This is a genomic window from Pseudoalteromonas sp. MMG024 (assembly GCF_021654175.1).
Lineage (GTDB): Bacteria > Pseudomonadota > Gammaproteobacteria > Enterobacterales > Alteromonadaceae > Pseudoalteromonas.
In genome coordinates, this window is record NZ_JAKFZO010000018.1 from 1 (window position 1) to 57,671 (window position 57,671).

Below are 57,671 nucleotides of genomic sequence, written 5' to 3' on the forward strand. Positions count from 1 at the left end.
AAAGCCTACATTCAGCTTGTTGGGAAAACTCGATCGTAATCGATGAAGAGATACAGATTGATCAAAACCAATTAACCACAACATGTATGAAGTATTTAAAAGCGCACTCCTAACAAACAAAAAAGGCGACCCAAAGGTCGCCTTCAATGCCAAATTTTATCAGCTTTTGGTTGCTGTTTCTCTTGTTCCAAACGCTTTTAGCGGTGTCTGGCTGCCGCCTCGTGTTATCAAATTAAACGAGAATCCAACAATCGTCGAAGCTAATGCGACAACTAACTGTATGTGCACATAATAACTATTTTTAGGAGTTTTCCTCTTTAAAAGGAAAGCTTTAAATGGGTTGTTTCAACTAATAGAATATTTATTAGCATTGTAGCGCCGAGTCCATTCGGCGATCACCATTCATCCCTGAATTTTCGTTTTGATTTGCTTGTTGCTTTGGGGTGTGAGTCGTTCCAACGACTCAAGCTAGTTTTGCCTATAAAAGAGTTAATCAAAGGAGGGAATAGTTTAATATGAAACTTCTGAGTGACGCAGCATCCATGCTGCTAAGGGGTTACGCAACAACCCTCCACTACCCAACTAAACTACTGAAATAACTTAAATTTATAACTTTATCTATCACAAACTAACAAGTAACATTTAGTCATTAATCAAAGGAGGTAATATGGATTGGATAGTATATGTTCCAAAAAGTGCAAGAAGTAATTTAGAGATTGGACTTTCTAAAGGTGTTTGGGGTCACAAAGCAATTTTTAGTACTGTCAAAACAAAAGATGTAGCAATAGGTGACACTCTGTATTTTATTGAGTATTTGCAACTGTTACAAACAGAAGACCTAGACAAAGTTCGAGGTTTCCCTAGAGTAGATGCGAAACACTATAATGGTGTTATTCATTCTCTAGTAAAGTGCGAGATTACTAGCCAAATGTACTATTCAGAAAATACTGTATGGCCAGATGATATTTATCCGCATAGATATGATATTAGACTGATAGAAAGAAAGTATAACCTTCCCTTCGGCAGTGAATTTTTTGCTAATCATTTTATAGAGTGCGTCAGAGAGTCAACTCTTAAAAAAGGATCTGCAATTGAACTGGGTAACAACAAAAATCATATACTTACCCTTGATGAAGTTAATAACCCAGAAGTTATAGAAGGTAGACCTGTTTATCGGAATCACATTCGAAGAGAAAGAAATCCTGAAATTGTAAGATTAAAAAAAGAGTCTGCCATGAAGTTGAAAGGTAAGCTAGAGTGTGAAATTTGCTCGTTCAACTTTGATGAAATGTATGGTGAACGAGGCAAAGGTTATATTGAGTGCCACCATAACAATCCTCTTTCAGCCAACAGCGAAACCTCAAAAACTAGGCTAGAAGATCTTTCACTGCTTTGCGCTAATTGCCATACAATGATACACCGCTATAAACCATGGCTAACACTTGAAGAATTGCAGGAAATTAGAAATGGACGAAATTAAGTCGTTACAGGAAAAAATCAAACAATTTTCTCAGGAAAGGGACTGGACTAAATTTCACTCTGCTAAAAACTTAAGTATGGCTTTAAGCGTTGAAGCGTCTGAATTAATGGAAATTTTCCAATGGTTAACAGAAAAAGAAAGTAACAATCTTTCAAAGGTTCAAAAAGAAAAAGTCAATGAAGAACTTGCTGATATATTCATTTATTTATTGCGTATTTCTGATATTACTAACATTGACTTGCTTGAAGCAACTCAAAGAAAGCTCCACGTAAATAGAGAAAAATATCCAGTAGAAAAATGCTTTGGAAAGTCTAATAAATACAATGAACTATAAATGAAAAACATTCTCAAAGCTGAGGAAAAGCAATCTTTGGATTGCTTTCCTATATAGAGAAGTAAATTGCAATTAAAGGCTAAACTATTTAGATAGTTTATCATTCACTTCTTGCATATTCGTCTTTGAATAGAGGTCATGAAGAAAGTTGATATTAGTAGCAATAACGAAATAAAAAACAATTAACTGCAAAACTGAAATGTAACCAACTATCGTCAGTGCTAAGTTCTTAATCAGTGTAACATTATGTAAGTAAAAAGAAGTCTTGCTGAGGAACAAATATGACAAATGGAATATCAATGATACCGCTATAATTAAGATACACAAACAAAGTACAATCAACATCCTTTTAAGTCTTGTTACATCATCTGGACTTAATATCTCATCAATACTAGGCCTAACAATTTTTACGATTGCATTAGGGTATACATAAGCTACCCATAATCCTAGGATTGTAAAAACTGCACCTGAAGAGGCTGTTAAATAATTAATCAGCTCCTTCATTAGATTATATGTGTAGTCGATTTTTAATTCTTGAACACCATAAAAACATACAGCCAAAAATATGATACTTATAGCTAAAATATAACGCATTATGCGGCCTTCTCAGCAGCTTTAGCTATTGTAGCAATTAAGTCACTCCTTCTAGACTGCAATTTAATCATTAACTGCTCTGCTGTTAATATAGGTAAATTATCTCGCTTGTAATCCATAGCAATGTATTCTCTAGCCGAAAACTCATCTAACCAAATAATCCTCTCAGAGTCGTCGACTCGCACACCTATATTTTCCCAACCACCAAAATTTGAATTTTCATATATTTGTAATAACTCCCTTAGTTCTTCTAGTGATGGTTGAATTTCTGAAACCGATTCTACTCTACGATGATCTTTTGTTTTTGGTGCTGAAATTAAAGGGAGTCCGTTCGTCATTTTAGACCAAAGATCACGACCTTGACTTCCTGTTGCTGAAATATAATCCCTTTTGACTAAATGAGTAATTCGCTTTCTTAAAGCGTCTAAACGATCTTCATTCATTTTGTGTTTAAACGTACTAGCATTGAACTTAAAATGAAGACCATCGCCGTTTTTATCACGAAAGGTAACTTTTTTGTAACTAAAACCATCCTTTTCTTCCATCGTGACATGGCGCCCTTCACACTCCATAAAGTGATTTACAAAAGACCTAAAATACCTTTTAACTAGATTTATATCTGATACCGAGTTTGCAAATCTAATCGAGGCGAAAGTATTTAAACTTGGAATAAACCAGTAATACATTGGTTCTCCAAACACAATATCTTTGGCCGCCTTTTCTACAGTTTTTATGTGAGATTGATTCGGTGAAGCTGTTATATCAATTCCACTAACAGAGCCCCCTTGTGCCCCTATAGTTTTCCATAGTACAGCAACCATATCACCGGTTTGATTATCAACTGTTGTGTTCAAACAAAAGAGTGACTTATTAGATGTCCTTTTCTTACCATCAAAAGGGCAAGTATCTTCATATGAGGTACAGTTTTCGACCCACTCGTGAAACTTGAAAACCATTTCCTTAAAGTCGCCCTTTTCGGGCAGATCTTTCCCTTTCTTATAAAAACCAAAGTCGTCTAATTTAAAAAATGAAATTGTGCCCTTAACCATTGAAAATCCTTGTTATTTTTTGTGGTTACAATTTATTCAACATAAATAATTAAGTCAATACAGCATTACACATTAAAACTAGAATATTTTAAAAATACCCACAATTGAAAATCTAATGAAGCATAAAAATTTCATCCACTTTGATGACTAGCCAACAATTATCCTCAACCATTTAATAAGTTTAAAAAATTGATACACAAACTGGTACACAAGATAAAAACGGAAAAAGGTTGTCAAACCAATACAATACCGCTACAATCCGCACCATCACTAGCTTTGCTGGCGATAGAAAAGTATTCTAAGATTTATGTCTTATGACTGAATCGGGGCTGATTAGGATTCGACGGGATTCATGAAGCCTAAGGTGCATGTCGAGGTGCGGCTGGCCTCGTAAAAAAGCCGTATTTAAAGTAATCGCAAACGACGATTCTTACGCTCTAGCAGCTTAGGCCGCTAGCGCTCCTTCCAAGTATTCTTGTGGACTGGATTTTGGAGTGTCACCCTAACACCTGATCGCGACGGAAACCCTGGCCGGGGTTGAAGCGTTAAAACTAAGCGGCCTCGCCTTTACTTATCGTGTTCGTCCGAGATTTAAAGGTTAACCAAAAGACGATACTAAACATGTAGGACCGAAGGTCGACGCTTTTCGGACGGGGGTTCAAATCCCCCCAGCTCCACCAAATATAAAAAGCCTGTGCATTGCACAGGTTTTTTTGTTTTTATCGTCAATCAACAACTCCAGTCCCATTAATTCTCGGTTTAACTATACCCTTAAGAGTCCTCCCTCTATTGGACAATAAACAGTCCAGACATTAAGATCTTTGTACATTCAATTGTTAGAGGCCCACTTGAATAAAAATTTATTTTCACACATTCAAAAAGATAACTTGGACTGGCCTAAAAAATAATTGGCACGAATATCAAAACTTGTAGGTTTTGCAAAAGCCAATCTGTAACGTTCAATAATAGATCACATTCCGTTCCCGAGATGCTTGGGAATAAAAGCGTGTTTACCATAAACGAATGCGATTCTTGTAATAATAAGTTTGCTAAATATGAGGCCGAATTAGCTAAGTTTATCCCTCCACCCTTTATTACCAGAATAAAAGGAAAAAATGGGTTTAAAGAGGTTGTACTGTAATTGATGCAGGCGACTTGGTGTTTGCACCGGGCGATAGCGAAGGTGTTACACAACAAGTAGAAGATGCCGCAACACAACTTTTCGAACAAGGTAAAAGCCTTTTAAGTTTTGGTGGTGATCACTTTGTTACTTTGCCGCTTTTACGTGCCCATGCAAAACGTTTTGGCAAAATGGCGTTAGTGCATTTTGATGCCCATACCTATGCTAATGGCAGTCATTATGATCATGGCACCATGTTTTACCATGCGCCAAACGAAGGACTCATCGACAAAAACAGTTCGGTGCAAGTGGGTATTAGCACTAATTACACCCAAGCTGAGCATGACTTTAAAGTGATTGATGGCGCTGAAAGTAATGCACTATCGGCACACACGATTGCCGAGATGATTAAACACTCTGTAGGTGAGTTACCTGTGTATTTAACCTTTGATATTGACGCGCTTGACCCAGCATTTGCACCAGGTACGGGCACACCGGTTTGCGGTGGCTTAACCACCGACAAAGCGCTCAATATTCTTCGCGAATTAAAAGGGCTGAATATTGTAGGAATGGATGTGGTAGAAGTGGCTCCCGCTTACGATAACAGCGAAATTACCGCACTTGCAGGCGCCACCATTGCGCTCGAAATGCTGCATTTGTGGACGTATAAACATAAGCTTGGCAATTAACCTCGTTTATATTTTGGCACCCAACAAAAAGCCTATGTTTTCACAGGCTTTTTTTTAGGGGACGCATTTATTTTTTATAGGGTTTTCAAGCCCTATTAATCAATCATAGATACCTGACATGCATAGGTATTATCACCAACAGAGAAACTGCCTGTACCGTTCCAGTTATCATCAACAGAAAGCGATGCGGTGAAATTCGTTTGATAACTGCCAATCGCAGGTGGTGGGAATGACACAACAGCATTACCGGTTAATGCCGCCACTTTTGTACTTGTGCCTAAGCCTGTTGCATGCAAATGCCCTGAACCACTTCCTGTAAAGCTTGGCGAATGCTGCGTGCCTTCTAAAATATGTCCTTCAGCTGCACCGTTAATAGTACCTGTGCTTGGATTAACGGCTAGCTGTAACACCATAGATCCTGCACCTAGTGCATCGGGTTTAAATTGCAGTTTTACCAAATATAAACTTGAATCAGCCATGTTAAGTTCCTCTTTAATGAATTGGCTAAGCAACCTGAACTCAGGTTAAGCAATGTTTGATTGAACAGTTTTCAACCATCAAAAAGGCTAGTTTACGTAGCTATATTTGGTTATCACATCTTATAACATGTCAAAAAGACAGGATTTGTAAAAACAAATAACTAAACTAAGTCAAACACTTAGCTAGATAACAATTAATTCAAAATTGTCAAAAGGTGGCATAACGGTATTTATTGTTCTCCATCACCGTTAAAATCCTGCGAGAATGATTTTGGCGCTTTATTTTTTTGTGCTCGTAGCAGTGTATTATCTTTTGCCACCGCATCGATTTTTACTTGATATTGTTTGTTAATTGCGGCCATTTCTTGTGCCAGCGATTGCTGCAGTTTGGCGCCAGCAATATTGCTTTTGGCTTGTCCAGATTGATTTTTTAACGCTGCTAATTCGTCATTCATTTCACGCTGTAAACGCTTTATTTGCGCATTATTATTCGCTATTTTTCGCTCTACCGCGCGCTGTTCAACATAACTGCCAATGCGATTTAATTCTTGCTCGTGTGAGTTACCGCTAAAACCGCTGCTTTGACTACTGTTATTAAGCTTATTTAGCTCTTTTTGCAAACGTTCTAAATTACCTTGCTCTAACTCAATAGACGATTTGTAACGTTCTGTAATGGCATTCATTTCAAGTGCTAACGCTTCTGAACGAGTGGCACCGTAAAGGTTATTTGCAGTACGCACAGTCATGTTTTTAACCTCGCTTATCTCGGCATCCATGTCTTTTTGTAGCTTTTTAATACGCGCTTTCACTTTATCTATCTCGCGCTTTAACTGGCGTGATTTAACGTAGTTATCGGTTGAATCGGTATTTTGTTTTGCACCCGACTGCGGGCGCTTTTTGATTACCTGTGGACTGACTTCGATTTTCTCGTATTTATCACTGCATGGGGTATCACTAAACGTTAATACACCATCAATTTCGCACTTATAAATTGCACTATAAGACGCAAAACTACTCAACAAACAAACAGATAAAAGGGGAAATTTAAGATTAAACATAACAGTCCTTATTTAACGTAGCCTGTCTAGATTACACCAATCTAGACAGGTTTTGGACTGTTTATTTAGCGCGGTATTATTTTAATGCGTTGGTTAAATGTAACGCGTGTTGTTGAAGTTCATGACCTAACTCGGTTAGATAGCCACCATCTACTTGATCAATAATGCCACGATCAAATAAACGTTTTGCCGAGGCCTGCATACTTTCTGGCGCATCATGATGAATTTTAAGACCTTGCATCGCACTCGCTGTAGGAAATTTCAAAAGTAATTCTAAATCGGTGATTTGTTCTGTCGCTAGGCTCATTGTGTTTCCTTTTTTATTATTGGTTCCGTTACACAGTATAGATAACCTGAGCTCGGAATAACAAATTACTTTCTAGCAGCTTCTTTTTCTTACTACTGCGTTAAATTTGTTTGCAATAGGCTCCGCTATTAACGCACAAATTTGCCTTGTCCTAAGAAAAATTATCAAGCTAGCAGGTTTAAAATAATAAAATATATATAATACAAATTGTTAGTTAACTTCATATCCCGAGTTCAGGTTAGATAAACTTTTTTAAAATTGCTTGATCTTGCTCATGTAAAACACTGAATTTTCAATAATACTTTGTTTACACAGTATTTTGCTTAAGCTTTGTACTGAAAACGCGTAAGCTGCATTTCATTTAAACGGCTTAGTGTACGCCTAAATGCAAACGCCAAAATGCCTTGCGTATATAGTTCATCTAAAGGCACACCGGCATTAATGTAAAGTGGAATTGAACGGTCATAGCACTCATCAACTAACGCGATAAAGCGGCGCACGCCATCGTCTTTTCGCGACAGCATTGGCAATTCACGATCGCCAGCAGCAACACGTACAGCACCATCTTCCGTGCCCCGCGCTATTTGCTTAGTAACTGACTGACATGAAAGTTGCGGTACCTTGTCTAAAAATATGGCCTTAAACGAATCACATAAAGCGATAAAATCTACCGCCGCTAATGATTGCTCGCATAACGCATTGTAATCACATAAAAGCAATTGCTCACTGCGCTTACGTATTGGAATTTGCAGATGACCTAGCTCAAACGGAGTGGTTATCAATTGCTGCTGGTCCAATGCCAAATACGTATTAGTAAAACTCGTCTCTAATGCGCTTGCTTGGTTAACCCAATAACGACAAAATTTTTCACCTGGGTGTAAGCGATGATCTTGTCCACCATCAACACTTAACACATGCATATGTTGTTTTAACGCATTAATCGCAGTAAGCAGCCTTTCACGATTAAAACCGTTTTCGTAAAGCGCATTAGGGTGCTGATTTGAGGTGGCCACCAGCACTAAACCTTGGTCAAAAAACGCCTGTACCAAACCACTTAATAAAATTGCATCGCCAATATCGCTAACAAAAAATTCATCAAAACACAGTACATCAACTTCACTTGCCAGTTCACTTGCAAGCACATTAAGCGGGTTTTCACGACCTGTTAATTGAAATAAACGTTGATGCACCCAGCGCATAAAGTGATGAAAATGCTGACGTTTTGCAGGCACTGTTAATGCATTAAAAAAACTGTCCATCAACCAGGTTTTACCGCGTCCAACAGGGCCATATAAATACACGCCTGTTACGGCTTTTCGCTTATTTTCCAAAGCTAAATAACAATCTTGCAGCGCTGTAACAGCAACCGCTTGCGCCACATCATGTTTAAAACCATTAGCTAACGCGTTGTTATATGTATCGAGAGGTCCGATGGCTGTTTGAGAGATAGACATAAGTGCAAAGATTTGGCGCATTATGCGCCAAACTGAGAGGCGTTATTGCAATGCTTTTTCAGCAAACAAGTGCTTTATTGGTTTAGCGGCATCAACCACATTTAAACCAATGCCACGGATCAGCTTTTTAACTGGGTTGCTGCCTTCAAACAGCTCTTTTAAACCCTGCATCATTGCAATATGCGTTTGTGCATCGGCTTTTCGTGCCATTTCGTATTGACGCAATAGCTTGCCATTGGCAAATACATTACTTTGGTCATCTGCAACTAACTGTAGTAATTTTGCTACATCTTTTAAGCCCAAATTCATGCCAAGACCAGCCAACGGGTGAATGGTATGCGCCGCATCCCCCATTAAAATTACGCGATTTTCGACCCACTTTCTTGCATAGCGCATTTTAAGTGGGAAACTGAGTCGTTGGCTATTTACACAACATAAACCTAGTTCACTATCAAATGCAACAGTAAGTGCTTTATTAAATTCGCCCTCTTCCATTGCCAATAGTTGTTTGGCATGTTCCGGCGAAGTAGACCACACAATTGAGTGGGTATTTTGCTCAGGTAATGGCAAGAATGCGAGCGGGCCTGTAGGTAAAAACACTTGGCGCGCTGTATTTGCGTGTGGAACTTGGCTTGTTACTGTTGCCACTATCGCGTGATGGTCATAATCCCAAAACGTAATTGGCATTTTAAATTGGCTGCGAATTGCTGAGTTTGCACCATCGCACGCAATTAACAGCTCCGCCATAACCGGCTCACCAGAAGCAAGCGTAACCAATACTTGTTCATCGGTTTGATGAATGCTGCTATACGGTGTTTCAAACAAAATTTCTAAATTGTCGTTTTTTTCACATTGCGTGATCAGCGCCTGACGGATCACCTCGTTTTCGACAATATGACCAAGCTCAGATAAGTCGAGTTCGTTACTGGCAAAGTGAATGCGACCAATTGAATCTTTATCGCGTACATCCATATTTGTGTAAGCAGCTAATCGCTGTGCTTGAATGCCCTGCCAAATCCCTAGCTTTTCAAAAAGTGCTTGGCTTGCTTTACTAATCGCGCTGACTCGTAAACCAAATTCGTCGCTATCTACCTGAGCTGGCTTGCCTGCATCAATCAATAACACCTTTTTGCCAAGGTTAGCTAAGCCTAGCGCTGCACTTAAACCAATGCAGCCACCACCAACAACAATTGCTTGAACCTGTTTCACTAACCTACATTCCCCATCAGTTGTTTTGCTAGTGGCGCTTTTACACGTTTACACTTGGCCATAGCGGTTAAAACAAGACTGCGCGTTAATGCAAACGCACGGTTATCATTAGAAAACCCTCTAACGAGAGCATCAGTTAACCACAACACAGTGTCAACATCTTGATTTCGCTCAACTTGGTATCGATTAAGCAAACTTACATCGCCAATATCTTGTTTTGCTGCAAGCGCGTCAGTCACGAGCTTTTCAAGTAATATCACATCGCGCAAACCAAGGTTAAAGCCTTGACCTGCAATAGGATGAACAAGGTGAGCAGCATTGCCTAAAATCGCAACGCGATGATGCATTAAACGCTCCGGCTTACCCACTTTAAGAGGATACGCTGCACGCATACCCACTTTGGTGAAAAGTCCCGCTCGATAGCCAAATGATGTCTGTAATTGTGCTATAAATTCGTCATCTGGCAGTGCTAATAAGGTCTCTTGCTGTTCTGGTTTAACACACCACACCAATGAAAAACGGTTTTTCGTCATTGGTAATAGTGCCATTGGGCCTGTTTCTGTAAAACGTTCAAATGCTTTATTGTGGTGACCGTCTGCCACCTCAATATTGGCGATCAGTGCCACTTGATCATAATCAAGGGTTTCGGTATGAATATGCAATGGCGCCAATGTTTTAGAATGCGCGCCATCTGCCACCAGCATCAATTTGGTGGTAATCTCAGCGCCTGATTCAAGCGTGAGATCAACTCTGCTCACGTGCTGTTGGTAAGTACTCACCTTATCTGGGCAGTACAATTCTATACCTTGTGATGCCATCTTTTTATGTAATTGTTGGCCCCATGGTCTTACCTCAACCACATAACCAAGCGCTGGTACTTGATATTCTGCGCTCGATATTTGGGTTGTACCAAAATGGCCGCGATCAGATACTAATACATCGTTTATTGCGGCAGTAAAGTCATTATTTGCATCTAACAAATTAAGTGCCGATAAATATTTAAATGATTCACTTGCCAATGCAATACTGCGGTCGTCAAAGCTTGGTTGACTTTCATCAGTTGCAACAAACGCTTCTATCACCGCGATAGTTAACTTTGGGTTGCGCAATTTTAAGCTAAGGGCTGCGCACGCACCAGTTAAACCACCGCCTACAATTACAATGTCGAACATAGCTTTATACCTGAGGTTACTGAGCCATTATTGCTTCAATTTCGTCAATTGCTTTTGGCACACTTGCAGTGAGGTTTTGATGACCTTGTTCTGTAACGGCTACATCATCTTCAATGCGAATTCCAATACCGCGGTACTTCTCTGGCGCATCGCTATCGTTAGCAATATATAAACCCGGTTCAATCGTCAGTACCATGCCTGGCGCAAATGGGCGGTCTTGGTCGTCTAATTTATATTCACCAACATCGTGTACATCTAACCCTAACCAATGGCCTAAGCCATGCATGTAGTAATCTTTGTATTTTTCGTTTGCAATCAGGCTGTCGATATCGCCGTTTAAAATACCTAAATCAACTAATCCTTGCGTTAAAATACGCACCACAACATCAGCAGTTTGTTTTAGGGTATTGCCTGGTTTTACCATTTCAAGTGCCGCTAGCTGCGCTTTTAAGACTAAGTTATAAACTTCACGCTGCGCGTCACTAAACTTGCTATTTACTGGGAAGGTACGGGTAATATCTGCTGCATAGCCATTTAGCTCACAACCAGAATCAATCAGCACTAAATCACCATCATTAAGTACATCGCTGTTTTCGGTGTAGTGTAAAATGTTAGCGTTATCGCCGCCGCCAACAATAGTGCCATACGCTGGATGACGCGCACCATTCATTGCATAATGGTGATGAAGTTCAGCTTCTAATTGGTATTCAGTGGCTCCCGCTTTAGCAAATTGCATCGCACGGATATGGCCTTGTGCACTGATTTCACCTGCTTTAGCCATAATTGCAAGTTCTGCGTCTGATTTAAACAAGCGCATTTCATGCAAAGCGCTGCGAATATCACTAATCACCGTTGGTGCTTTCCAGCCACGCTTTGGCGCACCACGTAATGTGCTTAACAGCGACCACACTTTGTCATCGAATTCTTTATAAGTGCCTTGTGCGTAATAAAGTGTTTGTTTACCAGACACTAAACCAATCAAGCTGTCGTCAAGTTCTGCTAATGTGAATGCATTATCAAAACCGTAGTCTTGTTTTGCTTTTTCAGCACCGATACGACGGCCACACCAAATCTCTGCTAATTTATCTTTCTCGCGACAAAATAAGTGCGACTCTGCCGTTTCGCCTTTTACCAGTACGAGCACTGCGTCAGGCTCTGGAAATTGCGTTAAATAGAAAAAATCACTGTCTTGGCGAAACGCAAATTCAGTATCACGACTACGGGTTATTTCAACAGCGGCAGGAATAATCGCAACTGAGTTATCTGCCATTGCATCAAGTAATTTACTGCGACGCGCATTTACTTCTTCAACTGAAATTGAAAGTGGGTGTGTCATATTACTTCCTACTGCTTAGTGAATGGTGGTGTTAACCGCGGCGTTTTGCTGTTCAATTTTGCCGAGTTCAGCAAAACATAAATGCACCGAAATACGCACATATTCAACTACTTCGTGAAACGCTTGTTTATCTTCTTCGCTTTCATCAAAGGTTGTATCCATTTGGTTAATCTCGGTAAAGTCGTGAATAACTTCTTTTACCTCTGCGGATAACTTGCCGTAGTCTTTTTGTTTTAAACCAAAGCCCAGTAGAAAACCTGACACCCATGATACTAAAGCGTTTGCTCTGTCATGTAGCGATTCATCTTCGTCTGGCAGGTACAACTCAAATTGCAGTTCTCGATTGTCTAGCGTGCTGCGAATTTGACTATAAAAGCCCACCAATAACTTTTTCAGATCGCCAGAAAATGCGATGCCGTCATTAAACACATCGCTTAAAATTGTTAGGTATTCTTTATCTTCAATATCAATGCCGCAAGCAAGTAAGCCGGTAATAACGCCGTGTACTTCGCTTGGCATAATAAACAGTTCATTTTGTTCGAGAGTAACTTGAGTTGCTTGATAATCTTGTGACATAACGCGCTATTTGAGTTGCTGTAGTTCAATGATAATGCTAACACTGACGCCCTATTCACGCCATTGTTTTAGACAATAGTGTTGAAAACACACACAATTTGAATACTTTTGCTGCACTTGATCAAACAATCTTAGATTTGCACTAGTTATCTCGGCAATATTTCTTATAATAAAGATGTTCCCTCGAGTGTTGGAGAAAGGTTACGTCCCTGAGCCGATAAACTTTTCTTAGGAACTCAGTTCAGATTACTATTGCGCAAGCTCGGCATGTACCGAGAAGCCTACGGTAACTAACTGCGCTCCGCCTTGAGCCTTAGGGTTCAAGGGCTGACACCTGATACCGCACTTTTGGGAACACCTTTCTTTGCTTTATGTTTCCCTTCCTACCTTAAGCTAACTTTTTGATCCATAGCTTAAAAAACCAACTTTTTGGTTATACCTCTGTTATTGCACAAATGTTAGAGTTAAAACTCAACTTAAATGCAAAATTAACAACAATAACAATGAAAAACATCAGTGCAATCTTTCTTGCTGCCGTTTCTCTTACGTTATCGGGCTGTGGTGGTGGCGATAGCAGCGAAGAGAATACGCAAATAGTACTCAACACTCCTCCTACGTTAACTGGCGAGCCAGACAATGCCTTTGTTGGCAAAATGTTCGAGTTTAAGCCAACTGTTAGCGATAAAGACAACGACCTTGTTTCAATAAGTGCGAACAATTTGCCAAATTGGTTGACGCTTTCTAACAATATACTCACAGGCACACCAGCCGCAACGGATTTAGGAAGTATTACATTCGAATTGATTGCATCGGATGGCAAAGGCTCATCGACGTATACATACAGCCTTCAAGTCATTGACTCACAAGAAACCAATACAGCGCCTGAAATTTCAGGTACACCGCCAAACGCATATGAAAACAAAGCATATACATTTGTGCTTTCTGTTACCGATAAAGAAAACGATACGCTAACATTTGAGGTTAATAATCTTCCAACGTGGCTTTCGTTTGATGAATCAAACACCACTTTTAGTGGCACCCCATCAAGCGAAAATGTTGGACAACACAATAATATCAACCTAACTGTAAGTGACGGCAAGCTACAAAGTGAAATAACCTTTTCGATTACTGTATTAGCCGCCGAACTTACAAATACCGCACCTGTTATATCAGGCACACCTACGAATGCACAAGCTAACTCTGCTTACTCATTTATTCCAACCGCAAGTGACGCTGATGGAGACACGTTACGCTTTAGTGTAAGTAATCTACCAAGCTGGGCTGCGTTTAATACTATAACAGGTGAAATCTACGGCACGCCGCACGAACAAAGCGTTGGTACCTATAATGATATTGTAATTACCGTTAATGACGGCAAAGACACTGCGAGTATGACCGTGAGTATTACGGTTGATGCGGCGCCAATTATCAATAACCCACCAGAAATTTCAGGTACACCATCTAATGCGGTAGTAAACACTGCTTACTCATTTATTCCCACCGCAAATGATGCTGATGGAGACACGTTACGCTTTAGTGTAAGTAATCTGCCAAGTTGGGCTGCGTTTAATACTATTAAGGGTGAAGTTTACGGAACGCCGCATGAACAAAACGTTGGTACCTATAACGATATTATAATTACCGTTAATGACGGCAAAGATACTGCGAGTATGACCGTGAGCATTACCGTGGATGCTGCGCCAATTACCAATAACCCACCTGAAATTTCAGGTACACCTAATAATGCGGTAGTAAACACTGCTTACGAATTTATTCCAACCACGAAAGATAGCGATGGGGATAGTCTTAACTTTAGCGTGAAAAACTTACCAAATTGGCTAAGTTTTGATAATAAAACGGGCCGCCTATTTGGTACGCCAACTAAGGATAACGTGGCAACGTACTCTAATATTGCAATTAGCGTATCTGACGGTAAGGCCGAAGCCACACTCACTATTGAGATAACCGTTGAAGCAATTAACAATCTGCCTGTACTACTCACTACAACAGCTAAAACACGAGCGGATGAACTATTTAGCCTAGCGCTAGACGTTAAAGACGATGATAACGATACAATCACTGTTACTCCGGTTAATTTACCAACATGGCTTTCATTTAATCAAAATACTAAGACGCTTACGGGCAGTGCGAATGATGACAATGTTGGCTCACAGCAATTAACGTTTAGCTTATCTGACGGTAAAGAAAGTAATACTCAATCACTCACTTTAGAAGTTGAAAAGAGCTGGCTGACAATTGCCATTGAAACCGGCAATGCCTTAGTTGTTAAGGATAGTGATACCATCTTAAATGCCTCTATTAACGAGTTATCGTCACATAAGGCGCGCTTTAACACGATTAAATCACAATTGTTTAAACAAAATGCACAAGGTGGCGTGCTAACCGCGATTGATTGGGACCCAACGCATGACGCAGCGATTTTACAAGGCCAATACCCGTTTAACGATACAGTGCTTTACACCACCAACTCAAATCAATCTGGCGGGTCAGATAGAATATTACCTATCGCCATTGCCGGCAGTAAAACTGAAAACACAGGCAGATACCTCGCATATGGTGGCAACCCATTTAGAAACACGGTAAACGACCAAATGCTAACCTTTATGACCAATGCATTTGATTGGCTTACACAAACATCCACAACCACTAAAAACCAATTTAATGTGGTGCTAACTCAGCTTGATGAAAGCTACTGGTTTAGAGACCGCAGTTTAACGCGCGCGTGGCTTGATAATAACTACAGTAATGTGTCTTACAACCAAGCAGGTGATTGCGATGGCAATAAACTGGCTCAGTGTATTGCCGCTAAGCCCGATGTGATTATCATTTCTCGTATGGTGCGTGATGGTGATGACAAACAAGCCATTTTAGATGCAGTTAGCTCGGCACTTGAACAAGATATCCCTGTAATATACATTCAGTATGATGGTGGTATAGGCGATCATGGCCGTAAGTTATTACAACTGCTAAATATTAGCCATCAAAATGATAACTATTGGTGGAAGCTTTACTTAGATGACTTTAATCCAAGTACAGTATTTAATACCTTGCCAAGCGATATGGTGGCAATAAATACCCTGTTAAATAATTTTAAAGCGGGTAACTTTAATGTCGATTTATCAAATTGTGAAACGCGCAGCTGCCCTGCAGAATCAAATACTCAGAGCGAATTTTTTGCCGGTGCCGATGCCGTTAAAGCAATGTTTAACAGGTTTGATAGTGAAAAACGTAATATTTTTACCAGTGCTGACTATCGTTTAAATAAACTGCTGATTTTACTGGCTGATCATTATCGCCAAACGGTTAGTTTCCCGATGGATAAAACCGCGACGGACACTACCTCATTTTTTAAATCGTTGTATGCCGATTACGCGGTTTACAATGTACGAGATATCAACCCTATTCAGCCAGATATGGGTAACTTTAGTCGCTCTGATTTCAGTCACATTACCCCAGAGCATGCTTCCGTTACGCTAACGGCAAAACCATACTTTCGCTCTGCTGGGGTGTACGCTATTCCTGGGCAAAGCTTTACCGTGACACGTACCGACAACCAAGAAGTATCAACCCACGTGTTTATTAATACGCTGCGTACCGGCGCAACGCATATATTTAATGAGAATAAATACAACCGACCTTATTTACTGCAAACACAAAAAATTGAAGTAAAACCCAACGAATCAGTTACCCTTACTTCAAGTTATGGTGGGCCAATTCAAATCGCATTTAATAAAAAAGATGTGGATGTGAGCTTTAGCTTTACCCACATTGGTCGTCACCCGCACTGGCGCAATAAAGCTGACGACGCCATTTTTGCAGAGCGTATGGCAAGCGGCGATTATGACTGGGCAGAAATTGCAACTCCCGGCTTTGAAGTGCATTCGAAACTGACTAAATTAGAAGCCTCGCTAGCTGGTAGCATTTGGCCTGTGGCATCTGACTTTGCCAATGCAACATCTCGCTATACTCATAACTTAGTGCATGTGCTTGCAGGCTTTAAAGGACCAGGCATTGATGTTGAACCAGAAATACACTACTTTGTAACCGCTCGAGGTTTGGACGTTGATACCATTGATATTGTTAAGCACATGAATGCCGACCAACCCACTTGTGGCTGGGGTTGTAGTGGCAACCCATATGATGCAGGTTGGAACTTTAGCCCAATGGGTCATGGTGACTTACACGAACTTGGCCATGGCATAGAACGTGGTAGCATGCGCTTTGAAGGCTATGGCGGTCACTCCAATACAAACTTTTATTCGTACTTTAGTAAATCAGTTTACGAAGATGAAACAGGTGAGTCTGCAAGCTGCCAAAGCCTACCGTTTAAAGCGCTATTTAATACGCTGCAGCAAAGTAAACTTGATGCCGACCCTGTCGCTTATATGCAAGCTAACTTAACGAAAAGCTGGTCTGAGCACCATGCTATTTACATGCAGCTTATGATGGCTGCACAAGCACAAAACACGCTAAATAACGGCTGGTTTGTTTACCCACGTCTGCATATTTGGGAGCGAGAATTTTATCGAGCTGATGATTCAGATAGCACGTGGGAAAGTAAAAAAGTAGGCTTGGGCTTTGCCAATTACACCCGAGCGGAAGTTGCCAGTATTGCGCGCAACGATTGGCTATATATTTCATTGAGCAACATTACACAACTTGATTTAACCAAGTGGTTTACCATGTACGGATTCACCGTATCAGATAAAGCGCAAACACAGGTAAAATCGAATGGTTTTAACGAACTAGCAGAAGTATTTTACACAAGTGACGGTACAGGTTATTGCTCGAGTTTAAGTCAAACTGAATTACCGGTTAATGGCACACAAACATGGCCACATAACTAACCACTCCACCCTTTACAACTGCAACAACAAAAAAAGCCCAGTTATTATAACTGGGCTTTCACTAACTAACTCCAGGGAAATTAAGAGAGTTAATTATTAGGTTGATATTAGAAACGCTGCGTGTAGTTCAACGTAAATACGCGACCACGTACATCATAAAGCGATAACACAGGTTCACGCGGTGAACTGGTTTCGCGTGGCGTATCTTCATCAAGTACATTTAACGCAGCAATTGACACTGTTGCATCCCACGGCGCGTTATAGGTGTACGTTAAGTTGTGACCAGTAAACGAATCCAGCTCATTGGTAACTTGCTTTTCACCATTTTCATCAACATAAGCATTTTCTTGTGCAGAAATGTAGTATGAGTACAGGTTTACAGCGTGATCGCCAAGTGACCAAGTAATGTTAGCGTTGATTCTATCTTGTGGACGGTAAACATCACCAAGTTCATCTTCACCAAGCTCTACACCACCTTCTTCATTAATAAAGCTGGTTTTGTACGCCACCATGTGCGACCAATTTAGGTCAAAATCAAGTTCACCTGCAGCTTCAAAGTCAAACTTACCTGTTAGTGTCATATCAAGACCAGCACTTTCGCGTAAACCAGCGTTTGCTAATGGGCTAATAATTTCAGAAACATTGTCACCACGGTAAAGAATATCAACACCCGGTAAACGCGCTGAAATTGGTACGTTTTGGCCTTCAGTTTCCCAAATTTGAATTTGCATAATTTGCAGTAATTCATGGTCAATCGTATCTACACGACCTTCTACATCAAGCGTCCAGTAATCGGCTGAAAGAGACCAACCGTCTGAGAACTGCCAAACTACACCCAGGTTAGTGTTATCTGATTCTTCTGGCTCTAAGTCTGGGTTACCACCTGAACTTGCCCAGTAAGATGTACGATATTCACAATCACCAATACTAATGCCATCTTGGTAACAGCCAATAAAATCGACTTCGTTTTCAGCATAGCCACGCACTACATCGCTGTATAAATCGGTTAATAATGGTGCTTGGAAACCACTACCTATTGATGCGCGAAGTAATAGGCTATCGATTGGACGGTAGCTAATATTTGCTTGTGGATTAAATGTGCCACCAAAGTCGCTGTAATCGTCATAACGAGCGGCTAGTTTCACTTCCATGCCTTCAATAACAGGAATAGCAACCTCAGTAAATGCTGCAGAAACAGTACGTGAACCAACACCACCGCTACCGCCGTTACCGCCACTTACGTTACCCGCTTCAGCCTGACCATCGATTTTGCTGTAGTAAGTTTCACGGGTATGTGATGCACCAACATAAGTTGACAGTGCACCTGCCGGCAATTCTACGATATCAAATTGTAAACCACCGCGAACAGCTGTTTGTGTTGCACGTCGGAACTTATCAAAGTTAGCTGATACTGATGCTGGCGGACGAGATTCAGGGTCACGCGGATCCCAACCTTGCCATACACCGTCGTCATCAAAACCACCTACTGAACCTGAAAGCTGTGGCGTACTTGTGTAATTTGTGCCCCAAGTAAATGCATCATAGCGCGCATAGTTAGCACTTAAATCCCAGTAAATATCACCAAAGTTACCGTCAAAACCTACTGCTAAATCAAGCGAATTGTCATTGTGATCTGCAGTACGGTCGCCCGCTGAATTCATACGGTAGCCAAACCAACCGCCCGCTTCTACTGGCGTTAAGTTAAGTGTTGTACCATCTGATGTGGTAATTGTGCGTGCAGGTAATGCGTCATTTACTGGGAACCATGCAGGATCACCTGCCGAAACATCGACTGTGTTTTGGTTCATCCACATACCGCGAACAAACATGCTTGTATCTTCAGTTAATGAATAAGTGAAGTTAGCCATTACAGAGTCACGACGCGTTTCTGGTAAAACTTGTGCCGCTTGCGTCCAGTCGTAACCACAAATCGAGTAGCTCTCATCAGATAAACGCGTTAATGGACCGATAAATGTACCAGAACCTTGGCCGTTATATACATCACAGTTATTTTCTTGGTTTAGCGATTGCGTTACCCAACCGTTACTCCATTGCTCTAATGCGCGACCTGTTGGGCTAATACCATGCCAGTTATCAAGATAACGTGGATCTAACCCTTCCTCTTTAAGTTGCGCTTTAGCATAAGGTAAGTCAGCGTAAAGAACTTGCTCTTCTTTATAGTGCTCCCAAGCAAATACAAACGATGTTTTATCTGACGAACCACCCGCTGTAAACGTATAACGCTGCGAATCGCCGCTATCGATTGTGTCTGGCGTTTCAAGTTTTGCTGAGAACTCTGCACCTTCATAATCGCGTTTTAAAATTACGTTGATTACACCCGCTACGGCATCTGAACCGTAAACTGCCGATGCACCATCCGTTAGAATATCAATGCGCTGAATTGCCGCAGTTGGGATCATGTTTAAGTTTGCAGAGCCGCCCGTAACTGGTGATTTAGTCAGTCTAACGCCATCGATTAAAACCAAAGTTTGACGAGGATCGGCACCACGCAGTGCAACTTGCGCTTGCGAGCTCCACCCATTGTTTGATGCGCCACCAAATGAGCCAAAACTGTTTAGTGTTGAGTTACGTAAAACATCACTTACTGTTGAAAAGCCCGATAATTCCATATCGGCCGCAGTAATTGAAATAACCGGTGACGCCCCTTCCATATCAACGCGTTTAATACGCGAACCAGTAATTGCAATACGTTCTACTTGTTCTGCTGCTGCATCTTCTTCGGCAGCCATAAGTGCTGGTGCACCAAGCAGAAGTGAAGAAATCGTGAAAGGTAGTAATGCCTTTTTAAAGCCCGTTTGAGAACCCCATTTATTTGTTTTCATTATTTTACTCGCCATTTATAAAAATAATTTACGTACGTGTTACTGATGTGAGAGTTCGTAACACGCGTTAATTTATATAAAATATATTGTATACTTTCTACATAAATTAATACTTTTTTACACTTTTGTATACAAAATATTAATAAGAGGTTTATTGATTTGACTGCAATAGTATTTTTAATACTTATTTATCAGTGAGATAGAAAAAGGCATGTGACTAAATGTAATCACGAAAAATTTTTATCATAATAATAAAAAAGGAGCCGAAGCTCCTTTTTATAAATGGCGTTTTTGATTAACGAACCTATTGCAACAGGAACATCAACAGATTTAGTACCAACCAAATATGCGTAAAGTCTCAAATATAGCCATTCGAATGCGATAAATTTAAGTACACTCAGTACGCTATATTTAGTGCACTAGGTAACTCGCTACTTAAGCTCTGTTTGCTGATTTGTCTCGGTTAGTTTTGCATACCCCGTCTTTAACTTCTCAACAATTAAGTAATTTACTGGCACCAGAATTAGCGTAATTAACGTGGCAAAAATGATGCCGAAGCCAAGTGATACGGCCATTGGAATTAAAAACTGCGCTTGAGTTTGCTGTTCAAACAATAACGGCATTAAGCCACAGAACGTGGTAATACTTGTAAGCATTACTGGTCTAAAGCGCGATACACCTGCAGTTAACACGGCTTCCATAAGATCATGACCATCGTTTCGTCGTTTATTAATATAATCAACCAATACCAAGGAGTCGTTAACCACTACGCCAATTAACGCAAGCATACCGAGTAAACTCATAATGGTTAATTCCATTGCCATGATCCAATGGCCTAGCACCGCACCAATCATGCCAAAAGGAATTACACTCATTACAATAAGCGGTTGAATATACGATTTAAAAGGTATCGCTAACAGCGCATAAATGACAAAAAATACGAAGATTAGTGCCCACCCAAGCGAACTAAACGACTCGCGCTGCTCTTTTGCTTCACCTTCCAGTGAATGACGCTCACCAGGATACTTTGCAACTAAGCCATCTAAAAAGTCTTTTAGCTCTGCCTGCAACACGGTCATATTCGTATTGGCTTTTTCAATATCCGCGGTGATATTTACCGTACGGAAACGGTCAATACGATAAATGCTTGATGGGCTTTTACCCGGAGTTAATGTTGCCACATGATTTAACGGTACTTGACCACCGCTTGGCGTATCAATCAGCAACGCATTTAATGTAGTGAGTGAACTGCGCTCACTGAGTGGTAAACGCACCATTACGCGCACATCGTCTCTACCACGTTGAATACGCTGCACCTGAACACCGAAAAATGCATTTCGTACATGACGTGTTACATCCGTACGGGTTAAACCCAGCGCCTTACCCTGTGCAGTAAGCTCCAATTGTAACTCTTGCTTACCATCACTTAAGCTATCTGCGATGTCAAAAACGGTAGGGTACGTTGCCAAATGCTTTTTAACTTGGTCCGCCACTTCCTGCAAAGTAGTCAGTGACATGCCCGTTAGTTGCACATCTATTGGATCGCTTGAACGACCAATTTCGGCTCTAAATGTTAGCGTTTCGGCACCTGGAATTTGCCCGATTAAACCGCGCCACTCGGATACCAATTCGCGCGAGCCAATATCAAGGGCGCGAGATTCTGGTGGCGTTATTTCAAAACGCACACCACCGGTGTTTGTTGCGCCACCGCGTCCGCCCGTGGTAGCTAGTACATTTATAATAACACTCTCTCCGGTATCGGGATCGCGATACTTTTCTCGCAATACCTCTGCTTTATCAGCCATTAAGTCAATGTATTTTGCCGTCACGTTAAAAGGCGTACCTGTTGGTAAAGTGAGGTTTGCACGCACAGTTTCACTCGGAATTCGCGGAAAGAAAATAAATTTAGTCCAGCCGCTCATAATCAATGACAAAATAATAAAAAACACCGCCACAAATAAAGATAATGTGATGCCTTTATGACTCACCGCTTTATTTAGAAGAGGACGGTAGTATTTGAAAATTTTGCGTTCAAAGCCATCAGCAAAGTTCTGTTGAAACTGACTAAATTTGCTTACCTGCCCTTTTTCCTTACGCAATTTTAAGTACTTAAGGTGAGCCGGTAATACAAATTTAGATTCCACCAACGACATGAGCAGAACAGGGATCACAACAACCGGAATTTGTGCGAATAAAGCGCCACGAGCCCCATCAATAAATGCGAGCGGTAAAAACGCCGCTACTGTGGTTAAGATGCCAAACGTTACTGGTGTTGCAACTTCTTGTGTGCCTTTTATGGCCGCTTCCTCTCCGGACTCAGAGCCATTTAAGTGAGTATAAACATTCTCTCCGGTAACAATGGCATCATCAACAACAATACCAAGTACCAATATAAAGCCAAACAAACTCATAATATTAAGTGTGATACCAAAAAGTGGCATCGCTAAAAATGCGCCCATAAATGACACAGGAATACCAATAAATACCCAAAACGCAATTGCGGGACGTAAGAATAACGTCAATAAAGCAAGTACTAAAATGCCGCCTTGCATTGCATTTGAGGTTAATGTTGAAATACGATTTTTGACGATAACAGAGTCATCATCCCAGTAACTTAGCTCGTACCCTGCCGGTAATTTTCCTTGCTGACTTTGAATATAATCTTTTACTTTATCAGCCACATCAATCGCACTTTGGTCGCCAATGCGATACACCTCAATAAACGCAGCTTGTTTACCATTAAAGCGCGTACGAACGGGTGACTCTTCAAAGCCATCTTGAATATTAGCCACATCAGATAAACGGATCAGTGAGCCATCTGGCAAGCTCTTTACAATAATACTTGCAAATTCATCTTTGTAATACGCTTGCCCTTTTGAGCGCAGTAAAATATCACCGCCACTTGAGCGTAGATTACCTGCCGAAATATCAGCGCTTGAACGATCAATCGCATTACTAATATCAGCAATGCTTAATTGATATTGGCGCAGTTTATCTTGGCTTATTTCGACCGCAATTTCATAGTTCCGAACACCATCCAGTTCAAGTTGGGTTACGCCCGGAATACGTAATAAATCATCGCGAACCTTTTCGGCAAATTCACGGGTTTCTTTCTCTGAATAATTGCCCGACACAGTCACGTTAATCACATCGCGTTTGCGCTGGGCAAGAGATACTACTGGCTTTTCGGCATCACTTGGAAAGGTATTTATTGCATCTACGCGACTTTTTATGTCAGCCAGCATATCGCGAGGATCGTAACCTGAATCGACTTCGATTGTGACTGACGCCGAACCTTCAGAGGAGCGACTGCGGATTTCTTTAATGCCTTCCAAATCCTGCACCGCTTCTTCTATGCGAATAGTGATACCTTGCTCTACATCTTCCGGTGTTGCGCCGCGCAATGACATACTGACGCTAATGCGGTCGGTTTCAAACGACGGGAACACTTCAAGCGGTAATTGTGTTGTTAGCGAAAACAGGCCACCGATTAAAATGCTGATCATCAACAAGTTTGCGGCAACATGATTGCGAGTAAACCAGGCGATCATAGTGCTTTCTCCTGTTCACGCATGGCTTTACGTTCAGCTTTTAATTGCTCTACGGTAATTCCGCGCTGTTTTGCAATTTCTTTTAACTTAGTTACGCGTTGCTCTGAGTCGCGTTTTTTTGCTGGTGCTTCACCAATAACAGCAACACGTGTGCCACTACTTACTTGACCAAGCGGTGTTACTACCAAGCGCTCATTCGCCATTAAACCGGTCGCGACCAAACTCTCACTTTCGCCCTGCCAAGCAAGAGAGATATCTTTTCTTAGTAATTGATTTTCTTTATCCAACACATAAACGTAGCTACCTTGATAAATCGCGTTATTTGGAATGACTAAGGCGTTTGGAATTTCACGACCTTTAATAGTTGCACTAACATATTGGCCTATTTTCACTGGATTTTGTCCCGATACCGGCGTTGAGTAAGGGTCTTCAATTTGAGCAACTACATAAAGTTGTTGTGACGCATCATTAATTGCCCCTTCCGTTCTCACTAAGGTGCCTTGCCATGTTTGCTCGCCAATTAAATCAGAATTAAACGTAACAAGGCTATTTTGATTGGTTTTTTCACCACTTTGATACACTTCTGGCAAATTTATAAAGGCTAAATCTTTATTATTAATCGGTAATCGAATTTCGACTTTATCGGTGGCGAAAATCTCGGCAAGTTGGGTATTGTTTGACACCACCTGACCAATATCAACGTGCTTTTTAAGTACACGCCCAGAGAATGGCGCAACAATTTTTGTGCGCTCTAGCGCAAGCTGTGCTTTTTCAAGTTTTGCTTGCGCCGACAACACATTGGCATGCTGCGCGGCTAATTGCGGTTTACGCAACACTAAATCACTGGGTGCATCGCCACTTCCTAAACGCTGCCAATCAGCCAGCGCTTGTTTTCCTCTCGCCTGCTCTTCAACTAACGCTTGCTTTGCCGATAATAAACTGGCCTCTGCAATTTTTACTTCAGCAAGATAGTCGCGCTCATCAATGCTGAGTAACATTTGACCCTTTTCAAAAAAGCCACCATCGCGCAAGCTATCGCTGATAAAGCTGATTTCGCCTGACACTTGTGCCACCAAAACACTTTGCGTGCGCGGTTTTACAATACCATAGCTTGCTACCTGTACTCGGTAAGAACGCGGTTCAATAGTCTTTGCATCAACAATAAGCTGCGCTTGTTTAGCGCCACCAAAACGCTTTGCTTTGGGTGGATTTTTAAAAATAACACTGACGATAATGCCCGCCAAAATCAAAATTAAAACTGGCATTACAAAACGTGGGAATCGTGTTTTATTAATTGGCATTAGCGTTTTCCTTTATTTCTGCGACGTTAAAATCGCCACCGAGTGCAACATGTAAGTCAACACGGTTTGCTATCAGTAAATTTTTTATTGTTATTAAGCTACTTTGTGCGTCAAAAGAACGCTTCTGCGCATCAAGTACCGTGGTATAACTCACCAAACCTTTCAAGTACTGCTCAAATGATAAGGTTTCAGCAAGCTTAGCGTTATTAGCAGCGAGCAAAGTTGATTCGTACCTTTGCTGCAAATTACGCTCAGCTGAAATGCCATTTTCAACACTTTGGAATGCTAAATAGAGAGTATCTAAATAGCTAAGTTCTTGTTTATTAAGTTCAAGCAATGCTTTTTCTTCGTTGGCTTGTAAGCGGCCCGCATTAAATAATGGCGCAGTAAGTGACCCCGCCAACGACCACGCAACATTACCACCAGCCAGCAAATCACTGATATCACTGCTATCTGGCCCAATGCTGCCGGTCAGTTTTAAACTAGGGAAACGCTGTTTATGGGCATAGGCAAGCGCCGCATCTTTTGCCAGCAAACTGTACCAACTTGCAATAAGCGATGGCTTTCGAGTGATTAACTCTGACGGCATACCAAGTGGAATATCTGATGTTAATAACGGCAGCTCAGCAGTCACCGAAAGTAAACCTGATGGGTAGTCACCAAGCAGCAACTCTAAATCCCTAATGCGCTCTACTTGCGTATTTTGCTGCGCAACTAAGCGAGATTTTTCGTTGTTAAGTTCGTTACGTGTTAAGTACACATCCAGTGCGTCATTGAGTCCTTGGCGGTACCCCGACTCAATGATCTCTAAATTTTGTTGCGCAAGCACAAGCCGTTCGTTTAGAAGTGCAACTTGATTATTTGCCTCAATTACGCCAAACCAGGCTTTAACGACAGCAGCAATTAATGCTTGTTTTTGCGATAAGTAATCGGCCTCTAATGCCATCACATTTAAATTAGCATTTCGCTCTTTTGCCGATAGTTTTCCCCAAACATCTAATTCATAAGATAAATTTAGGTCTAGCCCATTACCATTGGAGTAGCTGTCTGTGGTTGGATTATAGCGGCGATTACTTGCAAGCGATAAATCAAGTGTTGGCCATAAATCACTACCAGTCACGATAAGTTGTTGCTTCGAAACGGCAATATCTAATGCCTTTTGCTGCAAACTGCGGTTATTCACAAGTGCTTTTTCAACCAACTCGAACGCTTGCGTATTTTGCAATTCGTTCAACCAATTACCTTTCACAGCCAAGTATTGGCTTTGCGCCTGCCATGCTTCGGGGGTATTTATGTTAGCCCGATAATCTGACGTTATTTTATTTGTTGTATTACAGCCAGCTAATGTTATCAGTAAACCTACAGCGAGATTTACTTTGAAAAGCGGCTTCAACCTGTTGCCCATGGTGTCTTCTCACTAGAGAATAAATATCTTCAATATCATAGTTTAGTAATTGTCTAAGAAGTGTCTCAATAAACTTTACATAGACTTACATTCATTGCTAATACAGAAACACCTGCCAATAAGATCATTATGGCTAACCGTCAAAACTTAATCGAGTACGAGAAAAGCAAATGGAGAATTGAACTAGTCGCCAATAGATAAAAGAGATTAAAGTCAATTTAAAACAGTCACTTACAAAGACATAAGTTAAAAGAAAAAATAAATACAGATAGGAACTTAAAATAAGTGGTACTCAGCAATTGAGGCGGACACAATTGTCAGGAACAATTTTGAACATGCGCAGCATGGCTTGGAAAATACAAGGAGGTATTTTCTCATCGAACTCGTACCAATTTTATTAACTACTTTGTCATTCTAGCGAGTTAAACGCCTCATTAACTGCGTTAAAAAATTCTTATGTAGAACAACTACATGTTAAATTTTTCGCCTTGTTTATGAACCGTTTCTCTGTCGCAATAAGTGACCTATCAATTAATGCAATTGGTATAATGAGATTTCGCCAAACACGAAATTTCAGACATAAAAAAACCCCGACCTAAAGGTCAGGGTTTCAGAATAAGTGGTGCCCAGAGGCGGAATCGAACCACCGACACGAGGATTTTCAATCCTCTGCTCTACCGACTGAGCTATCTGGGCGCTTTAATTGTATAAAAAATCAAAATAAGGATTTTCAATACAAATCCAAATTACTCTATCAAAGAACTATTTGGATACTTTAATGCATTAGCTGTTTTAGTACTGCTAAAGTACACTCTTGCGAGTAAATAAATGGTGCCTGCTGCCGGAGTCGAACTGGCGACCTACTGATTACAAGTCAGTTGCTCTACCAACTGAGCTAAGCAGGCACACTAAAACTGGTCATCTTTAAAAGATGGTGCCCAGAGGCGGAATCGAACCACCGACACGAGGATTTTCAATCCTCTGCTCTACCGACTGAGCTATCTGGGCGCTTTAATGCATTAGCTATTTTAGCACTGCTAAAGTACACTCTTACGAGCAAATAAATGGTGCCTGCTGCCGGAGTCGAACTGGCGACCTACTGATTACAAGTCAGTTGCTCTACCAACTGAGCTAAGCAGGCACACTAAAACTGGTCATCTTTAAAAGATGGTGCCCAGAGGCGGAATCGAACCACCGACACGAGGATTTTCAATCCTCTGCTCTACCGACTGAGCTATCTGGGCTTTTTAATTCGGTAAAATAGAAAACCTAAAAAGGATTTTCAATGCTATTCCAAATTGCTCTACCGACTGAGCTACTTGGGCATTACGTAAAACTAATTTTACTAAACATTTGAGCGCTACTTGCATCTTGCTTTTGCGTTCTGCCTGTCTGGGCGTGCGGCGTATTAAACGGGTTTTACCGCTTCAAGTCAACACTTTTTTCAACATTCATTTTCGTTTGCACACTTATCCGCCAAATTGAACACAAACAAAGCACTACAAATGAATTCACTTTGCTAAGTTCGTATGTAATAGTAAGATTTATCGGTATTTTGTACTAGTAATTGGGTCAAGAACATAATTTTTTGGCCTTGTACAAATAAAGCAACAATAATATCCAAAGAAGCCCCTATAACTGGAGTAAGGTTTTAAAATGCTTACTAACAAGTTTTTATCGCTAAAAGCTATTCATACAATTAATGCCACTGTTTTTATAATTTTTGCCGCATCGTTATATATGGCAATAAACAGCTTTTCCAAAATACAAACTAACGAACCACAACTCTCCAGCTACACCAAACTCGATATTCAAACCATTGCAGATAAAGTCGATAGACCATTGGTTGATGCCATCACCCGATTTGGTTTTAATAATGCGATTCAAATTCTTCATTCTCTAAAATCCGTAGATAAAGGAATTGATTACTACCTTTACAACTTAAAACGTGACGAGTTACAGCTAATCAGTAAAACTGGTGGCAACTTTTCAAACCCTGAAAACAAAACCGCCGCAATCGAAACAGATAACGCCATTACCGTAAGCCAAAAATTAACCCTTGCAGGAAAGAACCATGGCTTACTTGTTATCGAATACAAAAAACCATCACAAATCATAAATACCGTTACTTCGCCAACCGCAGCATACCTTTGGACAGCATTAGCTATTTTAAGCGGCATTTTTTGTTTTACCTTTTTACCGACCGCACTTTCACGAAAAATCATCTCGAATACAGAAAAGCTAGATAAAGAAATTAGCGTCATTACTGAAAAAGGTGATTATCAACTTCGCGTCGATACAAATATCGGGTTAGGTCTTGCCCCCACTGCTGAGCGCGTTAACTTGCTACTTGATGCGGTAAACAAGAGCGAGCAATTACATATAAAGGCTGAAAACGATTTACAAGACTTACAATCTAGCCTTGAGCATCAGGTAGTTGCGCGCACCCAAGAACTAGAAAAAGCAATTAAAGTTGCTGAGCGTGCAAGCGAAGCTAAAACAACGTTTCTCGCAACCATGAGCCACGAAATACGTACACCAATGAATGGTGTCATTGGCACCATTGATTTATTACGCAATACAACCTTAACGGGCTCTCAGCACAGGCTTAGTAGCATTATTCGTGAATCTGCTTTTTCGCTGTTAGGAATTTTGGACGACATTTTAGACTTTTCTAAAATTGAAGCTGGCAAACTAACGGTTGAAAACAAACCATTTAGTGTTGTTAATGTTGTTGAAGAAGTTGCAAAAGTAATGAGCTCTATCGCACACAAGAGTGATTTGGAACTTTCGTTATTTATCGACCCTGAAATCCCAGAATCTGTGCTTGGTGATGCCGTGCGCGTGCGCCAAGTAATATATAACCTGTGTTCAAACGCAATTAAATTCACGCAAACAAATAGTGATATGCAAGGACAAGTGTCTATTGAAGCCAAACTTGCCTCAAATAGCCATGATTTCGATACTATCGATTTTATTATTAGCGATAACGGTAAAGGCATGGATAAAACGCAACTTGCGCGTATTTTCCAACCCTTTAGCCAAGCTGAAGAGAGCATCACTCGTGAATATGGCGGTACTGGCTTAGGCCTTTCAATTTGTAAAAGCTTAACGGAATTAATGTACGGCACCATTCGCGTTAGTTCTGAGCTTGGTCTTGGCAGTGAGTTTATTGTGAGCATTCCTTTCACCAAAGATTCAGAAGCGAAAAAAGGTAACCGCGGACGTTTACAAAAGCGTCAAATTGCACTCTTTAGCCCAACAGACATTAATAAGCAGCGCTTACAATCTTACCTAAGCTATTTAGGGGCACAGGTAACACCGTTCAATCAAATATCTGATGAGCTTGCCGAATGGCAAACTAAACAGGGTCTGATCTGGGTGCTTGATGGCACACATGACATGGATGAAGCAAATAAGCTGCTACGTAAAATTGCCTACAACTTAGAAGAGCATAAACAGCAAGCAATTGTTTTAGGCCGCTTAACCGAAGCCAAACTAAATTTAAACAACCTATTTTACCTTTCAGCAATGCCGCTGTGTAAAACAGCCTTTTTTAATTCATTGTTAATTGCTGCTGGGTTGCAGTCTCCTAAAGTTATTAATACTAAAAAACAAATTAGCCCGTTAACGAATCACCAAAGCAAAGGGCATTGCCAAGTATTATTAGTTGAAGATAATTTAATGAACCAACAAGTGATTTGCGACCAGCTTAACTTACTTGGTTACAGTGTAGATATTGCTTCGAATGGTGAAGAAGGTTTTGACATGTGGAAAAACGGCCAGTACGAGTTTGTATTAACCGATTTACATATGCCTAAAATGTCTGGTTATGATTTAGCGCGTAAAATTAGACAAGAGTCTCCGTATCGTAAAGACCTAAAAACTGCGACTACCATAGTTGCAGTTACTGCTAATGCCCTAAAAGGTGAGCGAGAAAAGTGTATTGAAGGCGGCATGAACGACTACATTACTAAACCAGTTGAGCTAAATGTACTTGAAGAGCTAATGGATAAATGGCTTCCGCAAGGACAAGCACAAACCACTGCCACACCTATTTTAATTGAAAAGTTAATCAGTTATGTTGGAAATGATGTACAGCAACATCAACATTATTTAGATATGTTTGCTAAACACGGGCAAGATCTCGCGTTTGATATTTCACGTGCGTTAAAACAAGAAGATGTAGAGCAAGCAGGTAAGCTCGCACATCAATTAAAATCAACAGCACAAACCATTGGCGCAGTGAGCGTTGCCAATGCAGCTCAAGCGATTGAAACACTTGTTAATCAAGAAAGAGACATCGCTAGCGTAACCTTAACACATTACGCTGATGAGCTTGAACGCAGCTTCTTTGAAGCGAATGAGTTTATCCATGACTATTTGAAAAATAGCCTGAATAACGAATAAAAGCAGCGAACAAAAATCAAAAAAGGCGCCAATTGGCGCCTTTTTATTTTTCTACCGGTTTGTAACCTTCAATTTCAACATCTTTGTTTTCAAACAAGAAGCCAACCATTTGCTCCTCTAAAAACCCACGATGTTCTGGGTCCATCATATTCAGATGTTTTTCATTAATTAGCATAGTTTGCTTGTGTTGCCACTGAGCCCATGCTTCTTTGCTAATGTTATTAAAGATGCGTTCACCCACATCACCTGGGTAAAGTTGAAAATCTAAGCCATCTGCTTCTTTTTGTAGCTTTTGACAAAAAACGGTACGTGTCATAATCAATCTCACTGTAAACTTTGTTTTCAGTTTACCCTTTTCTGGTTAAAGTTTTAATTATTTTCTTTGTAGGCGTAGCAAGCCCCACTTCTTGTGGCTGCGTTAAGTTATACGCCAAAACCTCTTTTTCAGCGACATTCAATGGCAGCTTAGTAACGTCAATCACAACAGGTGTAATCATTAAATTAAAATGACTAAACATATGTTTAAACTCATCTAGATATGTTTTTTCACCTGCCAACCCATTGCTTAACAACCAATTTTCTAATTCACTTTCGTTAGCAAATTCAAAAAAGCCAAATAGCCCACCCCAAATACCCGATGATGGACGCTTTTCCATTAGCACTTGGTTATTTACTTTAACAATTGCCATTAGGCAGGACTTAGTTGGATTTGTTTTTTTCGGTTTTGGGTTCGGGAACTCTTTTACGCGTTCCGCATTATGTGCGCCACATTTATCAACTAATGGGCAAGGGTCGCAATCAAACTTGGTACGAGAGCAAAGACTGGCTCCTAAGTCCATCATCGCCTGATTAAACTCAACAACATTGCCTTTTGGTGTCACTTGATCTGAAAGCTGCCACAATAAGGTTTCTACTTTCTTTTCACCATACCAACCTGACACCATAAAAAAGCGCGCCAATACGCGCTTAACATTGCCATCTAAAATCGGATGATGTTGGCCAAGTGATAGTGACAAAATAGCGCCCGCAGTAGAACGGCCAATGCCTGGCAATGCAATAACTTCATCAATTTTTTCTGGAAATTGCCCGTTGTATTTCTCAACAATAATCTTTGCAGCTTTATGCAAGTTGCGAGCACGTGCGTAATATCCTAAACCAGTCCAATGATGTAGTACTTGATCTTCGTCTGCTTGCGCTAAATCCTGCACTGTAGGAAAGCTTGCCATAAAGCGTTCGAAATATGGAATAACCGTTATCACTTGGGTTTGCTGCAGCATAATTTCCGACACCCATACTTTATATGGCGTTTTGCCGAGTTGCCATGGCAGCGTTTTTCGACCATATAAGTGATACCATTCAACCACTTGGTTAGAAAACCACTCTCTTTCTTTCTTTTCTATTTTCACGCACGACCCTAAATAGATTTCATCAAAATCGTCGCCAGTCTATAAAGGCAAACTGAAAATTCAAGGAATTGTTGCTATTTATTATAAAAAAGGCGTTCGATTACTTGAGCTAAAAGCAAGTTGCGGGGATAATACGCCACCAAATTTTCAACGTCGGTGAGATATGAGCGATACATCTAAAACTGCTTTAGAGCAAGCAGAACAAGAAGGTAAATACATTCGTAAAGTTCGCAGCTTTGTAAAACGCGAAGGTCGTTTAACCAAAGGGCAAGCGAAAGCACTTGAAGATAACTGGACGACTATGGGATTAAACCACCAAGACGGCCTGCTTGATTTCACCAAAGTGTTTGGCAATGACAACCCAGTTGTGCTTGAGATTGGCTTTGGTATGGGTAAGTCTTTAGTTGAAATGGCAAAAAATGCGCCAGATACAAACTTTATCGGTATTGAAGTTCACCGCCCAGGTGTAGGTGCATGTTTAATGGATGCAAGCGAAGCCGGCGTAACAAACTTGCGTGTTTATGAGCACGATGCAGTTGAAGTACTTGCCGACTGTATTGCCGATGGTTCACTCGCTAAGTTACAGTTATTTTTCCCTGATCCATGGCATAAAAAGCGCCACCACAAACGTCGTATTGTGCAACCTGAATTCGTTGAAAACCTGCGCAGCAAACTTAAAATCGGTGGTGTTTTCCACATGGCAACTGACTGGGAAAACTACGCTGAGCACATGTTAGAAGTGATGACTGCGGCTGAAAAGTTCCAAAATCAATCAGAAACTAACGATTACGTACCGCGTCCGGACGACCGTCCATTGACTAAATTCGAACAGCGCGGCCACCGATTAGGCCATGGTGTTTGGGACTTAATGTTCGAAAGAAAGGTATAACACTATGCTATCAGCTGCCAGCCAAGTATTAATTCGCAATCAAGAATACTTAGAAGCCGAATCTGTTTTATTAGTAAACCATGTAAACGATGGCTTTGCTGAGCAGCTGTGCGACCTGTACCCGAACGCATCTGTCACCGGGTTTACCAGCATATTGACCAACAGAACCCAATTTCAAAACGATAATTTTGAACAAATAATTGCAGCTAGCTTGCCTAAAAAGCAATTCGATTTGGTAATTTTTTACTATCCGAAAGCAAAAGCTGAAGCGCAAATGTTGCTTGATAACATTCGTGCTATCAGTACAGAGTCAACACGCTTATTGGTAGTTGGTGAAAACAAAGGTGGTGTTAAGTCTGTTGTAAAACAACTTAAAGCAGATGCGCAATTTTCCCGTAAAGTCGACTCTGCTCGTCATTGCAGTTTGTTTCAGTTCACAGGTTTAACCGTTAACCCTGATTTCCAAATAGCCAGCTACGCAAAACAGTTTGAAATCAATGTTGCGGGAACACCGCTTAGCTTAGTAACTTTACCTGGCGTATTTAGCCACGGCGAACTTGATAAAGGTACAGAGTTGCTGCTTGAAACAATTAAGCTAAACAAGCCTAAAACACTTCTAGACTTTGCAACCGGCTGTGGTGTTATTTCTACATTTTTAGCCAAGCATTATGCTGAATGTAAGATTATTGCATCAGACGTAAGTGCACTTGCATTGGCAGCTGCAGAGCTGACCTTTGCCAAAAATGGGGTACATGCAGAATTAAAACTGGCTGATGGTATTTCATCAATTGATGCAAAATTTGACTATATTGCCTCTAATCCACCATTTCATACAGGTCTTTCAACTAACTACGACATCACCCAACTGTTTATCGCAGATGCAAAAAAGCGTTTAAATAAACGCGGTGAATTGCTTATTGTTGCTAACAGCTTTTTACCCTATGCCGATGCATTGCGTGATGAGTTTGGTGACTTCAGCAAACTAAAAGACAACAAAAAATTCACGATTTATTCAGCAATTGCCTGATTACTAGCATAGATTAACTGCCTTTTCGGCACAGCAACCAAATATTCTTTTACGTTGCCAAGCGTTTTTGGAAAATAGCGTTTATTTGTCGCACATAAGGTAAGTTTGCGATTTTTCACAATATAAAACGCCTTTTGCTTAGCGAGTCTTGCAAAGGCATACGCATCGTTTGTATTACTTACATAAAAAGCAAAAGTTAATTCGCGATAGCACATATTCTCTGAGCCGCCCCAAAGGGTTTGAAACTGAACTCCTCGCTTTCTAAGTAGCGCAGCAACAAAGGCCGCTAGTTTGCGATTTTGCATGGCTGAGCAGGTTTTTCCGTGCGCATTCCAAACACTCAAAACGACTAAAACACGGTTAGACCGCAAGTCGAGCGAAAACTGACTAAATCTCGCTGTTTGATATATTTGCCACAATGCCAAACTGTTATTTTCCATAACCTTATTGATTATCCACCAAATTAACGTCTAAACTTGCAATAGCGCCAATTTATATTCTTGCGTATTTAATAAATTTGCTTAACGTGATGGCGCTCAGTAATATAAAATTAACCCTGAAAACTTAATGCCATATGCAAAATAATCATAAAACAATAACAATTAGAAAGGCGTTAAGCCGTGCGGTGATTGTCATCACCTCTTTAAGCATATTGCTTTCGGTTATCGTAAGTACAGTATTAGACGTCTCTAATCAGAAAAAGAATCTGATTGAAGAGCTAAATACGATTGCCGGCATTATCTCTTTTAATGCTTATGTGCCTGTAGTATTTCTCGATCAAGACGAAATGCAAAAGCAGTTAAAAGCCTATGAAAAGATTGATTACATTAAAAACATTCACATTTATCAAGTGGATGAGTTTAGTGGTGCAATCTCACTTTTCGCAACCTACAACACTGGTGAAAACCCTCCTATAGCTTCAAAAGTCAAAAAGCTCACTAACCGAGTAAGCTCAAATATCGATGGCGATAATATTGAAGTAATTTACCCAATTAGAACCGATGACAACGATAATGTAATTAGTGCTAACCCTAAAATTGACGGTTATGTGTATATACTGGGAACCGATGCGCCGATTCAAGAAGCGCTAAAAAATAGAATTTCAGTTGATGTTGTTGTCGGCGTTGTAATTTTACTTTCTGTATTACTGATAACGCTCACCTTTCAGCGTCGTTTTTCACGTCCGATTGAAGCACTCAGTACAGTGGTTAAAGATGTCTCAAAAAACAAAAATTACGATGTCATTGTACCTACTGCCAAAATTACTGAGCTTGATTTGTTGGCTAAGAGCATCAATACCTTATTTGCCAGAACGCTAGCGCAGTTAGAACGTCAGAAAAAAGATGAGCAAGAAATAAGACTGTTAAACCAAAACCTTGAACAGAAAGTTAACCAGCGTACTGAGGCCTTAAAGGAGGCCAACCAAGAACTGCTCAGCACGCTTGAGCGAATGCACCAGTACCAAACAAAAATTGTCGAAAACGAAAAAATGGCATCGCTTGGGCAAATGGTTGCTGGCGTTGCACACGAAGTAAATACCCCGCTTGGATTGGGTATTACTGGCTCTACTTTGCTAAAAGACAAACTTGAAGAGCTTAGAGTTAATTTCGAAAATAAAACCCTTACGTCATCTCATATGAGCCGCTTTATTGAAGATGGTGTTGAAAACTTAGATTTGATTTACCGTAATTTAAATCGCGCTGCTGAACTGGTTTCAAGCTTTAAGCAACTTGCTGTTACCCACGAAACGCAAGAAGATAAATTAATCCACCTTCACGATTTTATTAATCAGGTCATTACTACACTTAGCAGTGAATTAACCAAATTCCCACACCAGGTAAGTATTGAAGGTGATACACACCTTGAAATTTGGACAAAGCCGCCAATTATTCAGCAAATTATTGAAAATCTGATTAGCAATAGTTTAATCCATGCATTTGGCCCCGAGCAGCAAGGTAATATTGTCATAACGGTATCGGCAAACGAACATGCTACGATAATTGACTACCAAGACGATGGTCATGGTGTGCCAATTAGTATTCGCAATCGTATTTTCGACCCGTTTGTTACAACACGCCGTGGCGAAGGTGGCAGTGGCCTTGGTTTGCATTTAGTTTATAACTTGGTAACCCAAGCGCTTGATGGCAGTATTAAACTCGATACCGAAGTACAAACTGGTGCGCATTTCGTAATTGAATTACCAATCAAACAAGGAGTTCAGTAATGCGTTTACTACTGCTTGTTATTATTGGATTATTCAGCTCATTTGTATCAGCCAAAACCGCGGAGCAATTGCGGGCGGCCTACTTAATGCAAATTCCTTCTTTCGTACGCTACACAGATCCAAATCATAAACCTTACGAAATAACTTTTTGTTTTGCTGAACAATTAGGCCCTGTTGGTGAATTGATCAATGCGCAACAGCAGGTGCTACGTCAAAGGCTTAACTTTTCCCTGCAGGTTATTGACACCTTAGATTTAGATAAACTAAAACAGTGCTCGTATTTATACTTATCAAAAGACATTAAAAATACCGACCGCTATTTAGAGAAAATAACGAATCACACAATTACCGTTGGCGAACAAGAATCAACGTTAAGCGCAGGCGCCCTGATGGCATTAGTGCAAGAACAAAAGAAAATACGTATGCACATAAACCAAACCAAGTTAGACGAAAACATCATTAGTTTTAATGCACGTTTATTGGCATTAGCAAAAGTAGCATCTTATTAAATAACCTGAGTGTGTGATAACAAGTTGCATTCTGGTTTTTAGTTAGACTTATTAGCGCGATCAATTTATGTGCAACAAACTCGTGTTAACGTCAAGCGATAAATCAACACAAAAACGCAGCATTTTAATTCTGTTAAACGCGCTTATTTAAGCGAGCACTCGACTAATGTCTATGTTTGAGAACGATGCAATGCTTGGTTATGACATGGCAAATAGTGCGCATAATTTATCAAGCAATACGCTAAAAATCCGCATCATAAACCTTAACTTCGACAAATTATTGCAAAATCCCCCCTAAGCTCACAAATGTACCCTTTCACTAGTCGTGAAAACTTGTTTACTAATGTGTTAGCCCCTATAATCCTAAAATGTAAGTAGTTACTGAAAATAATTTTAATTTACCTATAAGGGTTAAATAAGAATGCAAACGCCTGTGATTTTAATCGTCGAAGATGAAGACGTAACTAGGTTAAATCTTGTCAGCTTATTTGAAGCTGAGGGCTACAAAGTGCTAGAAGCCATTGACGGTGAAGAAATGCACGAGCGTATTTCACAAAATGATGATATTAACTTGGTGATCATGGACATCAATCTGCCAGGGAAAAACGGCTTAATCTTAGCACGCGAAATTCGTCAGCAACGTAATATTGGTCTTATCTTTTTAACTGGTCGTGACAACGACGTAGATCGTATTCTTGGTCTAGAAATTGGTGCAGACGATTACATTACCAAACCATTCAACCCACGCGAGTTGACAATTCGTGCACGTAACCTTTTAACGCGCACTAACTCAAATGGCGACGAAATCGAAAGCAATAGTTCTGGCCTTCTTACCTTTAATGGCTGGGAACTTGATGAAAATAGCCGTTGTTTAACTTCGCCAACAGGTGACGTTAAGCGCTTACCTAAAGGTGAATATCGCGCATTACGTTTAATGCTTGACGCTCCGGGTCGTATCTTTAGCCGCGATCAGCTAATCAAGCACATGACAGGCCGTGAATTACGCGCTAATGACAGAACAGTAGATGTAACGATTCGCCGTATTCGTAAGCATTTCGAAAGCGAAGCAAACACACCAGAGCTTATCAGCACAATTCATGGTGAAGGTTACCGCTTTATTGGTAAGATTGACTAATTAGTTAATCAGCTAAATCCAATACTTGATGAAGGGCTTTAAGCCCTTTTTCTATATCTGAAACTAATTCAATCAACCACTGTGCTAATTGGCTATCCTCAGCAGTTTCAGCATTGTCTTCCATTCGCTTCGCGAGCTGTTGCACTACTTTTAAAGCCACTGAGCCTGCCGCACCTTTTAGTTTATGAGCAACTGATTTGTATTCACTGTATTGCTTATGCTCAAGGGCTTGTTCCAGCTCTTTTAAGTAATTTGGCCATAGCTTTTCAAACAACTGCACACCACGTAAGAAAGACTGAGCGCCCATAGACTCAACAAAATCTTCTAATGTTTCAACATCCAGTAATTCACTATCCTGTGTTGTAATCAGCGTAGATTTTTTATCGAAACTCTTGTCTTCTAATTCAACCTCTTTGGTTGAATGAGGGAATAATTCTGCAAGTACTCCATCAAGCTTTCGTGTATTAATCGGCTTAGCCAATGATCCTTGCATAGTAACGCCTGCTAAATCTTCCTCAGCGCGGCGCACGTTTGCGGTTAATGCAACTAATGGTAAATGGTCAAACTCTTCACGTGAACGCACAATTCGCGCCACTTGGTCGCCATTGATGTCGGGCAATTGCATATCGAGCAGCACTAAATCTAGATCATCTTCGGTTTCAATAAACGAAAGTGCATCTTCACCTGTTTCCGCCCAAATCACATCGTGACCACGCTGCTCTAGCAAGTTAATTGCGATATCTGCGTTAAGCGGCACATCTTCTACTAATAATATATTTAGTGGGCGCCCATCATAAACTTGTTGCACTGGCTGCTCGGTTAATAACAATGGAATTTCAATACTAAAGGTACTGCCCTCTCCCTCATTACTATCAACATGGATATCGCCTTCCATAGCCAAAATAAGTGCACGTGACACCGCTAAGCCAATTCCAGAGCCAAGTGCGTTGCCTCCTGATAAATCAGGCACCTTATAGTATAAATCGAAGATTCGGCTTAACTCATCCTTGGCGATACCAATACCTGTGTCGCTCACACTAATTTCGAGATAAGATGTGTTACCGCGATAGACGCGTTTACAATCGAGTGTGACGGTTCCTTGCTGCGTAAACTTCACCGCATTATTAATAAGATTCCACAATACCTGGCGTAAACGGGTCGGGTCGATTTCCACATGTACATCAAACACGCCGTCTTGGTGTACTTTAAATTCAAGATCTTTCTGTTGTGCGATTAAGCCGCCAAAATTAAAGATGTCATTGAGAAAATCAGCAAGATTGACGCTCTCACATGCAATGTCTAATTGCTCTCGGTCCACCTTATCAAGGTCGATTATGTCGTTGAATATATTGCCAAGGGTTTCTGCACTCGAAAATACTGTGTTACACCAGCTGCGCTGATCATCGTTTAACTCGGTATCAAGTAGCATGCGAGTTAAACCAACAATACCGTTAAGTGGTGTACGTAACTCATGGCTCAGGGTTGCAATAAATTTACCCTTGTCTTTATATGCAGTTTCGAGATCTTGCTCTGCGCGCTTACGCGAAGTGATATCTCGACCAAAACCCAGCAGGCCTATGTATTCGTTATTTGGATTAAAGAACGGTACCTTACGCATTTCAAACCAGCGTAATTCTTTATTAACTTGGCAACTTACATCTAGCGTGACAGAAACATGGTTTTGCTGAACTTCGTTATCGGTGTTAAGTACCGATGGTGTTAACCCTTTGCCAAAAATATCATCCGCGCGACGTCCAATAAGTTGTTCTGACGACAACCCCATCACCTCTTCAAACATTCTGTTGCAACCAGCAAAGCGGCCTGAGTTATCGCGGTAATAAAATAAGTCGGGAGATGAGTCCACAATTGAGCGCAACAGCACTTCTTGCTCATCTAGCTCTTGTTGTGTCCGTTTACGTTCAGCAATTTCTCGGCGCAACTCTTCAATCGCTCGGCGCTTTGCTTGGAATGCCAATTTCCTGTCGTCAATTTCATTATTTAAACGACGAATGTTTTCTTTTAGGCTTTGGTTGAGCAGCTTTTCTTGTTTGGTAGCACTTTCAATATAGTGATTGGAAGCACTCAATTGATGGTTAATATCAAAAATAGAAATGATAAATAATGGCGCTAGAATTGAAGCAAATACCAACATGCCCACAACTTCTAACCAAGGCACTTCGCCTAACGAGATATAGTAATAAGTGCAGGCTACCGCTAACGCAATTAATTGAATTAAAACAAAAATGACCGCCCCAGCTTTACCTGTGCCAAGGCGGTCAATTAATCGGTTAAGGGCGATTACCCAAAAGCTTGAAAGTGAGCTATTCATAATATGTAACTATAGTTCAAGTTATAGCTCACCACGCAAAGTTATAGGTTTGGTGAAACCGTCAGCTTATTTGCAACTTGCGAAAGCGAACATACTCTAAACTCACCGCCACGTACTTTAGCTACGCCTAAGCGTGCCAATGCTGAACTGCTTTGTGCAATTGATAAACTAACGTCTTGCTCATTAATTCGGTCGTTACCAAGTGCCTGCTTAGCACCTGTTTGACACATCATTTCGTTCAACTTGAAGAAGTTGTTACGAGATAGTGCCTGTGCTGAAGTTACTTGTGGCTGAGACCCATTTAACTGAGTTGCATACTTCCAACTTGGGAACTCCACCGAAACGCCACCGCTGCGCATTGCAATATGATCACCATGTGTAAAGTAGTGACTTGTAAACTCGCGTACACCACCTTCATTATTCTCTCTGTTTACTTCAAACAACCACATACCGCCTGAGCCAATCACTTCTAGCTCAAGGTTATTATCTTGATTGGTAACAACGACAGCTGTTTTATCATCTAAACCAAATATACGCTGATTATCACTAAATAATGCAGCATGTAGACCGCGTAATTGTTTACCGCGTTTCGATACTTGAGTGTCAACAATACCAAACGGTAGTAATGGTAGAATTGGTGATTCAACAACTGTAAAGTCACGTTCGCTTTCAAGTGCAATACAATCAGCACCTAAGCTACATGCGTCATGGCCAGATGCGAAAGACATAGGCACAATCGTATTAATTTCATTAACAGCGCCCGCCAAAATGCTAAGTGGTTTTCTAGCATTGGTGATCGCATTTACACTGCCACCTTCAACCGCAACTAACACTTCATTTTTATTAAACATATCAATGATTTTTGTAAGCGATTCACTTGGTGCACCGGTTGGCGTGTAAAACGCGTGGTAACTTAATAGCGGGCTACCATCAGCAATATAAATCGCATCCATTCGCTTGATTGTGTCAATTAATGGCGACGACTTTTTGCATTCGCTTACTTGCTGACGATATAAATCTGGGTAAAGTACTTCACGGCGAAAGCTCGCTAAACGCTTTATTTGGAACTCTTCTAGGCTATCGCAAGACGACTTTTCATATTCTTTTGCCGTAATCGCCGTTTGCATTGCTGCATCAATTGGCAACCAGGTCGCTTCAAAACCAATTTGTTCAAACAACCCTAGATAATAGTCAACGCGTGCATAAGGGTCGCGATCTGTGCCTGTTACTACAGCAATACGCGGTTTGCGCTTAGGACCTGAAATTTCAACACTTAAATCAAATAACTTTTGGTAAGCAAGTGTTGCCTCTAAGTTTGTGCTTTGCGCCCAGTTAACTTCGGTTTTTTTGCGTTTAGAGCGACTTTCAGCCTGCTTTTGCTCTAACAAATCGAATAAGTTGCGCTTTTCAAATTCGTACAAACTTTGCCAAATATCACGACCTGAAACCGTCTCTGTGCCGACTTCAATTGATACACCACGCAGCGCTCTTACAAACTGGCGCTCAGTTAGTGTTTTGTTCTCAAACTTAGGTTTTACCGCTTTTAGAATATCAGCAACTTGTTTCTTTAACTCGTCTTGTTCAGTCCAAGCATACTCAGAAACCCGTAACAGTGCTTCATCGGTAATATCAAAAATTGCTTTTTGTTTTACATCATCGGAAAACGATTCTTTACCTTCTTTCGTACAGAAACGTTGATTTTCACTGGAACAAACCTTAAGGTCGTCTGAGAGAATAAGCAATGTGTTAGCCGAAACAGCCGCCACGGGTGTGAACGCAACAAAAGAAGCTGCGATTATTGAACTAACAAAAGTTTGTACGTTTTTACTAAACGTGTTTTTATTTGTCATTTTAAACAAGCAAAGTCGAGCCAAGCGCATAAGTAACACCATTTATTGTTATTTTATTGCGTCAATCTAGATACCGAACAGAGCGAGTCGGCAAACCCCAAATTCGAATGAGCACAACGGAATCTTGAATTTTACCCAGTATCTGCGCGAGTAACAAGTAGTAGCGCTGTTAAGCCAACAAAATTCCCATAAAACCCAATCGATGTAGTAATAAAGTTTTGGCACTTTTATTGCTTAATTCATTTTAAAAAAGTTTGCGTCAAAGTTTTGATTTGGAGTATCTATGGAACTTGTTTCGTTATTAATTCTAGTGTTAGTGGTTATGGCGGCATTTGTTGCGTCAAAATTTACCCATTCGGGAAATCCTTACCCGTTTACACAAAAAAAATCGTTATTTACTCAGGTAGAAACGGCGTTTTTAAATTTGCTGGAAAAAGCGATTGGCTCTGACTACAAAATTGTAAGTCGCGTTAGGTTGGTTGATGTTTTAGATTTTCAACCGGGCACCGATGACAAGTCGCGTCGCAGTGCACTTGCTAAAGCGCAAAATAAACAGCTTGATTACGTATTATTGGATAAAGAAAGCCTGAAGATTGTTGCAGCAATCGATTTAGTCAATAATGCCAGTAAAAATGGTCACAAAGCCAAAAAAGACTGGTTTGTAAATGGCGCGTTAGAATCTGCCGGAGTACCGCTTATTCGCATAAAAGTAAAAACGGGTTACAAGCCACAGGAAGTGAGACAGGCCATTTTATTTAAATTGGGTAAACAAGTAACCAATTCTAAACCACCTATTCGAAAAGCAACCAGTAAACCCACGGCAGTGTTGTCTCCGTCACAGGTTAAATCGCAGTCAACGGCTCTGGCACAAGTTTAATTTTTAGAGCGTGTTATTCTTTACCCGCTAAAAACCCGCATGTTGCGGGTTTTATTTTGTCTGTGAATTTATTAGTAACCTAGCTATAATTCCGCCATATTTTATTTATTCCCTATAAATAGGCGTAACCATTATGAAAATCGGTATTATTGGCGCAATGGAGCCAGAAGTAGCTATTTTAAAAGCTGCGATTGAAAACACTAAAATTACTGAGCGCGGTAGCTTCACGTTTTACCAAGGTCAACTTGCTGATCAAGACGTTATTTTAGTTCAATCTGGTATTGGTAAAGTCGCTTCGGCACTCGCTACTACGCTAATGATTGAGTTGTTCGCACCAGATTGCATTATCAACACTGGCTCTGCGGGTGGTTTTGAGCAAAGCCTAAACGTTGGCGATGTGGTTATTTCAAGTGAAGTGCGTCATCACGATGTTGATGTTACTGCTTTTGGTTATGAAATGGGTCAAGTACCACAAATGCCACCAGCGTTTATTGCTCATAAAACACTTGTAGAAAGTGCTGAAAAAGCGATTGCTGAAATGTCGAAAGGCATTAAAACAATGGTTGGCCAAATTTGTACCGGTGATTCATTTATGTGTGATCCTGTGCGCATTGACAAAACACGCGAACAATTTCCAAATATGTTAGCGGTTGAAATGGAAGGTGCAGCAATTGCACAAGTATGTCATCAACTAAATACACCATTTGTAGTGATTCGCTCGCTGTCAGATATTGCTGGTAAAGAATCACCAGAATCATTCGAGTCTTATTTAGTGAAAGCATCAGAAAACTCATCAGAGATGGTGATTGCACTGTTAAAAAATCTAAAGCAGGTCTCTCTGTAAGTGGCATTTGAGCTGCCATTTTTTTCAACCAGCGCATGGCAAACAATATTGCTTGCGCTGGTTAGCTCACTATTAGTTATCCCCTCGCAGTATCACCCTACTCCGCTTTTTCGCCTACTGATAAGCAAAATGGCTGGGCGTATTTATGATGCAAACGCATCGAAGGTTTACGCATCCTTTTCTTCCTTATTACTAAGTTGTTTAATTGTGGGCTGCGTCGCAATGTTGGCGATTGGCATCACAAGCTTTGCCCAATACCCCGTTGCGTTAGAGTTGTTAATCTTATTTTTACTGATCAACAATCCTTACACTAACGCTAAATTAAAACGCGCAGCATGGCTATTAACACAACAACAAAAGCCTGTGGTACGTGATATTTTAAGCCAGTTTTTACGTCGTGATAGCAAAAACTTATCAGAGTCTGGATTAATAAAGACAATTATTGAACACCAAAGTTTAAGCTATTTTCGCCACTTCTTTTTGCCACTTATTCTTTATTACTGCTTGGGTTTTAACGCAGCACTTATTTATTGCCTATTTTTACATTGTGCCAATGTGTTTTCTAAAACCGCGCCACCAGATAGCCAGTTCAGTAGTGCAACCAACGCCGTTATTTATTACTTAGAATTTTTACCTATTAGGCTTTTTTGCTTGCCTTTACTGCTTAAACCTAAAACCCAAGCTTTTCGCTACTTAGCGCTATTTGTAGATAATGGTTATCAAAAAAACTCGTGTTTTTTGCTTGCTTGTCTTAGTGGTTATCTTAGCGTACAACTTGGTGGCCCTGCTTTTTACTCTGGTAAGCGCTATAGCAAAACACGCATCGGACCTAAAACACTGCCACAGCAAAAAGCAATTAAACAAGCGAAAAACGCACTGATGTTTGCTAGTGCATTTTGGCTTTGCCTTATTCTTTTCTTGGAAATTATTTATGTCGCGACTAACCATCTCTAAGCTTATATTTGTTTTTACTTTATTGTTAAGCTTGCCGATTTCAGCAACGCCTAAACGCATTGCATCACTTGCCCCCCATTTAACGGAATGGACATACTCGCTAGGATTAGGTGAAAATATTGTCGCCGTAAGCAGTTACAGTGATTTTCCTGAAGATGCCAAAAATCACCCTGAAATAGCCGATGCTAATGGTATTAACTTAGCTAAGTTAGTTGAGTTAAACCCTCATCTTGTACTAGTTTGGCGCTCTAACGCTAAACTTGGCCAAATTGAGAAAATGAAAAAGCTGGGTTTAAAAGTGTTTATCTCCAACCCACATACTTTAGAAGATATAGAAAACGAAGTGCTTGCGCTGGGCGAAACATTAAACGCCAAAAATAAAGCTATTAACTACACATCACAATTTAAACGTGAGATTAGCGAGTTAAAAACGCGCTATCAAAAAGAAAAGCCTGCCACTGCATTTTTTCAACTCTGGCATACACCGCTTATGACAGCCAATAAACATACTTTGGTTAATCAAATTTTTGACATCTGCGGCCTAAGCAATGTATTTGCCGACAGCTCGGTTAATTACCCAACCGTCAATAAAGAGCAGGTCATGTTAAAACAGCCTGAATTTATTGTGATTTCAGAGATGGATGAAGACAACACACAAGCAAAAATTTGGCGTGATATGAATTCAATTCCAGCGGTTAAAAAAGGTCAAATAATAAAACTCAACCCAGATCACTTGCACCGCTACACCAATCGAGTGCTTATTGCAGCAAATGAGTTATGTGAAAAGGTCAGCGCCTTTCAAAACTAACTAAGCCCTTCAATTTCGAGTAATCGCTTTTTCGCAGCTAAACCACCGGCGTAACCCGTTAGTTTGCCATTGCTACCAATAATACGGTGGCATGGCACAATTATCGAAATTGCGTTAGCACCGTTGGCATTCGCAACTGCTCGCACGGCACTTGGCATATTAAGCTTTGTTGCCAATTCACCGTAGCTTTGCGTTTGACCATAGTCAATTGCTTGTAACCCCTGCCAAACTAACTTTTGAAAGTGAGTACCTACCAGCTTTAAAGGAGTTGAAAACTGTGTTAATTCACCTGCAAAATAAGCTTCTAGTTGATTTATAGTCTGCTGGTTAAGATCACTGTTTGCGCAAACAAACTCTGCGTTTAACCCTTTAACTAAGCGGCTATCAACAGCACTGCGGGCTTTTCGCTCTTGCCAATCACACAAACATAATTGCTCATCAATCGAGCCTATTATTAATTTGCCTACTGGGCTTAAATATTCGGTCGTTAGTATTTTAGACATATAAAAAAGCCCACTTTCGTGGGCTCTAATTAATTAACAGTTACTTTAGCGAACTTACGCTTACCAACTTGATAAACTTCCGTTGTGCCAGCTTCAATCAACATTTTGCTGTCTGAAACTTTTTCTTTCGCGTTAATCTTTACCGCACCTTGTTTGATCATGCGAATTGCTTCTGATGTGCTCGCCACTAGGCCTACTTCTTTTAGTAAGCTTGCAATGGTTAGTTCGCCATCTGCAGTGATCGTTACTTCTGGAATATCATCCGGCAACGCATTCTTTTGGAAACGCTTAATGAAATCTTGGTGCGCACCTTCAGCTGCTTCTTCTGAATGGAAGCGTGCAATCATCTCTTTCGCGAATTCAATTTTGATATCACGTGGATTTGTGCCATTTGCTACCTTTTCTTTCAGTGCATCAATTTCTTCAATGCTTAATGCGCTAAGTAGCTCGTAGTAACGCCACATTAGATCATCTGAAATCGACATTACTTTACCAAACATATCATTTGGCTCATCAGTAATACCAATATAGTTACCTAATGACTTAGACATCTTTTGAACGCCGTCTGTACCTTCAAGTAAAGGCATCATTAATACGGTTTGTGGTTTTTGACCTTCGTCTTTTTGTAGCTCACGACCCATTAGTAAGTTAAAACGCTGGTCGGTACCACCGAGTTCAACATCTGCTGCTAATGCAACTGAATCCCAACCTTGTACTAATGGGTATAGGAATTCATGAATTGCAATTGACTGACCGCCTGCATAACGCTTTTTGAAATCGTCACGCTCTAACATACGAGCAACCGTTTGACGCGCAGCTAGTTTAATCATACCTGCTGCACCTAGGTTTTCCATCCACTGTGAGTTGAATGCAACCGTAGTTTTCGCAGGATCTAAAATTTTAAATACTTGCTCTTTGTATGTTTCAGCATTAGCAAGTACATCATCACGAGTAAGTGGCTTACGCGTTACATTTTTACCTGTAGGGTCACCAATCATACCTGTGAAATCACCAATCAAAAAGATAACTTGGTGACCTAAGTCTTGGAAAGTTTTCATTTTATTGATTAACACAGTATGGCCTAAATGAAGATCCGGTGCCGTTGGATCGAAGCCTGCTTTGATTTTTAATTTTTTACCTGACTTTAATTTTTCAATTAACTCATCTTCAATCAGGATCTCTTCAGCGCCACGCTTTATTTCTGCTAACGCTGCTTGGATATCAGCCATGTATTTCTCCATTCGAAAAAGCACGTTGTCGCACTTTTGCAAAAAATTCATTTTTTAATATAACAATTTCTTGATTCTACCCTATATTTTGGTCACTTTAAATGCACAAAACACTGGCGCTACAGGTGATATAAGGTTATTCTGATTTTATTCACTTTTATTTAATTAATGTAGCAAAAGGCACATTATGGTTTTGCAAGTACAAAAACTACCGAAAAAACATAAATTGTTGCTCGCTGGGGTAGTTACATTTATTTCCGCATTGGTGCTGCTACCCTCTGAGAAGGCGAGCGCATCAAGGCATACAAATCATGATGCGCTAGAAATCGGCAAGCGTTATGAATTAGCAATTGAAGTAGAAAAGTTAGAACAAGAAGCTGTTACCGCCAAAGCAGAAGAGGTGTTGCCAGAAGTAACTCTTAATTTTAAAGAGTTCAAAGTTAAAAAAGGCGATAACCTAGCTAAAATATTTAAACGCGCAGGTTTTTCAGCTTCCACACTTCATAAAATAGTTAATGCCAACAAACTCAATAAACAGTTAACTAAAATTCACCCTGGTGACTCATTATTTTTCGCAGCTAACGAAAACAACGAACTAATTCAGTTAAACTATCAAATTAGCCGCACAGAAACTTTGGTCGTTAAACTTAATGACGATCAAACCATTAGCTCTAGCCTAGACAAAAAAGCAATTGAAAAACGCACTGATTACGCGTCGGGCACGATTGATTCGAGTTTTTGGAACGCAGGTCTTAGCGCTGGACTAAATGAAAAGCAAATTATTAGCTTTGCCAATATTTTTGGTTGGGATATCGACTTTGCCAACGATCTTCGTAAAGGCGATGCATTCACTTTGATCTATGAAAACCACTACGTTGATGGTGAGTTTATTGGTACCGGTAAAATTCTTGCCGCTGAATTCGTTAACCAAGGCGAAAGCTATGCCGCGGTGCGTCATAGCGATGATAATTTCTATACTCCTGAAGGGCGTAGCTTACGGAAAGCATTTTTACGCGCTCCTGTTAACTTTAGATATATTAGCTCGAACTTCAACCCACGTCGCAAGCATCCTGTTACAGGCCGTGTTAAAGCGCACCGCGGTATCGATTACGCAGCGAAAACTGGCACACCAGTTGTTGCAGCGGGTAACGGTACTGTGATTAAAGCGGGTTACAATAAATACAATGGTAACTATGTATTTATTCGCCATGGTCAACAATATGTGACTAAGTACTTACACCTGCATAAACGCAAGGTAAAACGTGGCGAAAAAGTTAAACAAGGTGAGCTAATAGGTACTGTTGGGGCAACCGGTCGGGTTACTGGCGCTCACTTACATTATGAATTTTTAGTTAACGGTGTACACCGTAACCCCCGAACAGTTAAGTTACCAAAGGCACAATCACTGCCTAAATCTGAACTTGCTAATTTCAGGCCATACGCGCAAGAGATGCTTGTAAGTTTACAGAAAAACAGAGAGTTACAACTCGCATTAGCAAAATAGAATAATAAGGCACCTAACGGTGCCTTATTCGTTCTAACAGAGCAAAAATCTTCTGCCTATACTTAATGCAGGAGGTAGTTATGTTGTTACTTGTGCTTGTTAAACGCTTAATGCTGATCACCTTTTGCTCTTTATTGTTAACGTGTACGCCTGTGCCCCATTCACAGTTTCGCGTACTGAATACCGCTCCAGAACAGCAAGCTAATCGCATCAATGTCACCAACCACCTTCGCACAACCCCACGCCCAGCTGATAATACTCAATACCCTATTGCGCTCGGTGATGTTGGGCCGATAGAGCCTCTTTACGCCGGTAACAATCGTTATCCATTCTCATGTGATACTGTTCGCTCAGGGCTTGGACAGCCCTTAGTCGATAATCAACAAGCGCTCGGCACTGCGGTTTTCAGAGAAAACTCAGACGGTAGCTTAAGCAACACCGTTATTGGCTACAGCAAAGACTGTTTAGTGCCCTCAACATTGCGCTACTTTGTAGTGAACTTAAACGGCGAAAGTGAAGAAATTACCGATTCTTCATCCCTTGATAAACATCAATTCGATAGCAACCAGCAACTCATCAGGTTAGAGCAAGGCACGATAAATCGACATATTTATACCATTGCAATGCCAATCAAAAAAACGGAATTTAACACTTGGCGAACGAGTTCTCTTTGGAACAAAAAGCTTATTTATCAATTCGCTGGCGGTGTTGGTATTGGCTTTCGTCAAGGCAAAGTGAATCCTAAAAAACTATTAAAACGGCGCTTTGGGCAACTACATAACGGCTATGCAGTGATCACCTCAAGCGCCAACAAAACCAGTTATACTTATAATATGCTGCTTGCCGAAGACACTGCATGGCGGGTAAAAAAACAATTTGAAGCACTTTATGGCAAACCCATTTACACCGTTGGAATTGGTGGCTCGGGTGGCGGTTTGGCACAGTATTTAATTGCACAAAATAGCCCTGGTTTAATAGATGCCGCCATACCGCTCTATTCCTACCCCGATATGGTGTCACAAACGATTTATGCTCTTGATTGTGACTTATTCAATACCTATTACCACTTTAAAAGTGATTTAGCTAACTGGGATAACAGTGACAAAAAACGTGCAATTGAAGGCCTAAACAATGCCGAGATTGAGCATAAATCATGGTTTTATACGCCAATAAATCAATTTCTCACAGGTAAGGCGTTTTATCGCCCTAAAATATATAGCGAGTGTGTGCATGGCTACTTTGGACTAAGCAGTCTTGTTAATAATCCCGCGCAAGGCTTTCTAAAGCCTTTATTTAGCCAAACGGTTAATCACCAAACTAACTGGAGTTATTGGCAAGATTTGGCCTTAATAACACAGACACCTAATGCTGCAACAAGTGCACCCGCTCTTTGGGATAACCAAGGGGTTCAATATGGCTTAAATGGCCTTAAACAAGGCAGCTTATCAGCAACTGACTTTTTGCATTTAAACTATCATATTGGTGGGTGGAAAGCACAAACAGAGCAGCGCCCTGAACAACTACTGTTTTTTCCATTTGTAAAAACCCCTATTTGGCTTACACAGTGGAGTCGGCACAATATCTATGTTGCAGGCAAAAAACCAGCCAAGCGTACGGTGGCGAACCTAGCTGCTGTAAGACAAGCTTATCGCTATGGTCAAGTGTATTTGGGATTTAACAGCATACCTACAATTGATATTCATCACTACCTCGAAGATCAGCTTGATATGCATCATATCTCTACGTCATTTGCCGCGCGACTTAGAATCTTAAAACAACAAGGGCATCTTAAAAACCACCGTATTTGGATTGCTGATAAGCACTACACACCGCTCAATGAAGCTTTTTCTGTTATTGATAAATGGCTGAGTACTCAGCAAGCACCTGATGATTCAAGCGACCGCTGTTTTAATAAGTCGGGTGAGATAATCGCGCAAGGTGAAAATGTATGGCACGGAGACTGGAATAATCAGCCAGCAGGTGCATGTACAAAACATTTTCCCATTTATACTAATTCACGAATTCAAGCCGGTGGGCCATTTTCTGGTAGTATTTTTAAATGTCAGCGTATAGCTGTAGAAACAGCGGTAGCAAACGGAGTCTATGCACCCATTGATATGACGCCCTACCTTGCTGAACTAAAGCGCACTTTTCCCGATGGTGTGTGTGATTACGATAAACCTGATTTAGGTAATCCGTTTAACGTACTAAGTGATAAATCAGGCTTACCACCATTGAAATCATCACAAGTGGCCAAATCCAACGGGCGATCTTAGCCGTTTGCTGATCAGAAAAGCGTACACCTGATTTCTCAATTAGGGGAATAATCACGATTAACGCCACGAAAAGTGCAATCAACAAAATAAAAACATTCATTAAAACAATCCAATGTATAAGCTTTATAAGTGATTGTACCGAGAAAATTGAAGATAAAAAAGCGGCCGAATTAACGGCCGCAAAATGAGCTGGTTGAGCTCTACGATGAAACTTATCCCACCATGGCAAGTAATATACCGGCAGCAACTGCACTGCCTAATACGCCTGCCACATTTGGACCCATTGCATGCATTAGTAAAAAGTTATGTGGGTTTGCTTCTAAACCAACTTTATTCACGACACGTGCAGCCATTGGTACTGCTGATACTCCTGCCGCGCCAACTAATGGATTGATAGGTGTTTTGCTTAGTTTATTCATTGCCTTTGCCATCAGAACGCCTGAACCCGTCCCAATACCAAACGCCACCGCACCAAGTGCTAAGATACCTAAGGTTTCAACCGTTAAAAACTGATCAGCCGCAAGCTTTGAACCAACAGCCAAGCCAAGGAATATCGTGGTAATATTAATCAGCTCGTTTTGCGCGGTTTTACTTAAACGATCCACCACACCTGACTCACGCATTAAATTACCTAAGCAGAACATACCCACAAGTGGTGCAGCTGCTGGCAAGAACATGGCAATAAGCACTAGCACCAATAATGGAAATATCACTTTTTCCGCTTTGCTAACGTGGCGTAACTGTGGCATTTCAATATTGCGTTCTTCTTCTGTGGTAAACAGCTTCATAATTGGCGGCTGAATAATCGGCACTAACGCCATATAAGAATACGCAGCAACAGCAATTGCACCCAATAGATCAGGGGCAAGCTTAGACGCTAAGAAAATAGCTGTTGGACCATCTGCACCACCAATAATGGCAATTGCCGATGCATCTTGTAGCGTAAATTCAAAACCTGGAATGTAGTTTAAGAAAATTGCGCCAAATAATGTGGCAAAAATTCCAAATTGTGCCGCTGCGCCTAACAGCAGCATTTTAGGGTTAGCAATCAATGCACTAAAGTCCGTAAGCGCGCCTACGCCCATAAAAATAAGCAGTGGGAACACCCCTGAATCAATACCAATTTTATACACGTAGTACAACAATCCACCGGCTTCTGATAAACCAGCTAGCGGAATGTTGGTTAAGATTGCCCCAAAGCCAATTGGCACCAATAACAATGGCTCAAAGTTGCGCACAATTGCAAGATATAGCAACAGTGCGCCAACCAGCATCATAATCAGCTGAGGAAATTCTAAGTTGGCAATGCCAGTGGCTTGCCATAAGGTTATTAAGCTTTCCATTACAACTCCCCAACCTTTACGCTAACGACAATAAAGGTTCGCCAGTTGCAACTGAATCCCCTTCAGATACAAATATTTCTGCGATAGTGCCATCTTTAGCTGCGCGAACTTCAGTTTCCATTTTCATGGCTTCCATAATGATCACAACATCGCCTTTCGCCACTTGTTGACCAGGCTTGGCATTCACTTTAAAAATATTGCCAGACAGCGGTGAATTTAGCGTTTCGGCAGCATCAACAGAGGTTGATTGCGGTAATACATCAGTATGTTGGCTCGATGCACTTGGTGCTGGCTGAATATTGGTAAGTTCACCACTTGGGGCAACACTCACTGCATACACTTTGCCATCAACACTGATGCTGTAATGCTCTGTTTTACCACTTGGTTTTGGGGCAGGTACCTGCTCAGTAGGCAGTGGCTCATTACTTGGTGCTGGCTCAAATGCCTCAGGATTATTGCGATTTTTTAGATATTTCAGACCAATTTGCGGGAATAGTGCATACGTTAATACATCATCAATCACATCATCGGCTAAATCTAATTTATCTTTTTGTGCAATTTCATCAAGCTCTTGCTCTAATTTGCTGAGTTCTGGTTCAATTTGATCTGCAGGACGACACGTTATTGGCTCTACACCATCAAGTACACGCTCTTGCAATTCTTTATTTACAGGCGCAGGCGTAGAACCGTATTCGCCTTTAAGCACGCCAGCTGTCTCTTTGGTGATTGACTTGTAACGTTCACCGGTTAAGACATTTAATACAGCTTGGGTACCAACAATTTGCGATGTAGGTGTAACAAGCGGTAAAAAGCCAAGGTCTTCACGCACTTTAGGAATTTCCAACAATACATCGTCTAACTTATCGTCAGCACCTTGTTCTTTAAGCTGGTTTTCCATATTTGTTAACATGCCACCTGGCACTTGCGCTAACAAAATACGACCATCAACACCTTTTAGACTACCTTCGAACTTAGCGTATTTTTTACGTACTTCTCTGAAATAGGCTGCAATTTCTTCCAGTAAGTTCATATCAAGGCCGGTTGCACGGTCAGTATTCTCTACGATAGATACAATCGTTTCAGTAGCGCTGTGACCATAGGTCATACTCATACTTGAAATTGCGGTATCAAGCATATCAATACCAGCATCAATTGCTTTTTGATACGTTGCGGTGCTTAGTCCGGTAGTTGCATGACATTGCATTGCGATTGGTACAGCAACTGTTTCTTTTAAGCCGGTAATTAGTTTTTCTGCATCGTATGGATTAAGCAAACCCGCCATATCTTTAATACAAATAGAGTGAACGCCTAAATCTTCCAATTGTTTTGCTTGATCAAGCCACATTTGTAGATTGTGCACAGGACTAACTGTGTATGAGATTGTACCTTGTGCATGTGCTCCTACTTTTACCGCTGACTTAATAGCGGTTTCTAGATTACGCACATCATTCATTGCATCAAAAATACGAAAAACGTCGACACCGTTTTTATGTGCTCGTTCAACAAAACGTTCTACCACATCATCAGCATAATGACGGTAACCTAATAAGTTTTGACCACGAAGCAACATTTGCTGTTTGGTATTCGGCATTGCCGCTTTTAACGCACGAATACGGTGCCAAGGATCTTCACCTAAATAACGAATACAGGCGTCAAACGTCGCCCCGCCCCACGATTCCATTGACCAATAGCCGACTTTATCTAGCTTTTCAGCAATTGGTAACATATCTTCTAAGCGTAAACGGGTCGCGAGTAATGACTGGTGTGCATCGCGCAGTACTAATTCGGTTAATTTTAGTTGTGACATGATTTGGCCCCTTCTTATTATTGCTTTTCGCGGTATTGCTTAACTGCCGCGGCAATCGCAGCTATGTGGCTTGTTGGTACTTGATTCCCAGATAATTTAACTGGATTTGGCGTTACCTCAGGCGTTTGAAAATTCGCAAGTACTTTAGACATTGCTTTGATGGTAAAGATCAGTATCGTCAAAAAGACAAATACCACCACCATACCTGTTAACATTAAAACAGCCGCCTCTAACAGCAATCCTGATACGTCCATTTCCCACCTCAATCAAGAATTTTTAGTTAAATATTTTCAATAACTATTCAAAATTGGTAATCAATATTGATCACTTAAACTCAGTTGTCAATTGGTAAAACCAATTCACAACACTATACATTATTAAACAGTCCATTAACAATAGGCTAAAAAGATGACGAACATGAGCTTATTTCATGACTTATTTTGCCCCATGATTAGTCAAGCTTAACTAGCTAGGCAATACAAATTAAACACCTAGCGTTATAATCAAATCAATCTAATCGGAATGAGTTATTCTAGACATAACACATGAAATTGGTAAGACCAATTTTTACATTCTAACTTATACTGTTCGATAAGAATGGTTATTCAAGTTTAAAAGTACACTTTACGTTAACGTAAAATAACAATGAAAAGCGTTTGAAAATAGGCAATTTAGCCTGATACGCTTGTGGCTGGACTGAGATTTGAGATTTGAGATTTGAGATTTGAGATTTGAGATTTGAGATTTGAGATTTGAGATTTGAGATTTGAGATTTGAGAAAGAGAATAACTGAATTTCACATCTCGGCAACCATTCCAAGTTGGTTAGTGCTCCTAAACTCGAACTAGGTATAAATAAGTAGTGAATTTTAGGCACAAAAAAACCGACTCTCGTCGGTTGATGTCACTTCAAAAGAAGTGGCGGACGCGGGAGGATTCGAACCTCCGACCGCCTGGTTCGTAGCCAGGTACTCTATCCAGCTGAGCTACGCGTCCACTATATGCTTTAGTTTTTACATCTCACTCTGATGTTTGTTTCTATTAAATAATAGAGACAAAAAAACCGACTTGTGTCGGTTGATGTCACTTCAAAAGAAGTGGCGGACGCGGGAGGATTCGAACCTCCGACCGCCTGGTTCGTAGCCAGGTACTCTATCCAGCTGAGCTACGCGTCCGCGATATTTCTAATTTTACATCTTAGTCGATGACTATTTATTTAACCACTTTAGTAAGGTGGCGGACGCGGGAGGATTCGAACCTCCGACCGCCTGGTTCGTAGCCAGGTACTCTATCCAGCTGAGCTACGCGTCCGTGATATTTCTAACTTTACATCTTAGCCGATGACTATATATTTAACCACTTTAGTAAAGTGGCGGACGCGGGAGGATTCGAACCTCCGACCGCCTGGTTCGTAGCCAGGTACTCTATCCAGCTGAGCTACGCGTCCGTACAAGACATGGCGGAGAAGGAGGGATTCGAACCCTCGATAGGGCTACAAACCCTATACTCCCTTAGCAGGGGAGCGCCTTCGGCCACTCGGCCACCTCTCCGTCTTGTGGATGCGTATATTAAAGCCTATTGAAAATAAGTCAAACAATTTTAGTCATATTTTTTCTGTTCGTTCACAGAATATGCAGTTTGCTTATTTTTGTAGCTAAGGCGGCTATAATATACAAGTTTTTGTATTAAGTAGCAGCCGAAACTGCTACTTAAATTTGCCTATTTTACACTTTCAATCCAGCTATCTAGTTTAGCTTCTAGAATTGGCATTGGTAGTGCACCATCAATTAGAATTTGTGTATGGAACGCTTTAATATCAAATTTATCGCCAAGCGCTGCTTTTGCTTTTTCACGAAGCTCGCGGATTTTAAATTCACCCAACTTATATGATAACGCTTGACCAGGCCAACCGATATAACGCTCAACTTCTGAAATAATGTCACTTTCAGCCATAGATGAATTTGCTTTCATGTATTCAATACCCTGCTCACGTGTCCAACCTTTGGCATGAAAACCGGTATCTAATACTAGGCGCATCGCACGTAATTGCTCATCAACTAAGCGTCCGTACCACATGTAAGGGTCAGTAAATAAACCAAGCTCTTTACCTAAACTTTCCGCATACAGTGCCCAGCCTTCAGCAAACACAGTGTAGCCACCAAACTTTCTAAAGCGTGGCAAACCTTCTACTTCTTGTTGTAATGCAATTTGGAAATGGTGGCCAGGCGCTGCCTCGTGAATAGAGAGCGTTTCAAGTAAAAACTTAGGCTGCGCTTTTAGGTTATGTGTATTAATGTAAAACACACCCGGTCTTGAACCATCTGGTGCTGGTGCTTGGTAAGAAGCACCCGCAGCAGACGCCGCTCTAAATGCTTCTACTGGTTTAACTACGTAATCTGCCTTAGGCGCTATATCGAACAGTTTAGGTAGCTTAGCATCAATCTTAACTTTTACATCTTCATACGCTTTTACAAGGTCTTCAGGCTTATCATAGTAGAATTCATCGCTATCACGTAAATGAACAAAAAATGCGGCTAAATCACCTTCAAAGCCAACTGCTTCTTTTACGCCTTTCATTTCATTTAAAATGCGCTCTACTTCACTCAAACCAATTTCGTGAATTTCATCGGCATTTAAATCAAGCGTGGTGTGTTGCTTAATTAAGAACTCATACCAAGCTTTACCATTTGGTAAGTTTGCATAGCCTACTTTCTCGTTTGCAGCTGGAATGTATTCTTGCTCTAAGAATTTAGCCATTTTTGCGTATGCTGGTACCAACGTGTTCAGAATAAGCGCTTGATAGTCTTCTTCGATTTGCGCTTTATCTTTTGCAGAAATACTGTCTGGCATTTCAGCCACAGGCATCCAAAAAACACTTTGCGTATGATCCGTTACAACGTGCGCTTGAAATTGTGGCAGTAAC

At 40.7% G+C, this 57,671-nt stretch carries 39 protein-coding genes, 10 tRNA genes, 2 other RNA genes and 1 pseudogene (1 of these 52 running past the window's edge); 18 read left to right on the top strand and 34 right to left on the bottom strand.

Translation table 11 applies throughout. From position 1 onward, the window contains the following. Positions 1 to 667 precede the first annotated feature (667 nt). Both L1068_RS16205 and L1068_RS16210 read left to right on the top strand, forming a co-directional pair. Complete coding sequence (locus tag L1068_RS16205) at positions 668 to 1,480, top strand: HNH endonuclease (RefSeq protein ID WP_237131083.1); 813 nt, start codon at positions 668 to 670, stop codon at positions 1,478 to 1,480. Continuing rightward, positions 1,467 to 1,814, top strand: a complete 348-nt coding sequence (locus L1068_RS16210; RefSeq protein ID WP_237131084.1) for a nucleotide pyrophosphohydrolase — start codon at positions 1,467 to 1,469, stop codon at positions 1,812 to 1,814. The genes L1068_RS16205 and L1068_RS16210 overlap by 14 nt, the downstream gene beginning before the upstream one ends. A gap of 593 nt (positions 1,815 to 2,407) precedes the next feature. Here the strand turns inward: L1068_RS16210 and L1068_RS16215 are convergent. Further along, complete coding sequence (locus L1068_RS16215) at positions 2,408 to 3,457, bottom strand: hypothetical protein (RefSeq protein ID WP_237131085.1); 1,050 nt, start codon at positions 3,455 to 3,457, stop codon at positions 2,408 to 2,410. Positions 3,458 to 3,782: 325 nt separating this feature from the next. Here L1068_RS16215 and ssrA point away from each other — a divergent pair. Continuing rightward, positions 3,783 to 4,137, top strand: a transfer-messenger RNA (tmRNA) gene (gene ssrA / locus L1068_RS16220). Positions 4,138 to 4,594: 457 nt separating this feature from the next. Beyond that, positions 4,595 to 5,266 (top strand): annotated as a pseudogene (gene speB / locus L1068_RS16225) (agmatinase); the annotation flags it as partial. A 95-nt stretch (positions 5,267 to 5,361) separates the two neighbouring features. Here speB and L1068_RS16230 read toward each other — a convergent pair. From L1068_RS16230 to L1068_RS16265, 8 genes are all read right to left on the bottom strand, one after another. Then, a complete protein-coding gene (locus L1068_RS16230) occupies positions 5,362 to 5,745 on the bottom strand; it encodes a DUF1842 domain-containing protein (protein ID WP_237131086.1) in 384 nt (127 codons plus the stop codon). A gap of 230 nt (positions 5,746 to 5,975) precedes the next feature. Then, positions 5,976 to 6,803: a DUF4124 domain-containing protein gene (locus L1068_RS16235; RefSeq protein WP_237131087.1), complete on the bottom strand. Its 828-nt coding sequence runs from the start codon at positions 6,801 to 6,803 to the stop codon at positions 5,976 to 5,978. Positions 6,804 to 6,879: 76 nt separating this feature from the next. Continuing rightward, a complete protein-coding gene (locus tag L1068_RS16240; protein ID WP_054980885.1) occupies positions 6,880 to 7,110 on the bottom strand; it encodes a TIGR02647 family protein in 231 nt (76 codons plus the stop codon). 323 nt (positions 7,111 to 7,433) lie between these two features. After that, the gene (zapE, locus tag L1068_RS16245; RefSeq protein WP_237131088.1) at positions 7,434 to 8,585 is read right to left on the bottom strand and encodes a cell division protein ZapE; all 1,152 of its coding nucleotides are present in this window, start codon (positions 8,583 to 8,585) and stop codon (positions 7,434 to 7,436) included. 21 nt (positions 8,586 to 8,606) lie between these two features. Then, positions 8,607 to 9,773, bottom strand: a complete 1,167-nt coding sequence (locus L1068_RS16250; protein WP_237131089.1) for an FAD-dependent oxidoreductase — start codon at positions 9,771 to 9,773, stop codon at positions 8,607 to 8,609. Next, positions 9,773 to 10,945 (bottom strand): 2-octaprenyl-6-methoxyphenyl hydroxylase, encoded by a 1,173-nt coding sequence (ubiH, locus tag L1068_RS16255; protein WP_237131090.1) that lies wholly within the window; start codon positions 10,943 to 10,945, stop codon positions 9,773 to 9,775. Before ubiH ends, L1068_RS16250 begins: the two co-directional genes overlap by 1 nt. A gap of 16 nt (positions 10,946 to 10,961) precedes the next feature. Beyond that, positions 10,962 to 12,281: a Xaa-Pro aminopeptidase gene (pepP, locus tag L1068_RS16260; protein WP_237131091.1), complete on the bottom strand. Its 1,320-nt coding sequence runs from the start codon at positions 12,279 to 12,281 to the stop codon at positions 10,962 to 10,964. Positions 12,282 to 12,296: 15 nt separating this feature from the next. After that, positions 12,297 to 12,857: a UPF0149 family protein gene (locus L1068_RS16265; protein WP_010559630.1), complete on the bottom strand. Its 561-nt coding sequence runs from the start codon at positions 12,855 to 12,857 to the stop codon at positions 12,297 to 12,299. 176 nt (positions 12,858 to 13,033) lie between these two features. Between L1068_RS16265 and ssrS the strand changes: the two genes are divergently transcribed. Both ssrS and L1068_RS16275 read left to right on the top strand, forming a co-directional pair. Continuing rightward, a non-coding RNA gene (gene ssrS, locus L1068_RS16270) (6S RNA) lies at positions 13,034 to 13,216 on the top strand. A 144-nt stretch (positions 13,217 to 13,360) separates the two neighbouring features. Continuing rightward, the gene (locus L1068_RS16275) at positions 13,361 to 17,725 is read left to right on the top strand and encodes an ImpA family metalloprotease (protein ID WP_237131092.1); all 4,365 of its coding nucleotides are present in this window, start codon (positions 13,361 to 13,363) and stop codon (positions 17,723 to 17,725) included. 107 nt (positions 17,726 to 17,832) lie between these two features. On the opposite strand, the gene L1068_RS16280 is transcribed toward L1068_RS16275, so the two are convergent. From L1068_RS16280 to L1068_RS16320, 9 genes are all read right to left on the bottom strand, one after another. Further along, complete coding sequence (locus L1068_RS16280; protein ID WP_237131093.1) at positions 17,833 to 20,568, bottom strand: TonB-dependent receptor; 2,736 nt, start codon at positions 20,566 to 20,568, stop codon at positions 17,833 to 17,835. Positions 20,569 to 20,999: 431 nt separating this feature from the next. Continuing rightward, the gene (locus L1068_RS16285) at positions 21,000 to 24,119 is read right to left on the bottom strand and encodes an efflux RND transporter permease subunit (RefSeq protein ID WP_237131094.1); all 3,120 of its coding nucleotides are present in this window, start codon (positions 24,117 to 24,119) and stop codon (positions 21,000 to 21,002) included. Further along, the gene (locus tag L1068_RS16290; RefSeq protein WP_237131095.1) at positions 24,116 to 25,420 is read right to left on the bottom strand and encodes an efflux RND transporter periplasmic adaptor subunit; all 1,305 of its coding nucleotides are present in this window, start codon (positions 25,418 to 25,420) and stop codon (positions 24,116 to 24,118) included. Before L1068_RS16290 ends, L1068_RS16285 begins: the two co-directional genes overlap by 4 nt. Then, positions 25,410 to 26,825, bottom strand: coding sequence for an efflux transporter outer membrane subunit (locus L1068_RS16295; protein WP_237131096.1), 1,416 nt, complete (start codon positions 26,823 to 26,825; stop codon positions 25,410 to 25,412). Before L1068_RS16295 ends, L1068_RS16290 begins: the two co-directional genes overlap by 11 nt. Positions 26,826 to 27,445: 620 nt before the next feature. Continuing rightward, positions 27,446 to 27,521: transfer RNA gene (locus L1068_RS16300), tRNA-Phe, on the bottom strand. 133 nt (positions 27,522 to 27,654) lie between these two features. Beyond that, a tRNA-Thr gene (locus L1068_RS16305) sits at positions 27,655 to 27,730 on the bottom strand. 27 nt (positions 27,731 to 27,757) lie between these two features. After that, a tRNA-Phe gene (locus L1068_RS16310) sits at positions 27,758 to 27,833 on the bottom strand. Positions 27,834 to 27,890: 57 nt separating this feature from the next. Further along, positions 27,891 to 27,966 (bottom strand) — tRNA-Thr (locus L1068_RS16315). A gap of 27 nt (positions 27,967 to 27,993) precedes the next feature. Beyond that, positions 27,994 to 28,069 (bottom strand) — tRNA-Phe (locus L1068_RS16320). A gap of 412 nt (positions 28,070 to 28,481) precedes the next feature. Between L1068_RS16320 and L1068_RS16325 the strand changes: the two genes are divergently transcribed. Then, positions 28,482 to 31,235: a hybrid sensor histidine kinase/response regulator gene (locus L1068_RS16325; protein ID WP_237131097.1), complete on the top strand. Its 2,754-nt coding sequence runs from the start codon at positions 28,482 to 28,484 to the stop codon at positions 31,233 to 31,235. A gap of 43 nt (positions 31,236 to 31,278) precedes the next feature. On the opposite strand, the gene L1068_RS16330 is transcribed toward L1068_RS16325, so the two are convergent. Next, positions 31,279 to 31,551 (bottom strand): oxidative damage protection protein, encoded by a 273-nt coding sequence (locus tag L1068_RS16330; protein WP_237131098.1) that lies wholly within the window; start codon positions 31,549 to 31,551, stop codon positions 31,279 to 31,281. Between the two features lie 31 nt (positions 31,552 to 31,582). Further along, positions 31,583 to 32,641, bottom strand: a complete 1,059-nt coding sequence (gene mutY / locus L1068_RS16335) for an A/G-specific adenine glycosylase (protein WP_237131099.1) — start codon at positions 32,639 to 32,641, stop codon at positions 31,583 to 31,585. A gap of 163 nt (positions 32,642 to 32,804) precedes the next feature. On the opposite strand from mutY, the gene trmB reads away from it, so the two are divergent. Beyond that, positions 32,805 to 33,530, top strand: coding sequence for a tRNA (guanosine(46)-N7)-methyltransferase TrmB (gene trmB / locus L1068_RS16340; protein ID WP_237131100.1), 726 nt, complete (start codon positions 32,805 to 32,807; stop codon positions 33,528 to 33,530). Positions 33,531 to 33,534: 4 nt separating this feature from the next. Then, the gene (locus L1068_RS16345) at positions 33,535 to 34,557 is read left to right on the top strand and encodes a methyltransferase (RefSeq protein ID WP_237131101.1); all 1,023 of its coding nucleotides are present in this window, start codon (positions 33,535 to 33,537) and stop codon (positions 34,555 to 34,557) included. Here the strand turns inward: L1068_RS16345 and L1068_RS16350 are convergent. Further along, positions 34,539 to 34,997, bottom strand: a complete 459-nt coding sequence (locus L1068_RS16350) for a hypothetical protein (protein ID WP_237131102.1) — start codon at positions 34,995 to 34,997, stop codon at positions 34,539 to 34,541. The two genes, L1068_RS16345 and L1068_RS16350, sit on opposite strands and share 19 nt — an antisense overlap. A gap of 134 nt (positions 34,998 to 35,131) precedes the next feature. Here L1068_RS16350 and L1068_RS16355 point away from each other — a divergent pair, with 134 nt between their 5' ends. The 3 genes from L1068_RS16355 to arcA all read left to right on the top strand — a co-directional run bounded on the left by L1068_RS16355 (position 35,132) and on the right by arcA (position 38,425). After that, positions 35,132 to 36,781, top strand: a complete 1,650-nt coding sequence (locus L1068_RS16355; RefSeq protein ID WP_237131103.1) for an ATP-binding protein — start codon at positions 35,132 to 35,134, stop codon at positions 36,779 to 36,781. Then, entirely contained in the window at positions 36,781 to 37,290 is a 510-nt protein-coding gene (locus L1068_RS16360) for a YfiR family protein (RefSeq protein ID WP_237131104.1), read from the top strand. The genes L1068_RS16355 and L1068_RS16360 overlap by 1 nt, the downstream gene beginning before the upstream one ends. A gap of 421 nt (positions 37,291 to 37,711) precedes the next feature. Beyond that, positions 37,712 to 38,425 (top strand): two-component system response regulator ArcA, encoded by a 714-nt coding sequence (arcA, locus tag L1068_RS16365; protein ID WP_237131105.1) that lies wholly within the window; start codon positions 37,712 to 37,714, stop codon positions 38,423 to 38,425. Positions 38,426 to 38,429: 4 nt separating this feature from the next. Here arcA and L1068_RS16370 read toward each other — a convergent pair whose 3' ends face one another. Further along, positions 38,430 to 40,754 (bottom strand): ATP-binding protein, encoded by a 2,325-nt coding sequence (locus L1068_RS16370; protein ID WP_237131106.1) that lies wholly within the window; start codon positions 40,752 to 40,754, stop codon positions 38,430 to 38,432. A gap of 41 nt (positions 40,755 to 40,795) precedes the next feature. After that, positions 40,796 to 42,604 carry a hypothetical protein gene (locus L1068_RS16375; RefSeq protein WP_237131107.1) on the bottom strand — a complete coding sequence of 603 codons (1,809 nt, stop codon included), beginning with the start codon at positions 42,602 to 42,604 and terminating at the stop codon, positions 40,796 to 40,798. A gap of 283 nt (positions 42,605 to 42,887) precedes the next feature. Here L1068_RS16375 and L1068_RS16380 point away from each other — a divergent pair, with 283 nt between their 5' ends. From L1068_RS16380 to L1068_RS16395, 4 genes are all read left to right on the top strand, one after another. Then, entirely contained in the window at positions 42,888 to 43,481 is a 594-nt protein-coding gene (locus tag L1068_RS16380) for a DUF2726 domain-containing protein (protein ID WP_237131108.1), read from the top strand. Between the two features lie 133 nt (positions 43,482 to 43,614). Then, the gene (mtnN, locus tag L1068_RS16385; protein WP_237131109.1) at positions 43,615 to 44,325 is read left to right on the top strand and encodes a 5'-methylthioadenosine/S-adenosylhomocysteine nucleosidase; all 711 of its coding nucleotides are present in this window, start codon (positions 43,615 to 43,617) and stop codon (positions 44,323 to 44,325) included. Further along, positions 44,326 to 45,279, top strand: a complete 954-nt coding sequence (locus L1068_RS16390; protein WP_237131110.1) for a cobalamin biosynthesis protein — start codon at positions 44,326 to 44,328, stop codon at positions 45,277 to 45,279. Beyond that, positions 45,257 to 46,087, top strand: coding sequence for a cobalamin-binding protein (locus L1068_RS16395; protein ID WP_237131111.1), 831 nt, complete (start codon positions 45,257 to 45,259; stop codon positions 46,085 to 46,087). Before L1068_RS16390 ends, L1068_RS16395 begins: the two co-directional genes overlap by 23 nt. Here the strand turns inward: L1068_RS16395 and L1068_RS16400 are convergent. Both L1068_RS16400 and tyrS read right to left on the bottom strand, forming a co-directional pair. Continuing rightward, the gene (locus L1068_RS16400) at positions 46,084 to 46,590 is read right to left on the bottom strand and encodes a methylated-DNA--[protein]-cysteine S-methyltransferase (protein WP_237131112.1); all 507 of its coding nucleotides are present in this window, start codon (positions 46,588 to 46,590) and stop codon (positions 46,084 to 46,086) included. The two genes, L1068_RS16395 and L1068_RS16400, sit on opposite strands and share 4 nt — an antisense overlap. A 29-nt stretch (positions 46,591 to 46,619) precedes the next feature. Beyond that, positions 46,620 to 47,819, bottom strand: coding sequence for a tyrosine--tRNA ligase (gene tyrS / locus L1068_RS16405; protein ID WP_237131113.1), 1,200 nt, complete (start codon positions 47,817 to 47,819; stop codon positions 46,620 to 46,622). A 187-nt stretch (positions 47,820 to 48,006) separates the two neighbouring features. Between tyrS and L1068_RS16410 the strand changes: the two genes are divergently transcribed. Both L1068_RS16410 and L1068_RS16415 read left to right on the top strand, forming a co-directional pair. Further along, a complete protein-coding gene (locus tag L1068_RS16410; protein WP_237131114.1) occupies positions 48,007 to 49,323 on the top strand; it encodes a peptidoglycan DD-metalloendopeptidase family protein in 1,317 nt (438 codons plus the stop codon). Between the two features lie 80 nt (positions 49,324 to 49,403). Continuing rightward, a complete protein-coding gene (locus tag L1068_RS16415) occupies positions 49,404 to 51,599 on the top strand; it encodes a DUF6351 family protein (protein ID WP_237131115.1) in 2,196 nt (731 codons plus the stop codon). A 212-nt stretch (positions 51,600 to 51,811) separates the two neighbouring features. On the opposite strand, the gene L1068_RS16420 is transcribed toward L1068_RS16415, so the two are convergent. The 9 genes from L1068_RS16420 to L1068_RS16460 form a co-directional block, all read right to left on the bottom strand. Continuing rightward, positions 51,812 to 52,942: a sodium ion-translocating decarboxylase subunit beta gene (locus tag L1068_RS16420; RefSeq protein WP_237131116.1), complete on the bottom strand. Its 1,131-nt coding sequence runs from the start codon at positions 52,940 to 52,942 to the stop codon at positions 51,812 to 51,814. 16 nt (positions 52,943 to 52,958) lie between these two features. Further along, the gene (oadA, locus tag L1068_RS16425; protein ID WP_237131117.1) at positions 52,959 to 54,749 is read right to left on the bottom strand and encodes a sodium-extruding oxaloacetate decarboxylase subunit alpha; all 1,791 of its coding nucleotides are present in this window, start codon (positions 54,747 to 54,749) and stop codon (positions 52,959 to 52,961) included. Positions 54,750 to 54,766: 17 nt separating this feature from the next. After that, positions 54,767 to 55,003, bottom strand: coding sequence for an OadG family transporter subunit (locus L1068_RS16430; RefSeq protein ID WP_237131118.1), 237 nt, complete (start codon positions 55,001 to 55,003; stop codon positions 54,767 to 54,769). Between the two features lie 664 nt (positions 55,004 to 55,667). Next, positions 55,668 to 55,744, bottom strand: a tRNA-Arg gene (locus tag L1068_RS16435). A gap of 102 nt (positions 55,745 to 55,846) precedes the next feature. Next, positions 55,847 to 55,923 (bottom strand) — tRNA-Arg (locus L1068_RS16440). A 59-nt stretch (positions 55,924 to 55,982) separates the two neighbouring features. Beyond that, a tRNA-Arg gene (locus L1068_RS16445) sits at positions 55,983 to 56,059 on the bottom strand. Between the two features lie 59 nt (positions 56,060 to 56,118). Next, positions 56,119 to 56,195 (bottom strand) — tRNA-Arg (locus L1068_RS16450). A gap of 10 nt (positions 56,196 to 56,205) precedes the next feature. After that, positions 56,206 to 56,298 (bottom strand) — tRNA-Ser (locus L1068_RS16455). A gap of 169 nt (positions 56,299 to 56,467) precedes the next feature. Then, a protein-coding gene (locus L1068_RS16460) for a DUF885 domain-containing protein (RefSeq protein ID WP_237131119.1) crosses the window boundary here: on the bottom strand, positions 56,468 to 57,671 show its 3' portion. The gene runs 617 nt beyond the window's last position; the window shows 1,204 of its 1,821 coding nt (coding positions 618-1,821); its start codon lies beyond the right edge, outside the window — the gene reads right to left on this strand; the stop codon is at positions 56,468 to 56,470.

What these genes read in the sequence shown, in the direction of transcription:
- L1068_RS16280 (WP_237131093.1), bottom strand. Translation starts at nt 20,568, where the DNA reads ATGAAAACAAATAAATGGGGTTCTCAAACGGGCTTTAAAAAGGCATTA.
- mtnN (WP_237131109.1), top strand. Translation starts at nt 43,615, where the DNA reads ATGAAAATCGGTATTATTGGCGCAATGGAGCCAGAAGTAGCTATTTTA.
- L1068_RS16275 (WP_237131092.1), top strand. Translation starts at nt 13,361, where the DNA reads ATGAAAAACATCAGTGCAATCTTTCTTGCTGCCGTTTCTCTTACGTTA.
- L1068_RS16410 (WP_237131114.1), top strand. Translation starts at nt 48,007, where the DNA reads ATGGTTTTGCAAGTACAAAAACTACCGAAAAAACATAAATTGTTGCTC.
- zapE (WP_237131088.1), bottom strand. Translation starts at nt 8,585, where the DNA reads ATGCGCCAAATCTTTGCACTTATGTCTATCTCTCAAACAGCCATCGGA.
- L1068_RS16375 (WP_237131107.1), bottom strand. Translation starts at nt 42,604, where the DNA reads ATGACAAATAAAAACACGTTTAGTAAAAACGTACAAACTTTTGTTAGT.
- L1068_RS16205 (WP_237131083.1), top strand. Translation starts at nt 668, where the DNA reads ATGGATTGGATAGTATATGTTCCAAAAAGTGCAAGAAGTAATTTAGAG.
- ubiH (WP_237131090.1), bottom strand. Translation starts at nt 10,945, where the DNA reads ATGTTCGACATTGTAATTGTAGGCGGTGGTTTAACTGGTGCGTGCGCA.
- L1068_RS16240 (WP_054980885.1), bottom strand. Translation starts at nt 7,110, where the DNA reads ATGAGCCTAGCGACAGAACAAATCACCGATTTAGAATTACTTTTGAAA.
- oadA (WP_237131117.1), bottom strand. Translation starts at nt 54,749, where the DNA reads ATGTCACAACTAAAATTAACCGAATTAGTACTGCGCGATGCACACCAG.
- L1068_RS16215 (WP_237131085.1), bottom strand. Translation starts at nt 3,457, where the DNA reads ATGGTTAAGGGCACAATTTCATTTTTTAAATTAGACGACTTTGGTTTT.
- L1068_RS16415 (WP_237131115.1), top strand. Translation starts at nt 49,404, where the DNA reads ATGTTGTTACTTGTGCTTGTTAAACGCTTAATGCTGATCACCTTTTGC.
- tyrS (WP_237131113.1), bottom strand. Translation starts at nt 47,819, where the DNA reads ATGGCTGATATCCAAGCAGCGTTAGCAGAAATAAAGCGTGGCGCTGAA.
- L1068_RS16355 (WP_237131103.1), top strand. Translation starts at nt 35,132, where the DNA reads ATGCAAAATAATCATAAAACAATAACAATTAGAAAGGCGTTAAGCCGT.
- L1068_RS16380 (WP_237131108.1), top strand. Translation starts at nt 42,888, where the DNA reads ATGGAACTTGTTTCGTTATTAATTCTAGTGTTAGTGGTTATGGCGGCA.
- L1068_RS16370 (WP_237131106.1), bottom strand. Translation starts at nt 40,754, where the DNA reads ATGAATAGCTCACTTTCAAGCTTTTGGGTAATCGCCCTTAACCGATTA.
- L1068_RS16360 (WP_237131104.1), top strand. Translation starts at nt 36,781, where the DNA reads ATGCGTTTACTACTGCTTGTTATTATTGGATTATTCAGCTCATTTGTA.
- L1068_RS16210 (WP_237131084.1), top strand. Translation starts at nt 1,467, where the DNA reads ATGGACGAAATTAAGTCGTTACAGGAAAAAATCAAACAATTTTCTCAG.
- L1068_RS16420 (WP_237131116.1), bottom strand. Translation starts at nt 52,942, where the DNA reads ATGGAAAGCTTAATAACCTTATGGCAAGCCACTGGCATTGCCAACTTA.
- L1068_RS16330 (WP_237131098.1), bottom strand. Translation starts at nt 31,551, where the DNA reads ATGACACGTACCGTTTTTTGTCAAAAGCTACAAAAAGAAGCAGATGGC.
- L1068_RS16230 (WP_237131086.1), bottom strand. Translation starts at nt 5,745, where the DNA reads ATGGCTGATTCAAGTTTATATTTGGTAAAACTGCAATTTAAACCCGAT.
- L1068_RS16430 (WP_237131118.1), bottom strand. Translation starts at nt 55,003, where the DNA reads ATGGACGTATCAGGATTGCTGTTAGAGGCGGCTGTTTTAATGTTAACA.
- L1068_RS16395 (WP_237131111.1), top strand. Translation starts at nt 45,257, where the DNA reads ATGTCGCGACTAACCATCTCTAAGCTTATATTTGTTTTTACTTTATTG.
- L1068_RS16325 (WP_237131097.1), top strand. Translation starts at nt 28,482, where the DNA reads ATGCTTACTAACAAGTTTTTATCGCTAAAAGCTATTCATACAATTAAT.
- trmB (WP_237131100.1), top strand. Translation starts at nt 32,805, where the DNA reads ATGAGCGATACATCTAAAACTGCTTTAGAGCAAGCAGAACAAGAAGGT.
- L1068_RS16290 (WP_237131095.1), bottom strand. Translation starts at nt 25,420, where the DNA reads ATGCCAATTAATAAAACACGATTCCCACGTTTTGTAATGCCAGTTTTA.
- L1068_RS16265 (WP_010559630.1), bottom strand. Translation starts at nt 12,857, where the DNA reads ATGTCACAAGATTATCAAGCAACTCAAGTTACTCTCGAACAAAATGAA.
- L1068_RS16235 (WP_237131087.1), bottom strand. Translation starts at nt 6,803, where the DNA reads ATGTTTAATCTTAAATTTCCCCTTTTATCTGTTTGTTTGTTGAGTAGT.
- L1068_RS16345 (WP_237131101.1), top strand. Translation starts at nt 33,535, where the DNA reads ATGCTATCAGCTGCCAGCCAAGTATTAATTCGCAATCAAGAATACTTA.
- arcA (WP_237131105.1), top strand. Translation starts at nt 37,712, where the DNA reads ATGCAAACGCCTGTGATTTTAATCGTCGAAGATGAAGACGTAACTAGG.
- L1068_RS16400 (WP_237131112.1), bottom strand. Translation starts at nt 46,590, where the DNA reads ATGTCTAAAATACTAACGACCGAATATTTAAGCCCAGTAGGCAAATTA.
- pepP (WP_237131091.1), bottom strand. Translation starts at nt 12,281, where the DNA reads ATGACACACCCACTTTCAATTTCAGTTGAAGAAGTAAATGCGCGTCGC.
- L1068_RS16295 (WP_237131096.1), bottom strand. Translation starts at nt 26,825, where the DNA reads ATGGGCAACAGGTTGAAGCCGCTTTTCAAAGTAAATCTCGCTGTAGGT.
- L1068_RS16285 (WP_237131094.1), bottom strand. Translation starts at nt 24,119, where the DNA reads ATGATCGCCTGGTTTACTCGCAATCATGTTGCCGCAAACTTGTTGATG.
- L1068_RS16350 (WP_237131102.1), bottom strand. Translation starts at nt 34,997, where the DNA reads ATGGAAAATAACAGTTTGGCATTGTGGCAAATATATCAAACAGCGAGA.